Annotated in this window: 39 protein-coding genes and 1 pseudogene (1 of these 40 cut by a window edge); 27 read left to right on the top strand and 13 right to left on the bottom strand. The window is 61.7% G+C overall.

Annotated features, from left to right (window positions below):
* Window positions 1-399: 399 nt before the first annotated feature.
* The 3 genes from RC54_RS24945 to RC54_RS24935 all read right to left on the bottom strand — a co-directional run bounded on the left by RC54_RS24945 (window position 400) and on the right by RC54_RS24935 (window position 2,575).
* Complete coding sequence (locus RC54_RS24945; RefSeq protein ID WP_058897439.1) at window positions 400-1,167, bottom strand: class II glutamine amidotransferase; 768 nt, start codon at window positions 1,165-1,167, stop codon at window positions 400-402.
* Window positions 1,168-1,386: 219 nt separating this feature from the next.
* Window positions 1,387-1,704, bottom strand: coding sequence for a hypothetical protein (locus RC54_RS24940; RefSeq protein WP_044530168.1), 318 nt, complete (start codon window positions 1,702-1,704; stop codon window positions 1,387-1,389).
* A gap of 637 nt (window positions 1,705-2,341) precedes the next feature.
* On the bottom strand, window positions 2,342-2,575 hold the full coding sequence (locus RC54_RS24935; RefSeq protein ID WP_058897438.1) for a hypothetical protein: 234 nt from the start codon (window positions 2,573-2,575) through the stop codon (window positions 2,342-2,344).
* A gap of 177 nt (window positions 2,576-2,752) precedes the next feature.
* Between RC54_RS24935 and RC54_RS24930 the strand changes: the two genes are divergently transcribed.
* Window positions 2,753-3,712: a LysR family transcriptional regulator gene (locus RC54_RS24930; RefSeq protein ID WP_017452730.1), complete on the top strand. Its 960-nt coding sequence runs from the start codon at window positions 2,753-2,755 to the stop codon at window positions 3,710-3,712.
* Between the two features lie 23 nt (window positions 3,713-3,735).
* Window positions 3,736-5,811: an AsmA family protein gene (locus RC54_RS24925; protein WP_061790010.1), complete on the top strand. Its 2,076-nt coding sequence runs from the start codon at window positions 3,736-3,738 to the stop codon at window positions 5,809-5,811.
* Between the two features lie 805 nt (window positions 5,812-6,616).
* Here RC54_RS24925 and RC54_RS24920 read toward each other — a convergent pair.
* Together RC54_RS24920 and RC54_RS24915 are read right to left on the bottom strand one after the other, a co-directional pair.
* Window positions 6,617-6,908: pseudogene (locus RC54_RS24920) on the bottom strand (2Fe-2S iron-sulfur cluster-binding protein).
* 448 nt (window positions 6,909-7,356) lie between these two features.
* Window positions 7,357-8,241, bottom strand: a complete 885-nt coding sequence (locus RC54_RS24915) for a LysR family transcriptional regulator (RefSeq protein WP_017452733.1) — start codon at window positions 8,239-8,241, stop codon at window positions 7,357-7,359.
* A 292-nt stretch (window positions 8,242-8,533) separates the two neighbouring features.
* Here RC54_RS24915 and RC54_RS24910 point away from each other — a divergent pair, with 292 nt between their 5' ends.
* The 14 genes from RC54_RS24910 to RC54_RS24845 all read left to right on the top strand — a co-directional run bounded on the left by RC54_RS24910 (window position 8,534) and on the right by RC54_RS24845 (window position 23,880).
* On the top strand, window positions 8,534-10,045 hold the full coding sequence (locus tag RC54_RS24910) for a CoA-acylating methylmalonate-semialdehyde dehydrogenase (protein ID WP_061790011.1): 1,512 nt from the start codon (window positions 8,534-8,536) through the stop codon (window positions 10,043-10,045).
* 73 nt (window positions 10,046-10,118) lie between these two features.
* A complete protein-coding gene (locus RC54_RS24905) occupies window positions 10,119-11,738 on the top strand; it encodes a GMC family oxidoreductase (protein ID WP_058897434.1) in 1,620 nt (539 codons plus the stop codon).
* 212 nt (window positions 11,739-11,950) lie between these two features.
* Window positions 11,951-12,721 (top strand): ABC transporter ATP-binding protein, encoded by a 771-nt coding sequence (locus RC54_RS24900; protein WP_058897433.1) that lies wholly within the window; start codon window positions 11,951-11,953, stop codon window positions 12,719-12,721.
* Window positions 12,721-13,479, top strand: a complete 759-nt coding sequence (locus RC54_RS24895; RefSeq protein ID WP_373281451.1) for an ABC transporter ATP-binding protein — start codon at window positions 12,721-12,723, stop codon at window positions 13,477-13,479. Before RC54_RS24900 ends, RC54_RS24895 begins: the two co-directional genes overlap by 1 nt.
* 153 nt (window positions 13,480-13,632) lie before the next feature.
* Window positions 13,633-14,841 carry an ABC transporter substrate-binding protein gene (locus tag RC54_RS24890; protein WP_058897432.1) on the top strand — a complete coding sequence of 403 codons (1,209 nt, stop codon included), beginning with the start codon at window positions 13,633-13,635 and terminating at the stop codon, window positions 14,839-14,841.
* A gap of 130 nt (window positions 14,842-14,971) precedes the next feature.
* Window positions 14,972-15,856 (top strand): branched-chain amino acid ABC transporter permease, encoded by an 885-nt coding sequence (locus RC54_RS24885; protein ID WP_058897431.1) that lies wholly within the window; start codon window positions 14,972-14,974, stop codon window positions 15,854-15,856.
* Between the two features lie 12 nt (window positions 15,857-15,868).
* Window positions 15,869-16,849, top strand: coding sequence for a branched-chain amino acid ABC transporter permease (locus RC54_RS24880; RefSeq protein ID WP_058897430.1), 981 nt, complete (start codon window positions 15,869-15,871; stop codon window positions 16,847-16,849).
* A gap of 276 nt (window positions 16,850-17,125) precedes the next feature.
* Window positions 17,126-17,887, top strand: coding sequence for a sulfite exporter TauE/SafE family protein (locus RC54_RS24875; protein ID WP_058897429.1), 762 nt, complete (start codon window positions 17,126-17,128; stop codon window positions 17,885-17,887).
* A gap of 304 nt (window positions 17,888-18,191) precedes the next feature.
* Window positions 18,192-20,120, top strand: coding sequence for a tRNA uridine-5-carboxymethylaminomethyl(34) synthesis enzyme MnmG (gene mnmG / locus RC54_RS24870; protein WP_061790012.1), 1,929 nt, complete (start codon window positions 18,192-18,194; stop codon window positions 20,118-20,120).
* A 52-nt stretch (window positions 20,121-20,172) separates the two neighbouring features.
* Entirely contained in the window at window positions 20,173-20,835 is a 663-nt protein-coding gene (gene rsmG, locus RC54_RS24865) for a 16S rRNA (guanine(527)-N(7))-methyltransferase RsmG (protein WP_061790013.1), read from the top strand.
* Entirely contained in the window at window positions 20,835-21,380 is a 546-nt protein-coding gene (locus RC54_RS24860; protein ID WP_058897426.1) for a lipocalin family protein, read from the top strand. The genes rsmG and RC54_RS24860 overlap by 1 nt, the downstream gene beginning before the upstream one ends.
* Before the next feature lie 102 nt (window positions 21,381-21,482).
* Window positions 21,483-22,115: a leucine efflux protein LeuE gene (gene leuE / locus RC54_RS24855; RefSeq protein ID WP_058897425.1), complete on the top strand. Its 633-nt coding sequence runs from the start codon at window positions 21,483-21,485 to the stop codon at window positions 22,113-22,115.
* Window positions 22,116-22,133: 18 nt separating this feature from the next.
* A complete protein-coding gene (locus RC54_RS24850) occupies window positions 22,134-22,904 on the top strand; it encodes a ParA family protein (protein ID WP_061790014.1) in 771 nt (256 codons plus the stop codon).
* A gap of 64 nt (window positions 22,905-22,968) precedes the next feature.
* Window positions 22,969-23,880 carry a ParB/RepB/Spo0J family partition protein gene (locus tag RC54_RS24845; protein WP_017452747.1) on the top strand — a complete coding sequence of 304 codons (912 nt, stop codon included), beginning with the start codon at window positions 22,969-22,971 and terminating at the stop codon, window positions 23,878-23,880.
* A 118-nt stretch (window positions 23,881-23,998) separates the two neighbouring features.
* Here RC54_RS24845 and RC54_RS24840 read toward each other — a convergent pair whose 3' ends face one another.
* Window positions 23,999-25,540: a glucan biosynthesis protein G gene (locus tag RC54_RS24840; protein WP_174526119.1), complete on the bottom strand. Its 1,542-nt coding sequence runs from the start codon at window positions 25,538-25,540 to the stop codon at window positions 23,999-24,001.
* A gap of 276 nt (window positions 25,541-25,816) precedes the next feature.
* Between RC54_RS24840 and bglX the strand changes: the two genes are divergently transcribed.
* Window positions 25,817-28,174 carry a beta-glucosidase BglX gene (gene bglX / locus RC54_RS24835; protein WP_082803159.1) on the top strand — a complete coding sequence of 786 codons (2,358 nt, stop codon included), beginning with the start codon at window positions 25,817-25,819 and terminating at the stop codon, window positions 28,172-28,174.
* 96 nt (window positions 28,175-28,270) lie between these two features.
* Here bglX and RC54_RS24830 read toward each other — a convergent pair whose 3' ends face one another.
* On the bottom strand, window positions 28,271-30,127 hold the full coding sequence (locus tag RC54_RS24830; RefSeq protein ID WP_061790015.1) for an ABC transporter ATP-binding protein: 1,857 nt from the start codon (window positions 30,125-30,127) through the stop codon (window positions 28,271-28,273).
* 22 nt (window positions 30,128-30,149) lie between these two features.
* Between RC54_RS24830 and RC54_RS25565 the strand changes: the two genes are divergently transcribed.
* Window positions 30,150-30,440: a hypothetical protein gene (locus RC54_RS25565; protein ID WP_156425899.1), complete on the top strand. Its 291-nt coding sequence runs from the start codon at window positions 30,150-30,152 to the stop codon at window positions 30,438-30,440.
* 216 nt (window positions 30,441-30,656) lie between these two features.
* Here the strand turns inward: RC54_RS25565 and RC54_RS24825 are convergent, their stop codons facing one another.
* Complete coding sequence (locus RC54_RS24825) at window positions 30,657-32,351, bottom strand: methyl-accepting chemotaxis protein (protein ID WP_061790016.1); 1,695 nt, start codon at window positions 32,349-32,351, stop codon at window positions 30,657-30,659.
* A 297-nt stretch (window positions 32,352-32,648) separates the two neighbouring features.
* Here RC54_RS24825 and RC54_RS24820 point away from each other — a divergent pair, with 297 nt between their 5' ends.
* Together RC54_RS24820 and RC54_RS24815 are read left to right on the top strand one after the other, a co-directional pair.
* On the top strand, window positions 32,649-34,463 hold the full coding sequence (locus RC54_RS24820; RefSeq protein WP_058897420.1) for an ABC transporter ATP-binding protein/permease: 1,815 nt from the start codon (window positions 32,649-32,651) through the stop codon (window positions 34,461-34,463).
* A gap of 140 nt (window positions 34,464-34,603) precedes the next feature.
* Window positions 34,604-35,452: a D-amino acid aminotransferase gene (locus RC54_RS24815; protein ID WP_061790017.1), complete on the top strand. Its 849-nt coding sequence runs from the start codon at window positions 34,604-34,606 to the stop codon at window positions 35,450-35,452.
* Between the two features lie 18 nt (window positions 35,453-35,470).
* On the opposite strand, the gene RC54_RS24810 is transcribed toward RC54_RS24815, so the two are convergent.
* Complete coding sequence (locus RC54_RS24810) at window positions 35,471-36,055, bottom strand: hypothetical protein (protein ID WP_061790018.1); 585 nt, start codon at window positions 36,053-36,055, stop codon at window positions 35,471-35,473.
* Between the two features lie 4 nt (window positions 36,056-36,059).
* Window positions 36,060-36,638: a ComF family protein gene (locus tag RC54_RS24805; protein WP_061790019.1), complete on the bottom strand. Its 579-nt coding sequence runs from the start codon at window positions 36,636-36,638 to the stop codon at window positions 36,060-36,062.
* A gap of 303 nt (window positions 36,639-36,941) precedes the next feature.
* Here RC54_RS24805 and RC54_RS24800 point away from each other — a divergent pair, with 303 nt between their 5' ends.
* Entirely contained in the window at window positions 36,942-37,223 is a 282-nt protein-coding gene (locus tag RC54_RS24800) for an HP0495 family protein (protein WP_017452757.1), read from the top strand.
* Window positions 37,224-37,289: 66 nt separating this feature from the next.
* Here the strand turns inward: RC54_RS24800 and gcvA are convergent, their stop codons facing one another.
* The gene (gcvA, locus tag RC54_RS24795; protein ID WP_058897418.1) at window positions 37,290-38,240 is read right to left on the bottom strand and encodes a transcriptional regulator GcvA; all 951 of its coding nucleotides are present in this window, start codon (window positions 38,238-38,240) and stop codon (window positions 37,290-37,292) included.
* A gap of 187 nt (window positions 38,241-38,427) precedes the next feature.
* Here gcvA and RC54_RS24790 point away from each other — a divergent pair, with 187 nt between their 5' ends.
* Genes RC54_RS24790 through RC54_RS24775 form a run of 4 tightly spaced genes read left to right on the top strand, consistent with a single transcriptional unit; the run spans window position 38,428 to window position 40,921 of the window.
* Window positions 38,428-38,751 (top strand): DUF2917 domain-containing protein, encoded by a 324-nt coding sequence (locus tag RC54_RS24790; RefSeq protein ID WP_244216418.1) that lies wholly within the window; start codon window positions 38,428-38,430, stop codon window positions 38,749-38,751.
* Window positions 38,752-38,786: 35 nt separating this feature from the next.
* Entirely contained in the window at window positions 38,787-39,479 is a 693-nt protein-coding gene (lipB, locus tag RC54_RS24785; RefSeq protein ID WP_058897417.1) for a lipoyl(octanoyl) transferase LipB, read from the top strand.
* A gap of 39 nt (window positions 39,480-39,518) precedes the next feature.
* A complete protein-coding gene (lipA, locus tag RC54_RS24780) occupies window positions 39,519-40,511 on the top strand; it encodes a lipoyl synthase (protein WP_058897416.1) in 993 nt (330 codons plus the stop codon).
* Window positions 40,512-40,531: 20 nt separating this feature from the next.
* Window positions 40,532-40,921, top strand: a complete 390-nt coding sequence (locus RC54_RS24775) for a Fic family protein (RefSeq protein WP_061790021.1) — start codon at window positions 40,532-40,534, stop codon at window positions 40,919-40,921.
* A 6-nt stretch (window positions 40,922-40,927) separates the two neighbouring features.
* On the opposite strand, the gene RC54_RS24770 is transcribed toward RC54_RS24775, so the two are convergent.
* Window positions 40,928-42,346 carry a coniferyl aldehyde dehydrogenase gene (locus RC54_RS24770; RefSeq protein WP_061790022.1) on the bottom strand — a complete coding sequence of 473 codons (1,419 nt, stop codon included), beginning with the start codon at window positions 42,344-42,346 and terminating at the stop codon, window positions 40,928-40,930.
* 45 nt (window positions 42,347-42,391) lie between these two features.
* Window positions 42,392-44,035 carry a GMC family oxidoreductase gene (locus RC54_RS24765; RefSeq protein WP_061790023.1) on the bottom strand — a complete coding sequence of 548 codons (1,644 nt, stop codon included), beginning with the start codon at window positions 44,033-44,035 and terminating at the stop codon, window positions 42,392-42,394.
* A gap of 234 nt (window positions 44,036-44,269) precedes the next feature.
* Here RC54_RS24765 and ribA point away from each other — a divergent pair, with 234 nt between their 5' ends.
* Both ribA and RC54_RS24755 read left to right on the top strand, forming a co-directional pair.
* Complete coding sequence (gene ribA, locus RC54_RS24760; RefSeq protein WP_058897411.1) at window positions 44,270-44,956, top strand: GTP cyclohydrolase II; 687 nt, start codon at window positions 44,270-44,272, stop codon at window positions 44,954-44,956.
* 180 nt (window positions 44,957-45,136) lie between these two features.
* Window positions 45,137-45,920, top strand: the 5' portion of a protein-coding gene (locus RC54_RS24755; protein ID WP_061790024.1) for a CobW family GTP-binding protein. 389 nt of this gene lie beyond the right edge of the window; 784 of the gene's 1,173 nt are visible here — the first part of the coding sequence; it begins with the start codon at window positions 45,137-45,139; its stop codon lies beyond the right edge, outside the window.

The raw sequence follows: 45,920 nt of genomic DNA, 5'->3' as shown, positions 1-45,920 counted from the left end.
GAAGCTTTCTTGTCGGATGATTGCGGCGCCCCTTGCCGCGTCCAGCGGACGGGCCTTGGACGAAGTCGTCCGGGCGCGAAACGAGGGACGCATTTTACTCTGGTAAACCTAAGTTATCCACAGGCGAATCGGCATATTTGCCCCAATAAGCTCATCTATCCACAGGCTGCGCAGCAGCGACTTCAAACTCGCAGCCCTGAAGGCGCTTCGCGGGCGGGTGATAGGGGGACAGAGTAGGAGGCTTGTGGAAAAGACAAGCTGGCCGGGAGGGCCAGGTTTTTTTGTAACAGCCTGTGCAAAACCCGAAAGCCGGCGCTGACCTGTCCCTTTTTTCCCCTGTGGACAGGTTCAACTTGGCGAAAAATTCGCCTGTGGATAAGACAACCCGGCAGGCCGGTGTCAGTCGACTACGGTGCCGTCGACAAAGAGCTTCATTTCACCTGGCTGGTATTGCGTCCAGACTTCATTGTCGGTCAGCGGCTGGGTGACGATGACGGCCACCCGGTCATTGCTGGTAGTGACTTCGGAGAAATCCACCGAGAGGTCTTCATCGGACAGCTTGGCCGTGGTGAAGGGATGCTGGCGGACGATGTAATAGAGATTGGTGGAGCAATGGGTAAAGAGCGCCGAGCCATCCGAGAGCAGCATGTTGAAAGTGCCATGGCTGGCGATGCCGTCGACGATCTCGCGCAGCGCGGCGCGCAACTCGGCCAGCAGGGGTAGGGTATCGCCAAAGCGCCGGCGCAGCTCCTGCAGGATATAGCAGAAGGAAAGTTCACTATCGGTAGTACCGACCGGCCGGAAAGGCCCGTCCAGCGTGGGGGTGAAGTTTTTCAGGTCACCATTGTGGGCAAATACCCAATACCGGCCCCACAACTCGCGCACAAAAGGATGGCAGTTGGCCAGCGTCACGCGGCCCTGGGTGGCCTTGCGGATGTGAGCGATGACGTGCTGCGACTTGATCGGATAGCGCTTGATGAGCGCGGCCACCGGCGAATCGACCGCAGCCTGGTGATCGACGAAGGTGCGCACCCCGGAGCCCTCGAAGAAGGCAATGCCCCAGCCATCGCGATGATGATCGGTCAGCCCGCCGCGGGTGGCGAAGCCGGTGAAGCTGAAGACGATGTCGGTGGGGGTGTTGCAGTTCATCCCGAGGAGCTGGCACATGATGTCTTGCGGTAAGGCTGTGGTGATTGGCGGGTGGACAAGTTATCACGATTGCCGCCTGACATGCCGCGTACGGTGGATAAAAAAAGCCCCGCGAGCTTGCGCTGGCGGGGCTAATCCTTCCTAAAGAGGGAGGAGGAGACACAGTACGTACTACAAAACTTCAACTACACGACCAGAAGCCGTTGGGCCTCGAACGACGATCAGGCGGGGACTTGTTCAGTCGCGCGCGGCCATGTTGCGCAGTTCGGCGGCAAAATTCGGTTGGGTCATGCTGTATTCGTTGGCCATGCGGTTCAACATCATCTTGCCGCTGAACTTGTGCGCCAGGATGCGTTGCTCCAGCGACTTGCGGGGCTTGACCAACAGCAGCGCAGCTTGCGCCACACCCAGGATCAGCGGCTTGAACACCATCACCAGGGTCACCAGTGCTCCCAGACCCAGGGCCGGGCGCACATAGGCTGCCATCATACCGATGAAGGACTGCGCGAAGGGCAGGGCGGCTTCTGCGGGAAAGGCCAGGTTCAGGAAGGACATGATATTTCTACCTCTGATAATCAGGCCGCGACACAGTTGCACGGCGTTCAATTTCACTGTTGTTGCGTCGCAGTATGATGGTTCGCTCGCTGTATGACTACTTTAGAGTGCTCATATCAGTTATAGACTCTGTGAATAAGAGGTTTGGTGAGCTGTTCGGGCCGGCGCCGCATGGCCTATCCGGCAGCAAACCCTTGTACACAGGGCTTCTCTACCTCATCGGGTGAGATTGCGGGATACCGGTCAGCGCGCTTTCCCAGCCCATGGGTGATGTGTAATTGCAACGCCATGGCGCGCGTGTTCGCATCTTTTTCACCGCCTGTGAATATCTGGTCAGATTGATGCAGATTGATGAGAAACTTGCTTCGCCGCAGGCACAAAAAAAACCCCACAGGCAGAGCCTGCGGGGTTAATCCTTCCTAAAGAGGGAGGAGGAGACAACGGATCGGTGTCCTGACGCGTTGATCGAATCAGCGTCAACATAAGCGCCGTACGCGCCGGGAACAACCGAAATCCTTCACTACCGCGCCAGCCGCTCCGGGCCTGGCGCCAAGCTCACGCAGAAGTCATGCGCAAGCGGTAAAACTTGAATACGGGTGAAGCAAAAAGCTTCGCAAGAAGCTTATAAAAACTCCGATTAACCGCGCGAAGCGATGAAGCGCAGTTCAGCAGCCAGGTTAGGCTGGGTGGCTTCGAACTTGTCGGCCATGCGGTTCAGTTGGCGGCTACCGACGGCGCGATCCTGTTCGGCGGCGACCAGTGCTACGGCTTGCAGCTCATGGGCCTTGACGAAGTGGACGAAGATCGTGCGCAGCACGGCTGCGATCTTGCTCTTGAAGCTGCTGTTGGTGCTTTGTGCGATGGTTGCCATGATTCGATCCTTGACGTTGTGTGTTATGTTGCATTGCAGTGTAGTGAAGCGCCTGTTGTTTGACCACTTTCCGTTTCGGATATCAGTTATATTGTCCGTGAATAATATTTCGGCCCGAGATCACGGGCGCCATCCATCCCCTACCGAGACTTTCATCACGCCGCAAAGGCCCGCCCTATGAGCTTTCTGACCCTGGACCTGAATTTGTTGCGCGTTTTCGACGCCGTCATGACCGAGCAGAACCTGACCCGGGCGGCCAACCTGCTGGCCATGACCCAGCCGGCTGTCTCCAATGCGCTACGTCGCCTGCGCGACACGCTCAATGATGACCTGGTGATCCGCACCGCCCACGGCGTCAAGCCCACTCCGCGTGCCGAGGAACTGTGGCCCACGGTGCGGCGGGCCCTGTCGGAGCTGGAAGCGGTGATCGCACCGGACAGCTTCGATATTTCGCGTGCCCAGAACACCTTCCGCATGGCCATGGTCGATGCCACCGCCGCACTGTGGCTGCCTTCGCTGGTGCGCACCATCATGCGCGACGCGCCGCGCATCAAGATCCGCATGATGCCGCTGACCACCCGCGACCCGCGCGCCATGCTGCTGCGCGGTGACATCGATCTGGCGGTCGGCTTCTTCCCCGGCGTGACGGCGCAGCTGGCCGATGGTCAGGGCATGGCCAAGACCCAGATCAGTCATGCCCGGCTCTACACCGGCCAGTACGTCTGCGTGATGCACAAGAACCACCCGCTGGCCGGCCAGCCGCTGACGCTGGACAGCTATTGCAACGCCGACCACCTGCTGGTGAGCCTGTCGGGCAAACCCCATGCGGTCATCGACGATGTGCTGGCGGGCATGAACCGCGAGCGCAAGATCCTGCTGACGGTCAACCAGTTCTTCACTGCCGGGCGCATCGTGGCCAGTTCCGAACTCATCACCGTGCTGCCGCGCCATCTGGTGGCCGCTACCGGCATGGCCGAATCGCTGGTGGTCAAGGAACTGCCCTTCCAGACACCGGAAGAACACGTAGACATGCTCTGGCATGAACGCGACGCCCGCAACCCGGCCCACAAATGGCTGCGCGCGCACTTGTCTGCAACAACCCATGACGAATTCGGTCGTATCAACATGAAGCGCTGAGCGCCGTGCGGCGGCCTCGGCGCATGTTGATCACCCTCACCGGGGAAGCCGAACCGATGTCGCGTCTGACCAAAATCTTCCTCTGGCTGCTGGCCAGCCTGATCCTCCTGATCGCCGCGGCGATCATCTTCCTCATCAGCTTCGACTGGAACCGGGCCAAGCCCTGGATCAACCAGCGCGTCTCGGCCGCCATCGGCCGCGAATTCGCCATCGACGGCGATCTCTCGCTGCATTGGCAGCGGCCCGATCCGACTTCACGCGGAGCTGAATCGGGCTTCTGGGCAAGCTGGATTCCCTGGCCCCGGCTGCAAGCGGAGAACCTGCGCCTGGGCAATCCGCCGGCCTTCGCGCAGTCCGGGCAAATGGCCACGGTGCAGCAAATTACCTTCACGCTCAATCCGCTGCCTTTGCTTGTGCATCAGATTTCCCTGCCTTCGCTGGAGGTGCAGGATCCTTCGGTCTCGCTCTTGCGCAACCGCGAGGCTGTGAACAACTGGACTTTCAAAAGCGACAGCACCGGTCCCTCGACCTGGCAACTGCAACTGGGCCGCATCAGCCTGCGCCAGGGCAAGCTGGCCTTGGATGACGCTGTGGACAAGATCAAGCTGCAGGGCGAGATCGACACCCTCGACCCGGAACGCGAAAAAGTCTATGGCCTGGGCTGGACGTTGCGCGGCAGCTTCAACGGTGCGCCGGTCAGCGGCCAAGGCAAGGCGGGCGGGGTGCTGTCGCTGCAGAACCAGCAACAACCCTATCCCCTGCAAGCCCAGGTGCAGGTCGGCAAGACCCGCATCGGCGTGCGCGGCACGCTGACCAAGCCGGCCGAGCTGGCGGCGCTGGATGTGCGGCTCTCGCTCTCGGGTGCCAGCATGGGCAACCTCTATCCGCTGACCGGCGTGCTGCTGCCGGAAACGCCGCCCTTTGCGACCGAGGGTCGGCTGATCGGCAAGATCGCTGCCGGTGGCAGTCAATGGCGTTACCAGGACTTCAGTGGCAAGGTCGGCGACAGCGACCTCAATGGCAGCCTGGATTACCAGACCGGGGGCACGCGCGCGCAATTGACCGGTGCGCTCACCTCCAACGTGTTGCGCTTTGACGACCTGGCGCCGCTGATCGGCGCCGACTCCAACGCCGAGAAGGCGCAACGCGGTGCCGAGGAGCGCCAGCCTGTGGACAAGATATTGCCGGTCAAGACCTTCAGCACCGAGGCCTGGGGCGCGCTGGATGCCGATGTGCGCTTCACCGGCAAACGCATCATCCGGCAGCAGGGCCTGCCCATCACCGACTTGCAGGCACATCTGATCTTGAAGGACAAGGTCCTGACGCTGGACCCACTCAAGTTCGGCGTGGCTGGCGGCAATCTGACTTCCACCATCCGCCTGGATGGTCAGGCGGCCCGGATGAAGGCCGATATGAAGCTTTCTGCGCGCAAGCTGAAGATCCAGCAGCTCTATCCCAAGCTCGATGCCTCCCGCACCAGCTTCGGCGATATCAATGGCGATGCGCGCCTGAGCTCGAGCGGCAATTCGGTCGCCGCGATGCTGGGCTCGTCCAATGGAGAAGTGAAGGTTTTGGTCAACCAGGGCGCCATCAGCAAGTTCCTGTTGGAAGCCGCCGGCCTGAATGTGGGCAACGTGGTCATCAGCAAGCTGTTCGGCGACAAGGAAGTCAAGCTCAATTGCCTGGCCGGCGACCTGCCGGTAAATGACGGCGTAATGCAGGTGAAGACCTTGCTGCTCGATACCGAGGATGCCTTGATCGTGGTCGATGGTAGCATCGACATGAAGCGTGAACTGCTGAACCTGAATGTGCATCCGCGCAGCAAGGGCTTGCGCATCATCTCGCTGCGTTCACCGCTCTACGTCAAGGGCAGCTTCAAGGACCCGGATGTGGGTGTGGACAAGGCCGTGCTGGCGCTACGGGCCGGCGGTGCGGTGGCGCTGGGCTTGCTGGCGCCGGTGACGGCGATCCTGCCGCTGATCAATATCGACGGTGACCAGAAGGCCGACTGTGGGCAATTACTGGAAGAAGTGAAGAAAGCTCCACTGCTCCCAGCGACCGGTAAAAGCAAATCCGTCAAGGGTGCGCCTAAAAAATAGGCAGTGATAATCCGGGGCAATTGTTGACGTGACGGCAGGGGATAACTTTCCCCGACCAGCCGCAAAATGGCTGCTTTTTCGTCAACAGTGTCACTGAGAGTGGCCGCCCTTTCTTCTGAAATCTCCAGAAAACGGCTGCTGGCACCCCATTGCGGGGCTGCGCAGGCCCAAAATCACCGACGAATTGGCCTAAATCGGTGACTTCTCAAAAATTCCCTCTTTTCGCTCCCGATTCCATCGAATTTCCCGTGCCTGTGGATAAAGTTCTGAATAACTTTTTCATCGATTGGGGAAAAGTCAATAAGTTATCCAAAGGCTGATTTTTATCCCCGATTCGTGATCGCGTCATACAGAGCTTGCCCAAGGGCTTGTCCTTTCTCCAAACGCTTGATTTTCTGGGGGTTAACCAAGTTATCCACACAGCAATAGGGACGTTAACCACTACTACTAATTTTATAAACAGCTTAGATTTAAAGCTGAAGCGCGCGAGCTTTCGCTCGGCGCGCAGCTTGGTTCACCAACCCCGACGGCCTTGCCGCTCGAGAAAATGCACGGTCACGGTGAAAGAGAAAGAAAAACGAACGAGGGCTGCGCTGGAAACCCGGTTTGATGGGCGAATCGACTTCAGAGGGATTCAGAGCTACGCCACGGGAGTGGAAGCAACGGACCGTAGGGTGCTGAGGTCTGTGAAAAAGAAATGCCGCCAGGCGTCGCTGGGGATGCCTGGCAGACTTTTTTTATCCACAGCAACCGGCAGAAGAGGGGTTTGTCTCGCCCAACCCGGAAAAGCCCGGTGGATAAAACATCATGGCTTCAAGTTGATCGCGTCCGGCACTTCCAGTACCAGGTCGCTGCGCGCCTCGGCCACGCAGGGCAGCAGCCTTTTCTTCGCGGGTCAAGCCGGGCCATTCGATCTGGTGGGCGATCTCGCCTGTGGACAATTTACACATGCAGGTCCGGCAGGTGCCGTTGCGGCAGGAATTGGGCATACGGATGCCGGCCAGCAAGCCGGACTGCAACAGAGAACGCCCTGGGACTTGTTCAAATTGCAAACTCGAGGGTTGGAGGTCGACGATGTAGGTTTTTCCAGTGCTCATCTCGCTGTTTCCTGGGTTTGAAAGGCGCTTGTGGATAAGTCTTTGCATATCCGCTGGGTGCTTTGGGTATATCTGGCCGATTTATCCAAGGCCCAAAATTTGTCCAGAATCTATGCCTCGGCAATGCAGAAGCTTACCAAGCGTTTATCAGAAAGCTAAATACTTGATTTTTTACGTGTAAACCAAGTTATCCACAGTTTTTGGCGACGTTAACAATCACTACTACTTATATATATCCACATCTAAATTAAAGAACCGAAAGAGCGTGCGCGGTGGACATCTTTTCAAAAAGTTAGCTTTCAAACACTAAAAACCTTCAAAAAGCCCTTGGCAACGGCATATACGCATCCCAAGGTCCTTTAGGTTCGGCAGGAAGACGGTGAAATCGGATGCTTATTTCTCTAAAGAAACCCAAGAAGATGTCTTTTATGCAATAACTTTGCCCGATTCAGGGTTGCCAGACTTGTTGCAGCAACTGGAAAACCGCCTTGATGACATCCTCATGTTGTCTTTTTTCTAATGAAATAAAGCTCAACTCGGTCGACAGTTCCACCGCATCGGCAATCACCAGACCATGGGCGTGCGCCTGATTCAAGGCAATCGATTCCCGCGCCAGCGACAAGCCGACCCCTGATTTGACCAGGTCCAGCATCGAGGACTCCTGGTCAACCAAGGCTACCGTCTGTGGTTTTACCTGATGTTGCGCGAAGATCCTGCTCAATAGGCGATGATGAGCTGATTCGGCCGGGGTCCAGATCCAGGGCAGGCGGGCCAGCGCCTTCCATCCTTTGCCCGAGACGCGGTTCTTCCAACCCGCCGGGGCGATGACGTTGTAGGTGAAGGAAGTCAGCGTCAGGGCATGGAAACCCTGGCCAGGGTCGCCCAGGAAGAAGCCGACATCCAGCTTGCCGGCGCGCACTTCGTTGAGCACCGAACCGGACATGTGGTGGGAAAGCTGGGTCGATAGTTGCGGATGGCGCTCGACCAGCAACTTCAGGAATGCCCCGAGCCGGATGAATTCTGGATCCAGGATGGTGCCGATGGCCAGCGAACCGGACAGGGCGTTCTCGCTGGAGCGTAAACCGGTGGCGTGACGGCGCAATTCCTGCACATCGGCCAGGATGCGCTCGGCCAGCGGCAGCAGTGTGTTGCCTTCGGCGGTGAGGACCATGCCGGCTGCACTGCGATTGAACAAGGCCAAGCCCAGACTTTCCTGCAGAGCCTTGATCTGCAGACTCACGGCGGGCTGGGTCAGGTGCAGCTTTTCAGCAGCCCGGGTCAGGTTGCCTTCGTGGGCGACCGAGATAAATGCACGTAATTGCGTCAGATCCATCGTCATCTCCCGTGATCATTGCCTCTTTCCCCTTTTGTTGCCTGTGGATAAGCCGGTGGATATCCAGATGAATAGGCTGTGCAGATCGTGTGGGTAGCGTGTGAACAATAAAGTCGGATTATAAGCATTCTTTATATTGCTCTTGATAATTCCTCATTGGATGTGTCGCCCGTAGCGGACTATTCTTGCTCATCCATGCCGTTGGCTCATTGTCAGGGTCGAGCGGTTTGTCGGCAGGAGGGTGCCGGAGACAGCACCTCCCGCCTTCCTCCACCACACCAAAGGAAACCTTATGAGCCTCCCGCACATCGACCACTACATCCAGGGCCAGCGCTCCCGTTCCGAGAGCGGTCGCAGCCAGGATGTCTTCAACCCGGCCACGGGGGAGGTCACTGCCAAGGTGGCGCTGGCCTCGGTGGCGGAAGTCCATGCGGCAGTGGCTGCCGCCAGCGCTGCCGCGCCGGCCTGGGCCGAGACCGCGCCTTTGAAGCGCGCGCGGGTGCTGTTCAAGTTCAAGGAATTGATCGAGCAACACCACGATGCCCTGGCCAAGGCCATCACGCTGGAACATGGCAAGGTGTTCTCGGATGCGAAAGGGGAGGTCACGCGCGGCCTGGAGATCGTCGAATTCGCCACCGGCATTCCGCAACTGCTCAAGACCCAGTTCACCGACAACATCGGCGGCGGCATCGACAACTGGAACCTGCGCCAGCCGCTGGGCGTGACCGCTGGCATCACGCCCTTCAACTTCCCGGTGATGGTGCCCTTGTGGATGGCGCCCATCGCCATTGCCACCGGCAACAGCTTCGTGTTGAAGCCCTCCGAACGCGATCCTTCGCCTTCGCTGATGCTGGCTGAACTGTTCAAGCGTGCCGGCCTGCCCGATGGCGTCTTCAACGTGGTGCAGGGCGACAAGGTGGCCGTGGATGCGCTGCTGGAGCATCCCGAGGTGCAGGCCGTGTCCTTCGTCGGTTCCACCCCGATTGCCGAATACATCTACCGCAAGGCCACCGAGCGCGCCGGTACCTTCCCGCTGCGCGCCCAGGCCCTGGGCGGCGCCAAGAACCATCTGGTGGTGATGCCGGACGCCAACCTGGACCAGGCCGTCGATGCCTTGATCGGTGCGGCCTACGGTTCGGCCGGCGAGCGCTGCATGGCCATCTCGGTGGCTGTGGCGGTGGGTAGCGTGGCCGACAGGCTGGTGGAAGCGCTGATCCCGCGCGTGAAGGCACTGAAGGTCAAGAACGGCATGGAAGATGACGCCGAGATGGGCCCGCTGGTCACCGCCGCCCACAAGGCCAAGGTGGAGGGTTACATCCAGAGTGGCGTGGAGGCCGGCGCTCAGCTGCTGGTTGATGGCCGCGGCCTGAAGGTGCCGGGCCATGAGGAAGGATTCTTCATCGGCGGTACGCTCTTCGACCACGTCACGCCCGACATGAAGATCTACCAGGAAGAAATCTTCGGTCCAGTGCTGTGCGTGGTGCGCGTGCCGGACTTCGCCTCGGCGGTGCAACTGATCAATGCGCATGAATACGGCAATGGCGTCTCGCTCTTTACCGCCGATGGCAATACCGCCCATGAATTCTCGCGCCGCATCCAGGTCGGCATGGTGGGCATCAACGTGCCCATCCCGGTGCCGATGGCCTGGCATTCCTTCGGTGGCTGGAAGCGTTCGCTCTTCGGCGATACCCATGCCTATGGCGAAGAGGGCATCCGTTTCTATACGCGCTACAAGTCCATCATGCAGCGCTGGTCGGCCAGCATCGGCAAGGGGGCCGAGTTCACCATGCCGGTGGCCAAGTAATCAGGTGGCCGTGCGCAGCGCGTCAAGCGCTGCGCACGGTGTTGGACCACAAGAACAAACCAGCGGAGACACCATGCAATCGGCAGGGCAATACGACTACATCATCATCGGCGCCGGCACGGCTGGCTGCGTCATGGCCAACCGGCTCTCCCGCAAGACCGGCAAGAGCGTGCTGCTGATCGAAGCGGGCGGGCGCGACGACTACCTCTGGATCCACATTCCGGTGGGCTATCTCTACTGCATCAACAATCCCCGGACCGACTGGATGTTCCGTACCGAGGCTGATGCCGGACTGAACGGGCGCAGCCTGATCTATCCGCGCGGCAAGGTGCTGGGTGGCTGTTCCTCGATCAATGGCATGATCTACATGCGCGGCCAGGCGCGTGATTACGATCACTGGGCCGAGGTCTGCGGCGACGATAGCTGGCGCTGGCAGAACGTCTTGCCTTGGTTCCGCAAGAGCGAGGACTACCACCTGGGCAGCAGCGAGTTCCACGGTGCCGGCGGCGAATGGCGGGTCGAGAAACAGCGCCTGCGCTGGGATATTCTGGATGCCTTCCGTGACGCTGCCGCCGAGAATGGCATTGCCAAGGTCGAGGACTTCAACCAGGGCGATAACGAGGGGTGCAGCTACTTCGACGTCAACCAGAAGCGCGGCGTGCGCTGGAACGCTTCCAAGGCCTTCCTGCGGCCTGCCATGAAGGATGGCAACCTCACCATCATGACTGGTTCGCACGTGAGCCGCTTGCGCATGGAGCAGGGCGAGGGCGGGCCGGTGTGTACTGGTGTCGAATTCACCGGCGGTGGCTCGCAGTGGTTTGCCCAGGCCAAGGAAACCATCCTGTGTGCCGGTGCCATCGGTTCGCCGCATATTCTGCAGATGTCGGGTATCGCCGATCCGGCGCTGTTGCAGCAGCACCAGATCCCGGTCGTCCACGCGCTGCCGGGGGTGGGCGAGAACCTGCAGGACCACTTGCAGATGCGCATGGTATTCAAGGTCGATGGTGCCCGCACGCTCAATGCCATGGCCTCCACCCTATTGGGCAAGATGAAGATCGGGTTGGAATATCTGTTCATGCAAAGCGGCCCGATGTCGATGGCGCCCTCGCAACTGGGGGCGTTCGCCAAGTCCGATGCGCAGCAGGCCAGCGCCAATCTGCAGTACCACGTACAACCGCTGTCGCTGGAAAAATTCGGCGATCCGCTGCACGCCTTCCCGGCCTTTACCGCCAGCGTGTGCAATCTGCGTCCGACCTCGCGCGGGCACGTGCGCCTGGCCGCGGCCGATCCTGCGCTCGCGCCCAGGATCACCACCAACTATCTCTCCACCGAAGCCGACCTGACGGTGGCTGCCGATGCGCTGCGGCTGACCCGCCGCATCGTCGCTTCACCCGCCCTGGCACGCTATCGTCCCGAGGAATACAAGCCCGGCCTGCAGTATCAAAGTCAAGCCCAATTGCAGCGCGCCGCCGGCGACGTGGGCACCACCATCTTCCATCCGGTGGGCACTTGCCGCATGGGGCGCAGCGACGATGTGATGGCCGTGGTGGATGCTCAATGCCGGGTGCGCGGAGTGGCGGGATTGAGCGTGGCCGATGCCTCGGTAATGCCCTCCATCACCTCCGGCAACACCAATTCGCCGACTGTCATGATTGCCGAGAAAGTCGCTTCCAGCCTGCTGTCGCGGGCATGACAGCGTGATTTCTCAAGCGCTGGACCATACGGTACTTATACGTATTGTATGAATGGTACGAACCGGCTACTATGCGCCAAATATTAAAACTAGCTTCTCGATTCGCCAGTATGAAACGGTGGTGCCTGCTTCCAAAAGAAGCAGGTTAGCCGGAGCAGGCAGGCCTTGACGACCGGATCCACCGGCGCGGGCATCAAAGGGAAAAAGAGACCATGACAGACGTCATTCTGGAGACACGAAACCTGACGAAGGAATTCAAGGGTTTCACGGCAGTAAGCGCGGTCAACCTGCAAATTGAGCGCGGTCACATTCATGCCTTGATCGGCCCCAATGGCGCCGGCAAGACCACTTGCTTCAATCTCTTGACCAAGTTTCTGGTACCGACTTCGGGCCAGATCCTGTTCAACGGTCGCGACATCACCATGGATGCGCCCGCGCAGATCGCGCGCCAGGGCATCATCCGTTCCTTCCAGATTTCCGCTGTCTTCCCGCACATGAGCGTGCTGGAAAATGTGCGCATCGGCCTGCAACGCAAGCTCGGCACTTCCTTCCATTTCTGGAAGAACGGCGAGAGCTTGAAGCAGCTCGATGAGCGCGCCATGCAGCTGCTGGAAGAAGTGGACCTGACCAGTTTTGCCCGCACCACCACGGTGGATCTGCCCTATGGCCGCAAGCGCGCGCTGGAGATCGCTACCACCTTGGCCATGGAGCCCGAACTGATGCTGCTCGATGAACCCACGCAAGGCATGGGCCACGAAGACGTGGACCGGGTCACGGCGCTGATCAAGAAGGTCTCGGCGGGCCGCACCATCCTCATGGTGGAGCACAACATGAGCGTGATCTCCGGTATCTGCGACCGCATCAGCGTGCTGCAACGCGGTGCGCTGCTGGCCGAAGGCAGCTATGAAGAAGTCTCGCGCAATCCGCAGGTGATGGAAGCCTACATGGGCAGCACCTCGGGCGAACTGCAAGGGGCCCACTGATGAGCACCGCCACCATGAATGCTGCTGCCATGACCACGTCCACTTCCTCCGCACCGCTGGTATTGCAGATCAGCGATCTGCAATCCTGGTACGGCGAATCGCACATCCTGCACAACGTCAATCTCAACGTCCACCAGGGCGAGGTGGTCACGCTGCTGGGCCGCAACGGCGCAGGCCGAACTACCACACTGCGTTCCATCATGGGACTGGTCGGCACCCGCAAAGGCTCGATCAAGATCAACGGCCAGGAAACCATCCACCTGGCCACCCACAAGATCGCCCACTACGGCGTCGGTTATTGCCCGGAAGAGCGGGGCATCTTCTCTTCGCTCTCGGCGGAAGAAAACCTGATGCTGCCGCCCTTCGTCTCCAAGACCGATCGCGGCATGTCCATCGATGAGATCTACGAGATGTTCCCCAACCTGAAGGAGCGTCGCAACAGCCAGGGTACGCGCCTGTCCGGTGGCGAACAGCAGATGCTGGCGGTGGCCCGCATCCTGCGCACCGGCGCGCGGCTGCTGCTGCTGGACGAGATTTCCGAAGGTCTGGCCCCGGTCATCGTGCAGGCCTTGGCGCGCATGATCACGACCTTGAAGGCCAAGGGCTACACCATCGTCATGGTCGAGCAGAACTTCCGCTTCGCCGCGCCGCTGGCCGATCGTTTCTATGTGATGGAACATGGGCAGATCGTCGAATCCTTCGCATCGTCGCAGCTGGAAGCGAAGATGCAGACCTTGAACGAACTGCTGGGCGTCTGAGCCGCTATCCCGATTTTTCCGGTATCACCAGCTTCACCGCTAGAAGAAGTACTGCCAACAAGTACGTCCGCGGGGTGAGTGATCCTCTCCCCGTTCCACCAGTTGTCTCGCATCGAAACCATTGAGCGGGCTTCCAAAATAGAGGAGATGAAAATGAAACTCAAGGCAATGGCACTGGCCGTCACCGCCGCCGCTGCGGCATTCGCGACGGCACCGGCTTCGGCCCAGATCTCGGGTGATGTAATCAAGATCGGCTTCATCACCGATATCTCTGGCGTGTATTCCGACATCGACGGCCAGGGTGGCGCCGAAGCCATCAAGATGGCCATTGCCGACATGGGCGGCGCCATCAACGGCAAGAAGATCGAACTGGTCGTGGCCGACCACCAGAACAAGGCCGATGTGGCCGCCAGCAAGGCCCGTGAATGGTTCGACCAGCAGGGCGTGGATGTGCTCATCGGCGGCACCAATTCCGGCACTGCCCTGGCCAGCGCCAAGGTCGCCGCCGAAAAGAAGAAGGTCTATATTGCAGTCGGCGCCGGCACGGCCCGCCTGACCAATGAAGAGTGCTCGCCTTACACCATGCACTACGCCTACGATACCGTGGCCCTGGCCAAGGGTACCGGTTCGGCGGTGGTCAAGCAGGGCGGCAAGAGCTGGTTCTTCCTGACCGCCGACTATGCCTTCGGCCACTCGCTGGAAGCCGATACCGCCAACGTGGTGAAGGCTTCGGGGGGCACCGTGGTGGGTTCGGTCAAGCACCCACTGGGCGCTTCCGACTTCTCTTCCTTCCTGCTGCAGGCACAAAGCTCCAAGGCCCAGATCATCGGCCTGGCCAATGCCGGTGGTGACTTCATCAATTCGGTGAAGGCGGCCAATGAATTCGGCATTACCAAGACCGCCAAGTTGGCCGGCTTGCTGGTGTTCATCAATGACGTGCACTCGCTGACCCTGAAGAACACCGAAGGCCTGTACCTGACCGATAGCTGGTATTGGGATACCAACGACGACACCCGTGCCTTCGCCAAGCGCTACTTCGCCGTGCGCAAGAAAATGCCGTCTTCCTTGCAAGCGGCCGACTACTCGGCTGCGCTGCAGTACCTGAAGATCGTCAAGGAAATCGGCACCGATGATTCCGACAAGGTGATGGCGGCCCTGCGCAAGGCCAAGTTCAATGACATGTACCAGAAGAACGGTTACCTGCGCGCCGATGGCCGTGTGGTGCACGACATGTACCTGTACCAGGTCAAGGCCCAGTCGGAATCCAAGTATCCGTGGGACTACTACAAGCTGGTGCAGACCATTCCTGGCGAGCAGGCCTGGACCACCAAGGCCGAATCCAAGTGCGCGGCCTGGAAGTAAGCACGACGTCGCAACGTAGCAGTAAGGCCATCGCATAGCCCCGCAAAATCTGTCATTTCTGCTCACCCGGGGATGACAGATTTTTGCTGTGGGCGATGGCGTTCTTTACCCCCTGGATGAACGGGTTTTTATGGAACTATTCGGCATACCCCTGCAAGCCTTGTTGAGCCAGCTGCTGCTGGGCCTGGTCAACGGCTCCTTCTACGCCATGCTCTCGCTGGGCCTGGCGGTGATCTTTGGCTTGCTCAACGTGATCAACTTCGCGCACGGCACGCTGTACATGCTGGGCGCGTTCCTGGCCTGGATGGGCTTGACCTATCTGGGACTGAACTACTGGGTCATGCTCATCGTGGCGCCGATCCTGGTGGGGCTGTTCGGCATCCTGATCGAAAAGACCATGCTGCGCTGGCTCTACAAGCTGGATCACCTGTATGGCCTCTTGCTGACCTTCGGTATCACACTGATGATCGAGGGCATCTTCCGCTCCATCTATGGCGTCTCCGGCCAGCCGTATTCGGTACCTGACCTGCTGCAGGGGGCGACCAACCTCGGCTTCATGGTGCTGCCCAACTATCGCGCCTGGGTCGTCGTGGCCTCGTTGGTGGTGTGCTTCGCAACCTGGTTCGTCATCGAGAAGACGCGTCTTGGCGCGTATCTGCGCGCCGGTACCGAGAACCCCAAGATGGTGGAGGCCTTCGGCATCAATGTGCCGCTGATGGTGACCCTGACCTATGGCTTCGGCGTCGCCCTGGCCGCCTTTGCCGGCGTGCTGGCCGCGCCCGTGATCCAGGTCTCGCCGCTGATGGGGTCCAACTTGATCATCACCGTCTTCGCGGTGGTGGTCATCGGCGGCATGGGCTCCATCCTCGGCTCCATCATCACCGGTCTGCTGCTGGGCTTGGTGGAAGGACTGACCCGGGTGTTCTACCCGGAACTGTCGGCCACCGTGGTCTTCATCATCATGGCCATCGTCCTGATGGTCCGTCCGGCCGGCCTGTTCGGCAAAGAGAAATAATCGGAGACCGGCATGAACAAGAAACTCGGAATTGCTGTTTTACTAATATTGCTGTTGGCGGCACCGTTCGGCATCTACCCGGTGTTCCTGATGAAGATGCTGTGCTTTGCGCTGTTTGCCTGCGCCTTCAACCTGCTGATCGGCTATACCGGCCTGCTGTCCTTCGGCCATGCCGCCTTCCTGGGCTGGGCCGGCTACATGTGCGGTCAGGCGCTGAAGGTGTGGGGTTTGCCCACCGAATTGGGCCTGGTGATCGGCACCCTGACCGGCGCCCTGATCGGCCTGGTGATGGGGCTGCTGGCAATCCGTCGCCAGGGTATCTACTTCACCATGATCACGCTGGCGCTGGCGCAGATGCTGTTCTTCGTGGCCTTGCAGGTGCCGTTCACCGGTGGCGAGGATGGCTTGCAGGGGGTGCCGCGCGGCAAGTTGCTGGGCGTGCTCAATCTGGAAAACGACATGACCCTGTACTACGTGGTGCTGGCCATTGCCGTAGCAGGTTTCGCCTTGATCGTGCGCACCATCCATTCGCCGTTCGGACAGGTCTTGAAGGCCATCAAGGAGAACGAACCGCGCGCCATCTCGCTGGGTTATGACGTGGCGCGCTACAAGCTGCTGGCTTTCGTGCTCTCGGCAGCGCTGTCAGGTCTGGCTGGCGCCACCAAGACCCTGGTGCTGGGCTTCGAGACCCTGACCGACGTGCACTGGAGCATGTCCGGCCTGGTGGTGTTGATGACTCTGGTGGGCGGCCTGGGCACCATCGTCGGTCCCATCGTCGGCGCGGTCATCATCATCATGCTGGAGAACAAGCTGGGCGACATCGGTACCTGGCTGGCCAGCACCACCAACATCGACTGGTTCAATACCCTGGGCGATTCGGTGACCGTGGTCACGGGCTTCATCTTCATCGTCTGTGTGCTGGCCTTCCGCAAGGGTATCGTCGGGGAGATCCTGGCGCTGACCCGGAAAGGGCAGGCCAAGAGTTCGCACTAGGCTCTTTGCCGATCCGCAAACCGCCGGCAAGTCACCGAAAGGTGATTTCCCGGCGGTAATTTTTTGTCCACAGACTTTGGTGGGCAGAACAGGGCCGGGATGTTTCGCAACAGACGCTAAGGGGTGGCTGCTGTTGCTGATGCTGTACAAAGCAGGGCGGTAGAATGTGGGCCGGCCTTTATCCCACCTTGACTGCGTCTTATCTTATGCACACCCCGGCTTCAGCAGTATCGCCTCGCGTTCCCGATTTGTTCTTATCCACAGGGGAGGGCGATCATGCTTGATGACCTGGTCCTGTGTGGCGCAGCCTTCGTGGCTGGCTTGATCGATGCCGTGGTCGGCGGCGGTGGCCTGGTCCTGGTGCCGACGCTGTTCTCGGTCTTTCCTAACACGGCGCCGGCGACCCTGCTTGGGACCAACAAGGTCGCCGGGGTGATGGGCACCAGCGCGGCGGCCATCAATTTTGCCCGCAAGGTAGCGGTGCGCTGGAGTACGGTCACCCCGGCAGCGATGGCGGCGTTTGCCTGTTCCTTCTTCGGCGCCTATGTGGTCACCCATATTCCCACTGATCTGATCCGCAAGGCCTTGCCCTTCGTCCTGATCGCGGTGGCGCTCTATACCCTGAAGAAGAAGGACTTCGGCACGACCCATGCGCCGACGCTGACCGGTAGCCGCGAGATGATCTATGCTGCCCTGATCGGTGCGGTCATCGGTTTCTACGATGGCGTATTCGGCCCAGGGACCGGCAGCTTCCTGGTCTTCCTGTTCGTGCGCGTATTCAGCTATGACTTCCTGTCGGCCTCGGCGGTCTCCAAGTTCGTCAACATTTCCACCAACCTGGCCGCCTTGTGCTGGTTCGGCTATAGCGGCCACGTGATCTGGCAACTGGGTTTGCTGATGGCCGTCTTCAATATTGGCGGCTCGTTGGTGGGCACTCGATTGGCCATGAAGCATGGCAGCGTGTTCGTGCGCAAGTTGTTCCTGGTCGTGGTGGGAGCATTGATCTTGAAGTCGAGTTATGACGCCTTCCTCAAATAAGAAAACTTCACCAGCGATGTTTCACGTGAAACACCCAAAGCCCTGGTAAAAGGCGGAGCCGAGAGGCTCCGTTTTTTTCTTCATTTGATGCCTTCCAGCGGCAAAGCCAGCCCTCTGTTTCACGTGAAACAGTCCCCGTGAATGTTTCATTGATCAGCCGAAGCTATCGCAATGGCTCGCCGATAGTGTCCGGCAGGGCAGGGAAGTGCGGTAAACCAACAGCCCAAGACCGGGCTCCCGACCCCCTCGGATAAAAGGTCTTATAATCTCGCCTCTGTTCTCACCTCTGCGCGAGGCCCGCATCATGCTATTCCCCACACAATTTGACGTCATTGTCGTTGGCGGCGGTCACGCCGGCACCGAAGCTGCACTGGCCGCAGCACGCATGGGCCAGAAAACCCTGCTCCTGACGCACAACATCGAGACCTTGGGCCAGATGTCCTGCAATCCCTCCATCGGCGGGATCGGCAAGGGCCACCTGGTCAAGGAAGTCGATGCCATGGGTGGGGCGATGGCGATTGCCACCGATGAAGCCGGTATCCAGTTCCGCATCCTCAATTCCTCCAAGGGGCCGGCCGTGCGCGCCACCCGCGCCCAGGCCGACCGCATCCTGTACAAGGCGGCGATCCGTTCGCGCCTGGAAAACCAGCCCAACCTGTGGCTGTTCCAGCAGGCGGTGGATGACCTGATGCTGGAAGGCGATCGCGTCGTCGGCGCCATCACCCAGGCCGGTATCCGTTTCGCCGGCAGGGCCGTGGTGCTGACCGCGGGGACTTTCCTGGATGGGAAGATCCACGTCGGCCTGAACAATTATTCCGGTGGCCGTGCCGGTGATCCGCCGGCCGTTTCGCTGTCGGCGCGCCTGAAGGAATTGAAGCTGCCGCAAGGGCGCCTGAAGACCGGTACCCCGCCGCGCATCGATGGCCGCACCATCAACCTGGCCATCCTGGAAGAGCAGCCGGGCGACCTGGACCCGGTGCCGGTGTTCTCCGTCATGGGCAATGCCGCCATGCACCCGCGTCAGATGCCGTGCTGGATCACCCATACCAATAGCCGCACCCACGACATCATCCGTGGTGGCCTGGATCGCAGCCCCATGTACACCGGCGTGATCGAAGGCGTGGGCCCGCGTTACTGCCCCTCCATCGAAGACAAGATCCACCGCTTCGCCAGCAAGGATTCGCACCAGATCTACCTGGAACCCGAGGGCTTGACCACCCACGAGTTCTACCCCAATGGCATCTCCACCAGCCTGCCCTTCGACGTGCAGCTGGAACTGGTACGCTCGATGAAGGGCATGGAAAACGCCCATATCCTGCGTCCCGGCTATGCCATCGAATATGACTATTACGACCCGCGCGGCCTGAAATCCTCGCTGGAAACCCGCCAGGTGCAAGGCCTGTTCTTCGCCGGCCAGATCAATGGCACCACCGGATATGAAGAAGCCGCCGCCCAGGGCATGTTGGCCGGCATCAATGCCGCCTTGCAGACCCAGGGCCGTGAAGCCTGGACCCCGCGCCGCGATGAGGCTTACCTGGGCGTGCTGGTCGATGATCTGGTCACGCAAGGCGTGCAGGAGCCGTACCGCATGTTCACCAGCCGCGCCGAATATCGCCTTTCGCTGCGCGAAGACAATGCCGACCTGCGCCTGACCGAAATCGGTCGCGAACTCGGCTGCGTCGGTGATGCGCAATGGGAAGCTTTCGACCGCAAGCGTGAAGCTGTTTCACGTGAAATGGAACGCCTCAAGTTCACCTGGGTCAATCCCCGCATCCTGGCCGCCCCCGAAGCCGAGCGCGTGCTAGGCAAGGCCATCGAGCGTGAATACAATCTGCTGGACCTGCTGCGCCGTCCCAACGTCAGCTACGATAGCCTGATGGGCCTAACCGGCACCGAAGGTCAGAGCCTGGCCGGCCCCGGCATCGAAGATGGCCCGGTGCGCGAGCAGGTCGAGATCCAGGTCAAGTACGCCGGCTACATCGCCCGCCAGGCCAACGAGATCAGCCGCCAGGATCACAATGAAAACCTGAAGCTGCCGGCCGACCTCGATTACATGGAGGTCAAGGCGCTGTCCATCGAAGTGCGCCAGAAACTGAACAAGCATCGCCCGGAAACCCTGGGCCAGGCTTCCCGCATTTCCGGTGTCACCCCGGCGGCGCTGTCGCTGCTGCTGGTACACCTGAAGAAGGGCGGCCTGAAACAGCCGGTTAGTGCCGGTAACCAGGCTGCATGAAGAAAAATTCCGGGCATCGCCCTCGAACCAGATCAATACCAAGGCATCACGGATGAGCAACACTGCAGACCTGAACGATTTGACCCGCACCCTGAAAGAAGGCGCCACGGCTATGGGCCTGACGCTGTCCGCAGCCCAGCTCGACCAGCTGATGGCCTATCAGGCACTGCTGGCCAAGTGGAACAAGGTCTACAACCTGACCGCCTTGCGTGACCCGGCGCAGATGGTGACGCACCATCTGCTCGATTCGCTCGCGGCGGTGTCGGCCTTTGCCGGCGCCCAGCGTGTGCTGGATGTGGGGGCCGGTGGTGGTCTGCCCGGCATCGTCCTGGCCATCTGGGCCGCCCAGGCGCAGCCGCAGATGAAGATTACCCTGGTCGATACGGTGCAGAAGAAGACCGCCTTCCTCAACCAGGTCAAGGCGCAATTGCAGTTGGGCAATGTGACGGTACTCCATGCCCGTGTCGAGCAGTTGCCTGTCGAGCAACAATATGATGTCATCACTTCGCGCGCCTTTGCGGAACTGAAGGACTTCATCACATGGTCGAACCACCTCCTGCAACCAGGCGGCAAGTACATCGCCCTCAAGGGGGTGCTGCCGCAAGAGGAAATCGACCGGTTGCCGGCAGGCTGGCAGGTGCAGCATGTGCAGCCTTTGCAGGTACCGGGCCTGGATGCCGAACGGCATCTCATCTTCATGGAAAGAGCGACCTGATGAACAAATGCAAACCGGCCCTGGTGGCCGCCATGGTCTTGCTGGCCGCCTATGCCAGCCTGCCTGCAGGCCACGCCCAGGAGGTCAAGACCGTGCCCTCGGTGGACTTGAAGCGCTACGCCGGCAAGTGGTACGAGATCGCCAAGCTGCCCAACAGCTTCCAAAAGAAATGCATTTCCGGCACCAGCGCCGAATACATCGCGCGCGATGATGGCATGATCGATGTCACCAACCGCTGCAAGACCGCCGAGGGCATCGATGAAGCCAAGGGGGTGGCACGGGTGGTCCCGGGTAGCAACAACAGCAAGCTGGAAGTGCGTTTCGCACCGGCCTGGCTGTCCTGGATTCCGATGGTGTGGGGCGACTACTGGATCATGGACCTGGATGCGCAATACACCCTGGCCACCGTAGGCAGCCCCTCGCGCGAATACCTGTGGATTCTCTCGCGCACGCCCACCATCAGTGATGAGCAATACGAAACTGCCCTCAACAACGCCACCAAGCAAGGCTTCGATACCTCGCGGGTGGTCAAGAGCCAGCCCTGAAGGGGCGCTCTGATATCAGACCTCTGAGGACCGCTGCGGACCTCAGTGCAGCATAGCCGCGCGGGACCATCACCCAGGCCCACACAATCAAGGAGACCCACCATGCAGGAGATCTTTCATGCCCTCGGCATCACAGACATCTGGAAACTGATTGCTGGGACGATGTTGTTCCTGCTGCTGCCCGGCCCCGGCACCTTCTGCGTGCTGACCTGCTCGGCCAAGGGCGGCTTGCGTGGTGGCTTCATGGCACAGGCCGGCCTGATGCTGGGTGACGTGGTGCTGATGTTCCTGGCGGCCGCCGGCGTGGCCGCCTTGCTGCACGCCAATCCGCTGCTGTTCCACGGGATGCAGTATATGGGCGCGGCCTATCTGGCCTACCTCGGAGGCCGTCTCTTGTTTGCAAGAGGCGAGGGCGGTGGTACAGTCGTACCCTTTTCCAATGCCGCAGAATTCCGCCGCGGTTTTTTGGTCACCTTGTTCAACCCGAAAGCCATCGTGTTTTACATGGCGTTCTTCCCGCTGTTCCTGGATCGTGATACGCAACAGGGCGCGCTGACCTTCGTGACGATGGGCGCCGTCATCAGTTGCTGCACCTTCCTGTATGGCAGCTTCCTGATTTTCGTGGGCAATGCCGCCGCCCGGCGCATGGCCCGCAATCGCACCATCGCCAAGTTGGCTTCGCGCGCGGCAGGGATTTTCCTGATCGGCTTCGGCATCAAGTTGACCACGCAATAACGCTCACATAACAACGATATGGCAAAAATATTTTGTGTCGCCAACCAGAAAGGTGGCGTAGGCAAGACCACTACCGCAGTCAATCTCGCGGCTGGGCTGGCACAACTGAACCAGCGCGTGCTGCTGGCCGACCTCGACCCGCAGGGCAATGCCACCATGGGTTCGGGCGTGAACAAGGCGACCCTGGAAGGCTCGATCTATGAAGTGCTGCTGGGCATGTCCGACATTCGCAGCGTGCGCAAGCATTCTGAGGCCGGCGGCTTCGATGTGCTGCCGGCCAACCGCGAACTGGCCGGCGCCGAAGTGGAAATGGTGGAACTGGAACAGCGCGAAGCGCGCTTGAAGAATGCCTTCGCCCAGGTCGCCGACGACTACGATTTCATCCTCATCGACTGCCCGCCGGCGCTGTCCATGCTGACCTTGAACGGCCTGTGCTCGGCGCATGGCGTCATCATTCCGATGCAGTGCGAGTACTACGCGCTGGAAGGGCTGTCGGACCTGGTCAACACCATCAAGAAGGTGCACGCCAAGCTGAACCCGGAACTGAAGGTCATTGGCCTGTTGCGTGTGATGTTCGACCCGCGCATGACGCTGTCGCAACAGGTCTCGGACCAGTTGGAACAGCACTTCGGCGACAAGGTCTTCAAGACCGTCATCCCGCGCAATGTGCGACTGGCCGAAGCGCCCTCGTATGGTCTGCCGGGCGTGACCTTCGATCCGCTCTCCAAGGGCGCGCAGGCCTATATCGCGTTCGGCGCGGAAATGGTCGAGCGCATCAAGACGCTGTAATTCGCGCCGTAATTCGCGCTGTAACCGGCGTAGTCATCACGCATCGTTTTCATCAGGCAATCGCATGGCAACTCTACCGAAAAAATCCAAGGGCTTGGGACGCGGACTGGACGCGCTCCTGGGCGGTTCTTCCGACATCACCGAAGAAGTCCAGGCACAAGCCGCCCAGGGCTTGCCCACCGTGATGGCGGTCACCGAGCTGCAGGCCGGCAAGTACCAGCCGCGCACCCGCATGGATGAAGGCGCGCTCAATGAGCTGGCGGCCTCGATCAAGGAACAGGGTTTGCTGCAGCCTATCCTGATTCGCGCCATCGGCCAGAAGAACGGTCGCGACATCTACGAGATCATCGCCGGCGAACGGCGCTTCCGTGCCGCCAAGATCGCCGGCCTGACCGAGGTGCCGGTGCTGGTCAAGAACGTGGACGACCAGACCACGGCCGCCATGGCCCTGATCGAAAACATGCAGCGCGAGGATTTGAATCCGCTGGAAGAAGCCCAGGGCATCCATCGTCTCATCACCGATTTCGCCTTCACCCACGAGCAGGCGGCACTGGCCGTGGGGCGTTCGCGCAGTGCGGTCTCCAACCTGCTGCGCCTGTTGAACCTGGCCAAGCCGGTGCAGACCATGCTCATGGCCGGCGACATCGACATGGGCCACGCCCGTGCCTTGCTGGCGGTGGATTCGGCGACCCAGATCCAGCTGGCCAACCAGATCGTGGCCAAGCGCATGTCGGTGCGCGATGCCGAAAAGCTGGTCACCCGCGCCGCTGCCGAACAGGCCGCCAAGCCGCGTGAAGCCAAGGACAAGTCGCGCGACATCGCCCGCCTGGAAGAAGAACTCTCGGACCTGCTGGCGACCCAGGTCAGCATCAAGACCGGGGCGCGCAACAAGGGGCAGTTGATCATCAACTTCAACGATCTCGATGCGCTCGATGGCGTCATCGCCCGTCTGCGCGGGGAGTCGGTGCAGAGCTGATCGCGCCTCTTTCGCATCTCTTGCATCTGACACACGTGCCAAAGCAAAAGGGCTGCCCCCTACGGAGCAGCCCTTTTGCTTTGATATAAATAATTTACGGCAGGGTGAGGGGACGATCTCAGAAGGTCCGCTGTACATCCGAGCGCGGCGGCAACTGGTAGCTCCAGGTCTCGGTGAGCGGCTTGCCATTGGCGGTCAGCGCGGCACGCAATTCCACCGCCTGCGCCACGTTACGAATCTTCACCCGCAGGGTCAGACGCCAGCCATTGATGGCCGGATTGGGCTGCAATTGGGCATCGATCAGTTCGCCATTGTTGGAAACGTTCACCTGCGGCTGAACCGCCGTCCCTGCGGGCAGATTGCCCAGCGGCCCACCGGTGAAGTCCACCAGCAGCGCCGTGGTGCCATCGAAGGCGCGGATCAGGTTGGCCTGCGTGAGTTCGCCATCGGTATGGAAGGTCTGCTTGACCCAGCCCACCTCGTTGTTGAGGATGGCCGGCTCATCCATGGTCCAGTGGATGCGATAGTCGTAAGCCACCGGCGTACCCCGCGCCGGCAATTGCGCCGGCAGCCAGTAGGCCACGATGTTGTCGTTGGTTTCGTCGGCGGTGGGGATTTCCACCAGTTGCACCGCCCCTTTGCCCCAGTCGCCGCGCGGCTCGATCCAGGCCGAAGGACGCAGGTCATAGCGATCCTTCAGGTCTTCGTAGTCGGAGAAGTCACGCCCCCGTTGCAACAGGCCAAAGCCGCGCGGGTTGGTGACTTCGAAGGAACTGACCTCGACGTTCTGCGGATCGTTGAGCGGACGCCACAGCCATTCGCCGCTGCCGGTATGGATCGCCAGTCCGTTCGAATCATGGATGGCCGGACGGAAGTTGCGTCGCGAGGATTGCTGGTTGGGGCCGAACAGGAACATGCTGGTCAGCGGCGCAATGCCCAGTCGCGCCACCTCGCCGCGCAGGAACACACGGGCCTGTACGTCGAGCAGGGCATCCTTGCCTGGCGTGAGCGTAAACTTGTAGGCGCCGGTGGCGCGCGGCGAATCCAGCAGCGCATAGAACGTTAGTTGCTTCTCGCCCGGTGCCGGGCGCTGGATCCAGAATTCGGTGAAGTGCGGGAATTCCTCGCCACTCATCATGGCCGTGTCGATCGCCAGCCCGCGTGCCGACAGGCCATACACCTGGCCCTTGCCGATGACGCGGAAATAGCTCGCGCCCAGCACGCTCATGATTTCATCTTCCTTGTCATCGCGATTGATGGGATAGACCACGCGGAAGCCCGCATACCCCAGGTGCGCCGTGCTTTCGCGGGCCAGCTTGAGGTCGCCGAAGTCGAAGCGATCGGTGCTGTAGCCCACGTCCTGCACGCGGCCATCGACGATCTCGTGGATCACCACCGGCGCATTGAACTGCATCCCCTGGTGATAGAAGGCCAGCTTGAAGGGCGTGGGCTGGTTGCGCCATTCGAACTTATCGCTCTTGGGCTGGATCTTCATGTAATCGGCGAACTGCATTGCCGCAAAGGTCGGCGAGAGATTGCTCACCGGTTTCTGGTAGGGCTTGGCCGCCAGCGTCTGGGCGCGCGCCACGGCCTGGTTGAGGTCGAAGCCTTGGTTGCTCTGCGCCTGCACCGAGGCCGCCAGCAGCGTGGCCGACAGCATCAGGCCTTGCAGCACAGGCCATTTCAATCCATGTCTGATCAATGTATTTCTCCACAAAGAAACAGCACACCCAGGGCACACCCGGTGCACTGCCATCGGCCTGTCCGTCCGGCAGGCATCAAAACAGAATAATATAGCGAACCGTCACGCCGGCTAAGCATCATAGAAGACAAGTCAATCATGCTACTGCCAGCATCACCCCCATGCGATGGGCCGCCGCTCACTTCCTTGTAGAGGCCGGCGCGCCGCCAAAGTTTAGAAAAAGAGAGGAAACACGTGCCCCACCAGCTTACCGCGCGGCAAGCCGCCCCTGTGCGCCGCCCCCGCACCCTGGCCCTGACCTTGTGCGCCTTGGCCTGTAGTGCCGCCTTGCTGGCCGCAGCCCCGGCCGCGCAGGCGCAAGCCAATCCGGCCTTGCTGGGCAACAAGAGCGCCTTCATCGACGACCTGCTGCGCCAGATGACGCTGGAAGAAAAGATCGGTCAGTTGCGGCTCATCAGTATCGGCCCCGAGATGCCGGCCAAGAAGCTGGCCGAGGAACTGGCTGCCGGGCGTGTGGGCGGCACCTTCAATTCCATCACCCGTGCCGAGAATCGCCCGCTGCAGGACGGCGCCATGCGTTCGCGCCTGAAGATCCCGATGTTCTTCGCCTATGACGTCATCCACGGCCATCGCACCACCTTCCCCATCGGTCTGGGCCTGGCCTCGAGCTGGGACATGGACCTGGTGGCCAAGGCCATGCGCATCGCCGCCGAGGAAGCCGCTGCCGACAGCATCGACATGACCTTCGCGCCGATGGTCGATATCAGCCGCGATCCGCGCTGGGGCCGCACCTCGGAAGGCTTTGGTGAAGATCCTTACCTGGTCTCGCGCATTGCCGAGGTCTCGGTGCGCGCGCTGCAGGGCGATACCAAGCCTATCGCTGCCAATCGCCTCATGGCCAGTGTGAAGCATTTCGCCCTGTATGGCGCAGTCGAAGGCGGGCGCGACTACAACGTCGTCAACATGGACCCGCAGCGCATGTACAACGATTACCTGCCGCCTTACCGCGCCGCCATCGATGCCGGCGCGGGCGCGGTGATGGTGGCGCTCAATTCCATCAACGGCACGCCGGCCACCTCCAACACCTGGCTGCTGCAGGATCTGCTGCGGCGTGACTGGGGCTTCAAGGGCCTGACCGTCTCTGACCATGGCGCCATCACCGAACTGGTCAACCATGGCGTAGCGCAGAACGATGCCCAGGCGGCACGTCTGGCGATGCAGGCCGGCACCGACATGAGCATGGCCGACCAGGTCTACATCAAGCAATTGCCGGAGCTGGTGCGCTCGGGCAAGGTCCCGCAGCAGGAGTTGGACAATGCCGTGCGCGATATCCTGGGCGCCAAGTACGACCTGGGCCTGTTCAAGGATCCCTATGTGCGCATCGGCCGCGCTGCCGACGATCCGGCCGATGTCTATGCCGACAGTCGCTTGCATCGCCGTGAAGCACGCGAGGTGGCGCAGCAATCCATGGTGCTGCTGGAAAACCGTAATGCCACGCTGCCGCTGAAGAAAACTGCGCGCATCGCCCTGGTAGGTCCGCTGGCCGATTCGCATATCGACATGCTGGGTAGCTGGTCTGCTGCGGGTCGCGACAAACAGACCATCACCCTGCGCCAGGGCCTGCAAGCGGCTGTGGGCGGGCAGGGCAGGCTGGTCTATGCACGCGGGGCCAACATCACCGATGACAAGCACATCGTCGATTACCTGAACTTCCTGAATTGGGACAACCCGGAAGTGGTGCAGGACAAGCGCAGCCCGCAGGCCATGATCGATGAGGCCGTGCGCGCTGCGCGCGATGCCGACGTCATCGTGGCCGCCGTGGGTGAATCGCGCGGCATGTCGCATGAATCCTCCAGCCGCACCTCGCTGTCGCTGCCACAGAGCCAGCTCGACCTGCTCAAGGCGTTGAAGGCCACCGGCAAGCCATTGGTGCTGGTGCTGATGAATGGCCGACCGCTGGACCTGAACTGGGCGCACGAGAATGCCTCGGCCATCCTGGAGACCTGGTACACCGGCACCGAGGGCGGCAATGCGATTGCCGATGTTCTCTACGGCGAGGTCAATCCCTCCGGCAAGCTGCCCATCACCTTCCCGCGCTCGGTGGGCCAGATTCCCAGCTACTACAACCATCCGCGCGTGGGCCGTCCCTATACCGAAGGCAAGCCCGGCAACTACACCTCGCAGTACTTCGATGAACCCAATGGCCCGCTGTATCCGTTCGGATACGGCTTGAGCTATACCGAGTTCAAGCTCTCGGAGGTGCACCTGTCGCAGGCCAGCATGACGGCCGACGGCAAGCTGCAGGCCAGCGTGACGGTGAAGAACGTGGGTCGCCGCGCGGGAGCCACCGTGGTGCAGTTGTACATCCGCGATGTGGCTGCTTCGGTGGTGCGCCCGGTCAAGGAACTGAAGGACTTCCGCAAGCTGATGTTGCAGCCGGGTGAAGAGCAAGAGGTGCAGTTCAGCATCGACCGCAAGGCGCTCTCCTTCTACAACGCCAAGCTGGAGTATGTGGCCGAGCCGGGGGAATTCCAGGTGCAGATCGGGCTGGATTCCAAGGATGTGAAAACCGCTTCGTTCAACCTGCAGTAAAACCAGGCCGGAAAGAAAAATGGGCGCACCGTTGAGTGCGCCCATTTTTTTTGGATTAATCCGTAAATGATATAAATCATTTACGCATGACTGACATCACACCGTCGCCACTTCATCCTCTTCCTCTTCACCCAGGAACCCACCACTCTGGTGCGACCACAAGCGCGCATACAGTCCATTGGCCGCCAGCAGCTCGGCGTGCGTGCCTTGTTCCACGATGCGGCCCTGGTCCAGCACGATCAATCGATCCATCGCCGCAATGGTCGACAGGCGGTGCGCAATGGCCACCACCGTCTTGCCTTCCATGAGCTTGTAGAGGCTGGTCTGGATGGCCGCTTCCACTTCCGAATCCAGCGCACTGGTGGCTTCGTCCAGCAGCAGGATGGGCGCATCCTTCAACATCACGCGGGCAATGGCGATGCGCTGGCGCTGGCCGCCGGAGAGCTTCACGCCGCGCTCGCCCACATGCGCGTCGTAACCGGTGCGGCCCTTGGCGTCGGCCAGGGTGCCGATGAAGTCATGGGCCTCGGCGCGTTGGGCGGCGTGGATCATCTCGGCATCGCTGGCCTCGGGACGGCCATAGATCACGTTCTCGCGCACCGAACGGTGCAGCAGGGAGGTGTCCTGGGTGACCATGCCGATCTGCGCGCGCAGGCTGTCTTGCGTCACGTGCGCGATATCCTGGCCATCGATGGTGATGCGGCCACCCTCGATATCGTAGAAGCGCAGCAGCAGGTTGACGATGGTCGACTTGCCGGCGCCGGAGCGGCCCACCAGGCCGATCTTTTCACCGGGGCGGATCACCAGGTCCAGCTGGTCCACCACCGGGCGCGGCGCGGCGCCGCCATAGCTGAAGCTCACCCCCTCGAAACGCAGCTCGCCCTGGCGCACCTGCAGCGGCTTGGCATCCGGCGCATCCTTCACATCATGGGCACGCGCCAGGGTATTGATGCCATCCTGCACCGTGCCCACGTGTTCGAACAGCGACGACATTTCCCACATCACCCAGTGCGCAATGCCGTTCAAGCGCAGTGCCATGGCCGTGCTGGCCGCCACCGCACCGACCCCCACCTTGCCCTGCGTCCACAGATACAGCGAGCCTCCAGTGGCACCGATGATGAGCACCATGTTGAGCATGTGGTTGACCACCTCGAAGCCCGACACCAGGCGCATCTGGCGATTGACCGTGGTGAGAAATTCGCGCATGGCGCTGCGGGCGTAATCGGCTTCGCGACCGGCGTGCGAGAACAGCTTGACGGTGGCGATGTTGGTGTAGGCATCGGTGATGCGTCCGGTCATCAGCGACCGTGCATCGGCCTGATTGCGCGCCACCGCCGACAGGCGCGGCACGAAGTAACGCATGGCCACCGCAAAGGCGGCCAGCCAGATGAAGAAGGGCGCCAGCATCCACATGTCGAAGCTGCCGACCACGCCGACCAAGGTGGCGAAATAGATGGTGATGAATACCAGGATATCGCCCACGATCATGCAGAAGTCGCGTACCGCCAGCGCACTTTGCATGACCTTGGTGGCGACCCGTCCGGCGAATTCGTTCTGGTAGAAGCTCATGCTCTGGCTCAACATGAGGCGGTGGAAATTCCAGCGCAGCAACATGGGGAAGTTGCCGGCCAGGGTTTGGTGCTTGTACAGGGTCTGCAAGGCGATGAGCAGCGGACTGGCCGCCAGGATCACCACCAGCCACACCAGCGTATGGCCTTCCTGTGCCCACAATTGAGATGGCTGCACCTTGGCCAGCCAGTCGACGATGCGGCCCAGTGCGGCAAACAGCAGCGCTTCGAATACGCCGATGATGGCCGTCATCAGGGTCATGGCGGCGATGTAGGGACGCACACCCTTGGTACAGAACCAGATGAAGCGCATGAAGCCACGCGGCGGCGGCAGCGGGTGCGTCTCGGGGTAGGGATGGACCAGTTTTTCAAACCAGCTGAACATGCAAGGAACTCCAAAAAATCGAATGGCAGACGACAGCGGTGCGGCAGGCGCAAGGGCGGCCAGAAAGCAAAGAAGCCAGCGGCGCGGTCGGACGTTTTACTGTGGTGTGCCGGAAGAAAACGGCGCGGGGCGGCACACCTTTCATGTGCGGCTGGCGGATCGCTGCGGCAACCGGGCCGCTATCCTGATCCTGACCTTGATGGCAGGCCGCGAAAAGATGGAAGCCGAATCATCTCACATGCGACCGCCTTGCGTGTATCGGGCCAGGGAAAAACACTTGTCGGAAAATCGGAATGGTGTGACGCAGCAGTGACGGGATTGTGGCTGAGAACGATGGATGAATGATGGATGTCTGGGGGCCGATTCAGGTTCATCGGCCATAGCGATGAATTACCCCGATTTATTCTTCTCGTGACGTTTCCCGGACCGCCGCTGACGCAGCCATGGCGCGTCAGCGGCAGCAATGGATGCGCGGCTTCTGAACGATTTCCTGGGCGAGTTGTGAGCGGCGATGCGCGCTGATCAAGGTTCACGCCGCCCGGCGCGCCATCTCCAGTGCCGGTGCCACCTGTGTCGGCACCTGCACCGTCTGCAGCACCGGGGCCGTGCTGGTCACCACGACTGCGCCTTCCTGCGGTGCCTCCAGCTGGAACACGCCCACCGCCTGGTTCAGGCTGACCGCTTGTTCCTGCAAGGTGGCCACGGCGGCACTGGCCTGCTCGACCAGGGCCGCATTGTGCTGGGTGACCTGGTCCATCAAGGCGATGGCCTTGTTGACTTCCTCGATGCCCAGGCTTTGCTCATGGCTGGCTGCCGAGATCTCGCCCATCACATCGGTGACCTGCTGCACGCTGGCCACGATCTGTTCCATGGTCTGGCCGGCCTGTTCCACCAGGCGCGTGCCACTGTCCACATTGCCCACCGAGGCATCGATCAATTGCTTGATCTCCTTGGCTGCGGCAGCACTGCGCTGGGCCAGGTTGCGCACTTCGGTAGCCACCACCGCAAAGCCGCGACCCTGCTCGCCGGCGCGGGCGGCTTCCACCGCCGCATTCAAGGCCAGGATATTGGTCTGGAAGGCGATGCCATCGATCACGCCGATGATGTCCACGATCTTGCGCGAAGAGGTGTTGATGGCGCTCATGGTATCGACCACCTGGTCCACGATGGCACCGCCCTGGCGCGCAATCTCGGAGGCATTGTGGGCCAGCTGGTTGGCTTGCCGGGCATGACCGTCGTTCTGCTTGACGGTGGCCGTCAACTGTTCCATGGCCGAGGCGGTTTCTTGCAGCGAGGAGGCCTGGTCTTCGGTGCGTGCCGACAGGTCGCTGTTGCCGGCGGCGATCTGGGCGCTGATGGTGGCCACACCCGCCGCCGCATCGCGCACGCGGGTGACGGTGCCGCGCAGGTTGCCGCTCATCTCGGAGAGCACGGCCATGATGCTCTGGCGCTGGCCCGCGCCACCTGCGGGCAGGGCTACGGCGTGATACAGCTCGCCGCGATCGACCGCCAGCGCCACCTCCTTGACCTCATCCGGTTCCGCTCCCAAGGCGCCTCGGATGGCGCGGGTAATCAGGGTGGCCAGCACCACCCCGGCCACCAGCGCCACGCCCAGCAGCACCAGCATGAAGGCCTGGAAACCGTGCGCGTTGCTGCGTGCCTTGGCCGACTCGGCCTGGCTCATGTGTTCTTCCAGGTCGATCAGGTGATTGATGGCCGCCAGCCACTCGACGAAGGCCGGCTTGACCTGGGTCAGCAACAGTTGCCGTGCACCGTCCAGGTCACCGGCCTGGCGTGCGGCGATGGTCTTGGCTGCCAGCGGCATGGTGCGGGCTTCGATGGCCTTGATGCGTTCCAGGCTGGCACGTTCCTCGGCATTGACCTGCATGGTCGCAAAGATGTGGTCCAGCGGCTTGGCCGATTGCTGATAGTCGGCATCGAGCTTGTCGATCAAGGCGACCACGTCCTTGACCTCGGGGTCGCCCACCAGGGTCAGGTCACGCAGGGCGATGGCCCGGTCATGGACGCTGCCGCGGAAGTTGATGGCATAGCGCTGCTTGACGCTATTGTCTTCGCTGACCCTTTTCAGGCTGCCCTCGATGGCGTTGACCTTGGAAATGCTGACCACGGTGAGCACCAGCAGCATCGCCAGTACCAGCGCGAAACTCAATGCCAGTCGGGCCGCGACGCTGAGCGAACGGCGCTTGGGGGTGAGGGGGTTCATGTCATGGCTCCAGAAGGGAAAGGGACCGGCATCAGCCGGTCGTTCGATACTTGGGCTTCGGGTGCGGCATCAGATCATATTGATGCCTGGCAATATTCCGAAAGCCGCAGTGTAGCGGGAATTGCCGGCTTGGGTTATTGATTGTTCCGATGCATTCAATAGCGGTGAATGGTCCGGCAATTTGCATTAACCTTCTCTTAATCTTCTTTTAATCTTTGCTTGATCTTCCCTTTAAGCCTGGTTTAAGTCTTTTGCGGCAAGCTGGGCAGCAAGTGACGACAACACCAGGACTTCGCCATGCCCGAACGCCAGCCCGATCCATCATCTCCTGCCACTCCTACGAACCCAACCCCAACGGGCGACCCCCATGGCCTCAATCGCGCCAGCCGCGCCGACATATGGCGCCTGGTCAAGCCGTTCTGGGTCTCGGAAGAGAAGTGGAAGGCCTGGGCGCTGCTGGTGTCCATCATTGCCTTGAACCTGGGCATGGTCTACATCAACGTGCGGCTCAATTCCTGGAACCGCGACATGTACAACGTGCTGCAGTCGCGCGACTATCCGCAGTTCAAGTCGCTGCTGTGGCAATTCTCGGGCCTGGCCTTCGTCTTCGTGGCCATTGCCATCTACAGCGTCTATCTCAAGCAGGCGCTGCAGATCCGCTGGCGCTACTGGATGAGCACGCGCTACCTCGACCGCTGGCTGGCCCATCGCGCCTACTACCGCATTGAACAGGGCCAGCAGGGCCGGCTCTCGGACAACCCCGACCAGCGCATTGCCGAAGACCTGCACGCGCTCACCTCCGATACGCTCGCGTTGGTGCTGGGTTTCATCTCCAGCAGCGTGACCCTGTTTTCCTTCATTCACATCCTGTGGTCGGTGAGCGGGCCGTTGACGTTTTCTGCACTAGGGCAATCCTGGGTCATCCCTGGCTACATGGTCTGGTTCGTGATCGCCTATGCCACCATCGGCTCCAGTGTGGTGTGGTGGATCGGTCGTCCGCTGGTGGGCCTGAGCTTCGACCAGGAGCGCTTCGAGGCCAACTTCCGTTTCGGCCTGATCCGCGTGCGCGAACATGCCGAGGCGGTGGCCCTGTATCGCGGCGAGCCGCAGGAGCGTGCGCAATTGACGGCGCGCCTGGATGACATCCGCGAGAACTGGTGGAACATCATGCGGCTGACCAAGAAGCTCAACGTGGCCGTCAATTTCTATGGCCAGTTTGCAGTGATCTTCCCCATGCTGGTCTCGGCCCCGCGCTATTTCTCGGGCGCCATTTCGCTGGGTGTGCTCATGCAGATCAGCGATGCCTTCGGCCAGGTGCAGGATGCCTTGTCCTGGTTCATCAATGCCTTCAGCACACTGGCTAGCTGGAAGGCCAGCATCAACCGCCTGGCCGGGTTTCATGCCGATGTCGAGCGCGCCTCCGGCATGACCCGCAGCATCGAAGTCGCTCCCTACAGCGGCAGCGCCGTGACGGTGGCGGGTCTGCAGTTGTCCTTCCCGGATGGCCGCCCGATGATGAGCCGCCTCGACGCCCGCGTGGAGTCGGGCGAGCATGTCTTGATCAGCGGTCCTTCCGGCTGCGGCAAGTCTACGTTGATCCGAGCCATGGCCGATATCTGGCCCTATGGCGAGGGCCGCATTGCCTTGCCGCAGGATGCCCCGGCCATGTTCCTGCCCCAGCGCAGCTACCTGCCCATCGGCACGCTGCGGGCGGCGCTCTCGTATCCGGCCGCCGAAGGCAGTTTCGACGATGCCCTGATCACACGCTACCTCGGCCTGTGTCGCCTGTCGCACCTGGCCGCACAGCTCGATGTGGCCGCCAACTGGAGCCAGGCACTGTCGCCGGGCGAGCAGCAGCGACTGGCCTTTGTGCGGGTGTTCCTCAATCGTCCGCGCATCGTCTTTCTCGATGAAGCCAGCAGCGCCATGGATGGCGAGACCGAAGAAACACTCTACGCCGCCTTGCCGCGCGAATTGCCGGGCCTGACCGTGATCAGCATCGCGCACCGCGAAACGCTGGCGCGCTTCCATGACGTGCGCTGGAAATTCGTTCCCAGCGCCACAGAAGAAGGGGCTGGGCACCGGGTGGACATGCTGCCCATTGCCGCTTGAGTCGGGAGGATGGGGCAGCCGCGGGTGATGCTGGCCTATACCGTTTTTGCATAAGTGGGTTGGAGGCCGCGTGACAGAATGGATTCATCGCGGCGCCTCTGTTGCACCGACACTCATCAACGATTACCGGAAAGCCCATCATGAATGATCCCATCGTCTACCTCAACGGCGAATTCACGCCCCTCTCCGAAGCCCGTGTACCGGTGCTGGATCGCGGCTTCATCTTTGGCGATGGCATCTACGAAGTGATCCCCATGTACCGCCGTAAGGCCTTCCGTGGCCAGCAGCACCTGGCGCGCCTGTTCCGCAGCCTGGCCAGCATCGGTATTCCGAATCCGCATGACCAGGCCGGCTGGAACGCCTTGATCGACCAGGTGGTCCAGGCCAATGGCCTGGAGGACCAGATGATCTACCTGCAGGTCACCCGTGGCGTGGCCAAGCGCGCCCATGCCTTCCCCAAGGAAGTGGTGCCGACCGTGCTCATCATGACCAACCCCATGGCACTGCCCCCGGCCTCGGCCATCGAACAGGGCGTGGCCTGCGTGACCATGGAAGACCGCCGCTGGCTGAACTGCCAGATCAAGTCCACCTCGCTGCTGGGCAATGTGCTGGCGGCCCAGTTCGCCGCAGAAAACCAGGTGACCGAGGCGATCCAGTTCCGCGATGGTTTCCTGTCGGAGGCATCCTCCTCCAACGTGTGGGTGGTCAAGGATGGCAAGATCTCGGCGCCGCCCAAGGACAACCTGATTTTGGAAGGCATCCGCTATGGCCTGATGGAAGAACTGTGCGCCGAGCAAGGCATCGTGCTCGAATCCCGCCGCATCCCGCGTGAAGAGGTGCTGGCCGCCGATGAGCTCATCATTTCCTCGGCCAGCAAGGAAGTGCTGCCGGTGGTCAAGCTCGACGGCCAACCGGTCGGCAGCGGTCAGCCGGGGCCGGTGTTTGGGAAGTTGTATGCGGCTTATCAGGCGGCCAAGGCGCGGCTGTAAATGATTTGCCGGTGCCGCCTAGTGGGCGGCGAGAGTGTCATGGGGCAGTAGCGCCATCTGCTGCTCCCCCGCACGTAGTGCCGTGAGCTTTTCGGTCAACCCGATTTTCTCATCGGCTTGCAAGCGTGCCGGTGCTGCCATGTAGGCAAGCAAGCTCTCCAGCGAATCAACGCTCTTGATGGCGTGGAAAGTCTTGAGCTTGTCGAGGAAAGCCCAGCAATATTTCTTGCGCTTGAGAAGTTCGATGACATTGCTCAGTGTGCCGGTACTTTTTGCATCCCAGATCATCAGGCCGGAATCCGCGAGCTTTGCCATGGCCAGGTCCTTGGCCGTAAAGTAAGCGCGCGAGCCAGGCCGATGAGCGGTCTTGACGTGCTGTACGGACCACTGCCCGAGGTTGTTGCGGGGCGTCTTACCGGTGCAGAAGACGGTCACATGCGGGTACTTCAAATGCAGCAAGAATTGCTGGATGGACGTGTCGGCGCCGTCGGCATCGCCGACCACGACATCGAAATTCTGATGCACGATATTCATGATCCGTTCTTGCACCTTCGCATCAAGCTGCTTGATGGTGATGGAGCCAGCAATGAAAACGGTGGTCATGGGCTTACCTCCACGTCAGCGTCGCCACAAAGATTTCTCCGATTTTCTCATAACTGCGCAGCACGTCGCACGCGGCGTCCAGCGAGGCGCCGGTGTCGTAGAGGTCATCGAGCAGCAGTGCGTTCCAGCGTCCTTTGTTGATGATGAGCCGATGCAAGGTAATCGAGCCTGCCAGTGCATCCTCCTTTTCTGATCGCAATGACAGGTCTTTCAAGGTGGGACGGCCTGCAATCTTGCTCAGTAACTCAAATACCGGTTTGCCGCTCAGCCGCCCGAGCGCCCGGGCGACTTCCATCACCGGCTGCTCCTTGCGCGGGTTGGAGGCGGCCATCGGGATGATCAATCCAAAGTTGGGCAACAAAGGGAGGATATGCGTTTGCACGGCCAGTGCGAGCGGCAAGACATGCTTGCGCTGCTGCCTGTACTTCAGCTGGTAAAGCGCCTCACCAGCCTGAGTACGCAGGGTGTTCCACTGCATGTGACCGGATTCGTTATAGCCACAAGGCGTGCTGGAGATCGAATGTTTGTCGAGGGCATAGCCTCGGTTGAATCGGCCGTGAAGCGCCTTGATGTTGACTTGCATAAGACCACCGCTGGTTGTTGGGATGCAAAAGTCTTATGCGGTGGCGTATCGTCATCAATCGCGGAAGTTGGATTTATTGCCTAGAATTTGCTCGTGGTCGGCCCGCCGATTCCTTTCAAGCTTGTTCGATCTGGCGGGAATGATGCAGCACTGCTGTGGCTTTTCTGCACGCCAGGCCGCCCGCATGGCGTAGAATGCACCCATTCCCCACCCGTACCCTCCGCTTGAAGCCTGCCGGTTCATCCCCATCTGGGAGCATTGAAACCAGGAGCGCCACGGCGGACAACGCCAAGGCGGTTTGCCATGACTATGCCCACTATCTCCCCTGAAGAATCCCTGATCGAGTATCCCAGCGACTTCCCCATCAAGGTGGTCGGGATCACCCACGACGCCTTCGCCGAGACCATCGTCGCCATGGTCATCGAGCATGACCCCGAGTTTCATGCCGGCAAGGTCGAGATGCGTCCCTCCACCCAGGGCAAATACCTGTCGCTGACCCTGACCGTGCGCGCCACCAGCCGCACCCAGCTCGACAATATCTATCGCGCCTTGTCCACCCACGAGATGGTCAAGTTCGTGCTCTGAGAGGCGCTCTGCGCTCTCGATGAAACCGGCGCGGCCTGCATGGCGCGCCGGTTTTTCATTGGCGCGTCACTTCTTGCGGGCTGGGCGTTTCTGCACCATGCCCGGCCAGTCAGAATCGGTGTGGAATTGCTGCATCTCTTGCGTGATCCACGCCTTGAAGGCCGCCACGCCCGGCTTTTCCAGTCCCTCCGGCAGGTGCACCAGATAGTGCGCTTCCTCGCATAGCTGGGCGACGTCGAACAGCCGTACCAGCGTGCCGCTGGCGATTTCCTGCCAGGCGATGGTATGCCGCGACAGGGCCACGCCCTTGCCTTCCACCGCATGACGCAGCGTCACTGACGAATCCTCCACCACCAGCGTGCCGCGTGGCTCGGGCAGGTCCAGCCCGGCCAACTGCAGCCAGGGGCGCCAGGATTCGCGCGTATCCATGCGCAGTAGGGTGCAGTGGGCCAGATCGGCGGGGCGCGTGAGCTTTCTGCTGCGGCTGCCGCGATAGCCGGGCGCGGCCACCGGATAGTAGTAGTCCTCGCTCAGCTTTTCGGTAACCACCCCACTGTACTGGCCGCGACCGAAGCGGATGCCTATATCCACCCCGTCCAACCGCAGATCGACCAGGTGGCTACCGGATTGCAGCACCACTTCGATCTCGGGATGGGCATCGATGAACTTCCACAGGCGCGGCGCCAGCCAGCGCGAGGCAAAGGAGGGCGTGGCCGAGATCACCAGGCGCTGCTGGCGGTTCAGGCTGCGCAGGTGGTCGGCGGCCTGGGCGATCTCGCCCAGCGCCTTGCGGATGGTGGTGGCAAAGCGTTCGCCGGTCTCGGTGATGGTGATGCGCTTGCCATGGCGCTTGAACAACTGCAGACCCAGATCTTCTTCCAGTGCGCGCACCTGGTGGCTGATGGCACCGGGGGTGACGTGCACTTCTTCGGCGGCGCGCGAGAAACAACCGTGGCGGGCCGCCGCGTCGAAGGCACGCAGGCTCGCCAGATTGGGCAGTTTTCGGAGGTCGGCCATGGGACTTCCCTTGTGAATTTCATTAGCAAGAAGAAGCAATATATATCGTTTTGTTGCGCCTGCGGGCTTTCCTACAATGGTGACACATTCAACACCATTCCAGGCATCTTCCCTTTGAACACCGCGTCCCACCGGGACCAGCGGCAGGGACCCGGCTTGCCTGGAGCTACGCAAAGGAGAGCGGGCCATGGCAATTTCATTCACAGATCAGACGACTCCCTGCCAGTTGCAGGAAGGACAGGTGCAGGCGCGCCAACTGCGCGGCGGCGTGCGCATTCGTGTCACCCGCGGACTGGTGTGGTTGACCATCAGCGGTTGCCGCGATGACATCTGGATCACGCCTGCACGCAGCTTCGAGTATCACGGACAGGGATTGGCTACGTTCGAGGCGGTGTACGGTGCGGCCGAGTTCTGCGTGTCGCCGCTGGTGCAGCGTGGCTGCCATGCCAAGGCTGGCGAGACGATGCGTATCAGCAAGCTCCTGCCGCATGGCCTGATCCGCTGGTTCTGAGACGGGAGCGCCTGAATTTCGTTACACTGGCGGCCATGCAAACCGCACTACCACCCGCCAGCGCCGCGCCGGCTGGCGCCGCCCGGCCGCAGATCGTCCGGCGCGGCGTCGAGCCCTACGAGGCCAGCTTCGCCGCCATGCGCGCCTACACCGATGCGCGCTCCGCCGACACCCCCGACCAGCTCTGGATCGTCGAGCATCCCCCGGTCTATACGCTGGGCCTGGGTGCGGATCGCGCCCATGTGTTGAATCCGCACGACATTCCCATCGTCCAGACCGACCGTGGCGGCGAAGTCACCTACCACGGCCCCGGCCAGGTGGTGATCTACCTGTTGATGGACCTGCGCCGCAATCGCAGTGGAGCCCGCCTGTTCGCCCGTGAATTCGTGCACAACATCGAAGAGGCGGTCATCGCCACGCTGGCGGCGTATAATCTGGCCGGTGTACGCAAGGAGGGCGCGCCCGGCATCTACGCTGCCGACGGCCCCTGGCAGGGCGCCAAGGTGGCTGCGCTGGGCTTGAAGATCCGCGGCAACGGCTGCACCTACCACGGCGTATCGCTCAATGTGGCGATGGACCTGGCACCGTTTTCCTGGATCAACCCCTGCGGCTACGAAGGCCTGGCCACCGTGGACATGCAGACCCTAGGGGCTACCAACGCCCGCCTGGCCGATGTCCAGGACTTGCTTGCCGACCAACTGATCGCCCGCTTCGCGGGCATGGCTTGAGCCTCAGGCGCCTTGTGCGCCGGGGCCGGAACGACCGACATGACGACCGAACTCACTCCCGCAGCAGATTCTTCCTCCAACGCCACCGGCTCGGCGCGCGCCAACCCGCTGGACAAGCAGAAGGGCGCCGGCAAGACCGCCTGGATCCCGATCAAGGTGGTGGCCGCCGAAAAGCTGAAGAAGCCGGACTGGATTCGCGTCAAGGCCGGTTCGCCCACCACCCGTTTCTACGAGATCAAGGACATCCTGCGCTCCAACAACCTGGTGACGGTCTGTGAGGAAGCCTCCTGCCCCAACATCGGCGAATGCTTCGGCAAGGGCACCGCGACTTTCATGATCATGGGCGACAAGTGCACCCGCCGTTGCCCCTTCTGCGACGTCGGCCACGGCCGCCCCGATCCGCTGGACCCCAACGAGCCGGAAAACCTGGCCAAGACCATCGCCCAACTGCGTCTGTCCTACGTGGTCATCACCAGCGTGGACCGTGATGACCTGCGCGACGGCGGCGCCGCCCACTTCGCCGCCTGCATCCAGCGCGTGCGCGAACTGTCGCCCGAGACCCGCATCGAGATCCTGACCCCGGACTTCCGCGGCCGCATGGACCGCGCCCTGGAAATCCTCAAGATGGCCCCGCCGGACGTGATGAACCACAACCTGGAAACCGCACCGCGCCTGTACAAGGAAGCCCGTCCGGGTTCGGATTACGAATACTCGCTGAGCCTGTTGAAGCGCTTCAAGGACCTGCACCCGGAAGTGCCCACCAAGTCCGGCATCATGGTGGGGCTGGGCGAGACCGATGAAGAAGTGCTGCAGGTCATGCGCGACATGCGCGCCCACAACGTCGATATGCTGACCATCGGCCAATACCTCATGCCCAGCGGCGACCACCTGCCGGTGCGTCGCTACGTGCACCCGGACACCTTCAAGATGTACGAGGAAGAAGCCTACAAGATGGGCTTCGTGCACGCTGCTGTGGGTGCCATGGTGCGTTCCAGCTACCATGCGGACCAGCAGGCGCACGGGCTGGTCTGACGCCTGACCCGCAGCGGGCCATGCCACCCGACACCAGGCTCGCCGCCGTCGATGCCGAGAAGGCCCGGCTTGACGCTGCCCGCCCGCTGTCGCCGCACACGGTCGCCTCCCTGCGCGAGAAGCTGATGCTGGAATGGACCTACCATTCCAACGCCATCGAGGGCAATACGCTGACCCTGCGCCCCTTCGTTGACGGCAATGGCCGCACCGGCCGCCTGCTGCTGAACCTGGAACTGATGAAGTCTGGTTACCCGCCGGCGGTGATCCGCAAGGAAGATCGGCTGGCGTATTACGATGCGCTCGATGAGGCTTGCCTGAACGCAAACCATGACGCCATCACCGCCTTGGTCGCCGACAGCGTGCTGCGCTCGCTGCGCTTGTATCTGGATCTGCTGCCGGCGTCAGGATGACGCGCATCAGCTCAACCGCCTGATCAGCCCCAACACCCACTCAAACGTCTTTCCATAAGGCGGATGCAACAGCGTCCCGCCATTCCAGCGCGCCTGCCGGAACACCGGCTTGCGCTTGCTGAAGGTATCGAATCCCCAGCGGCCATGATAGGCCCCCATCCCGCTTTCCCCGACGCCGCCGAAGGGCTGCTCTTCCTGCACCAGGTGCCACAGGCAATCATTGATGGTGACCCCGCCCGCATGGGTTTGCCTTAGCACCCGATCGCGTCGCGCCGCATCCTGGCCGAACCAGTACAGCGCCAGCGGGCGCGGTCCCTGGCGCACATGGGCGATGGCGTCCTCCAGTGCATCGTATTCGAGGATGGGCAGCAGCGGACCGAAGATTTCTTCCTGCATCACCTGCATCGCCGTGGTCGCGCCCAGGATCAGCATCGGCGCCAGCTTGCGGCTGTGGCCCAGGTCTTCCTGCGCCGGGTTGACCTCGATCACCTGCGCGCCCGCCGCGCGCGCTTGCTGCACCAAGGCCAGCAGGCGCTCACGATGGCGCGCACTGATGATGGCGGTGTAGTCGGGGTTGTCGTGCAGGCGCGGATAGAGCGCGCTCATGGCCTGCGCCAGTCGTTGCGCCACCACCGGCGCCTGGCCGCGCGGCACCAGCAGGTAATCCGGGGCCACGCAGGTCTGGCCGGCATTGAGCAATTTGCCGAAGGCGATGCGCCGGATGCTGCTTTCCAGGTGGCAGGAGGCATCCAGGATGGCCGGCGATTTGCCGCCCAGTTCCAGCGTCACCGGCGTGAGATTGGCGGCGGCCAGTTGCGCCACCTGCCGACCGACCTGGGTGGAACCGGTGAAGAACAGGTGATCCAGAGGCAGGGCGGCAAAGGCCTGGCCGATACGGGCGTCACCGGTGACCACGGCCATTTCTTCGGGAGCGTAATAGCGCGCCACCAGTTCGGCCAGCAGGGCAGAGAGCTGCGGCGTCAGTTCCGAGGGTTTGAGCAATACCCGGTTGCCCGCCGCCAGTGCCGCCAGCGCCGGCCCCAGCGCCAGTTGCAGCGGGTAGTTCCAGGGCGAGATGATGCCTACCACCCCCAGCGGCTGCGCCAGCAGGCGGTTGCTGCCGGGCAGGAAGTGCAGGGCGGTAGGCACGCGCCGGGCTCGCATCCAGCGTGCCAGGTGCGACTGGGCATGAGCGATGCCGGCACGCACCACGAACAGTTCGGCCATGCGCGTTTCATGCGGCGAGCGTCCGCCGAAGTCGCCATCGATGGCGCTGATGATGGCTTGCTCATGGCCATCCACCAGGGCCAGCAGGCGCGCCAGCCGGTCCATGCGCAGCGCGTGCGAGGGATCGCTGTCGGCGGCGAAGGACTGGCGTTGCCGGTTCAGGAGCTGCTGCAGTTGTGCAACGGTAGTGTCAGTCATTGATGCATCCTTGCATTGTGGTCCAAGCGTATCCGGGGCCGCGTGTCAGGCCGCCTGTGAGGCCGCCTGTGCCTGCTGCTGGCTGGCGCGGATCATCTCGGCGGCCTTCTCGGCGATCATGATGGTGGGGGCATTGGTGTTGCCGCTGACCAGCGTGGGCATGACCGAGGCATCCACCACCCGCAAGCCGTGCAGCCCATGCACCCGCAGTTGCGCATCGACCACCGCCATCTGATCCTCGCCCATGCGGCAGGTACCGACCGGATGATAGATGGTATCGGCGCGGCGGCGGATCATGGCTTCCCATTGTGCATCGTCCATATCGTCGTGGCCGCCGAAGAGTTCGCGCCGGCAGTAGCGGCGCAGTGGTTCGGTCATCACGATCTGGCGCGCGATACGGGCGCCGGCGATCATGGTGGGCAGGTCGCGCGGGTCCGAGAGATAACCCGCGTCGATCAACGGATCGGCCAGGGGATCGGCTGATTGCAGCCCGACTCGGCCGCGTGAATGCGGCCGCAGCATACACATGTGCAGGGAGAAACCATAACCGGCGTGCAGCTTTCTTGCATGGTCATCGACGATGGCGATGCAGAAATGCAGCTGGATATCGGGCCGCTCCAGTTCCGCGCGGGTCTTCAGGAAGCCGGCGCCCTCGGCAAAGGGTGTGGCGATCAAGCCCTCGCCATGGCGCTTCCAGGGCAGCAACTGGCCCAACAGGCGCAAGCCACCGACCATGCCCAGACCGAAATTGTCGGTGTCGCGGGTGGTCCAGCCCTGGGTGAAATCGAGGTGATCCTGCAGGTTCTGGCCCACGCCGGGCAGCGCGTGTTGCAGGGCGATGCCGTGCGGCAGGATGTCTTCTGGCCGACCGATGCCCGAGAGTTGCAGCAATTGCGGCGAGCCGAAGGCGCCTGCGGCAAGGATGACTTCACGCGCTGCCCGCACCTGGGCATCTTGCTGCTGCTGGCGATAGGCCACGCCCACGGCGCGCTTGCCCTCGAACAACAGCCGTTGCGCCCGCACCTGGCGCAGCACCGTCAAGTTGGGGCGCTGGCCCAGCATCGGATGCAGGTAGGCGGCCGCCGCCGAGCAGCGCTCGCCGCGATGGGCCGGCGTGTGGAATTGCGTGACCTGATACAGGCCCACGCCTTCGTTGTCGCCCCGGTTGAAGTCCGTGCACAGCGGATAGCCGCGCGCCTGGGCGGCTTCGATGAAGGCACGGGTGATCGGGCGCGGGCGGTTTTGTTCGGACACATGCAACGGGCCGCTGGCGCCATGCCAGGCATCGGCGCCGCGCACGTTGTTTTCGGCGCGCTTGAAGTAGGGCAACACCGAGTCCCAGTCCCAGCCGGGGCAGCCGGCCGCGGCCCAGCCGTCGTAGTCCTGGCGCTGGCCGCGGATGTAGAGCATGGCATTGATGGCCGAGGAGCCGCCCAGGGCGCGCCCGCGCGGCTGGTAGCCACGGCGCCCGTGTAGTCCCGGCTGGGGCGTGGTCTGCAAGGCCCAATTATTGAGCTTGCCATAACCGGGCAGCATGGCCACCACCGCAGCCGGCGTGCGCACCAGCAGGCTGTCGCCCTGGCCGCCCGCTTCCAGCAGGCAGACCGAGATATGCGGATCTTCCGACAGGCGCGATGCCAGCGTGGCGCCTGCCGAGCCGCCACCGACGATGACGTAATCGAACAGCACGGTTGTCTCCTTGTTATGGTTGACCGGCCTGGGCGCCGCACTGACGTCGCCTTTCGAGGCGCGTTGCCGGTGTGTCCCGATCTGGCTGGCATTATGAACCGCTGGGCCGGAGCTGTTCAATTTCCCTGCACGAATTGGACAATTGCCTTCACCGGCCAGCCCGCTGCGCTGAAATAAACCCGTGCCCAAGGTAAGATACGCGGTTCTGAGCATTCGATTCGAAAGCAGGTTGTCATGTCCTCACCGATCGCACCGGACGCTGCCGCGCCGGAAGAAAAACTGGTCTTCGTCAGTTCTTGCAAGTTGCCCATGCCCTGGGCCACCTTCGAGCTGCACGCCTTCTATGATGAAGTTTCCGGCAAGGAACACCTGGCCCTGACCCTGGGCGAGGTCGGCAACGGCGAGCCGGTGCTGGGCCGCGTGCATTCCGAATGCCTGACCGGCGATGCGCTGTTTTCCCAGCGCTGCGATTGCGGCGCCCAACTGGAAGCGGCCTTGAAGAAGATCGCCAAGGAAGGCCGCGGCGTGCTGTTCTACCTGCGCCAGGAAGGCCGTGGCATCGGCCTGTTGAACAAGATCCGCGCCTATCACCTGCAAGACCAGGGCGCCGATACGGTGGAAGCCAACGAACGCCTGGGTTTCCCGGCCGACATGCGACGCTACACCATCGTGTTGCCCATGCTGGCGCACCTGAAGATCACCAGCCTGCGCCTGATGACCAACAACCCGCGCAAGGTCAAGGCGCTGGAAGACAGCGGCATCACGGTGGCCGAGCGCATCGCCCTGATTGCCAACCACAATCCCTTCAACATCGGCTACCTGGGCACCAAGGCCCGCAAGCTGGGCCACCTCTTGCCCGGCCTGGCCAAGACCGATGACTTGCCCGAGAAGGTGTCGCTGGACGCGCATGACAATGAGTGAGCCCACCGCGAGCCCCCAGTGCGCGACAGCGGAAATGCGATAAATGATTTCCGGCCAGTTGGCCGGCACAGCAGACGGGCCCGCGCGGTCCGTCTTTTTTTGGCTACCTGGGCGCAGCCCGCTTGACGCATCGGGTAGCATGGCAACTGCACTCCTTCATTCTCACCCCGTCCTGATACCATGAACCCATCCGTCCCCGCCGGCGCTGCGCCGATTCCCGTTTCGCTGTTGACCGGTTTTCTCGGCAGTGGCAAGACCACGCTGTTGAACCACCTGATCACCCAGCCGGAAATGAAGAACACGCTGGTCATCATCAACGAGTTCGGCGAGATCGGCCTGGACCATCTGCTGGTGGCGCACCGCCAGGAAGACACCGTGGTCGAGATGAGCAGCGGCTGCCTGTGCTGCACCATCCGCGGCGACCTCAAGAAGACCTTGAAGGACATCACCTGGCGCTTTGCCGAAGGCGGCCAGCGCAAGTTCGACCGCGTGGTCATCGAGACCACCGGCCTGGCTTCGCCCACGCCCATCCTGCATACCCTGATGACCGACCCCTTCATCGCGGCCCGTTATCGCCTTGATGGCGTGATCGTCACCGTCGATGCGGTCAATGGCATGTCCACCCTGGACCATCATCCCGAAGCGATCCAGCAGGCCGCCGTGGCCGACCGCCTGCTGCTGACCAAGACTGACCTGGCCGACGCCGCCACCCTGGCCGCCTTGCAGGCGCGTCTGCGCACCCTCAACCCGGGCGCGCGCCAATTGCAGCCGCAACTGGGCCAGATCGCCGCGGCAGAGCTGCTCGATGCCGGCCTCTTCAAGCCGGGCGAAAAGATGCCGGACGTGGCGCGCTGGCTCAACGAGGAAGCCTTTGCCGAGCAGCAGGCCCATGCCCATGAGCATCATCATGGCCACGATCATCATGATCATCATGAGCATCACGATCACCATGATCACCATGATC

The sequence above is a fragment of the Herbaspirillum rubrisubalbicans genome (assembly GCF_003719195.1).
Classification (GTDB): Bacteria; Pseudomonadota; Gammaproteobacteria; order Burkholderiales; family Burkholderiaceae_D; genus Herbaspirillum; species Herbaspirillum rubrisubalbicans.
This window is presented reverse-complemented; position numbering and strand designations above follow the sequence as displayed.

Coding starts and splice junctions, on each gene's coding strand:
- RC54_RS24775 (WP_061790021.1), top strand. CDS start 40,532: ATGCCACCCGACACCAGGCTCGCCGCCGTCGATGCCGAGAAGGCCCGG.
- gcvA (WP_058897418.1), bottom strand. CDS start 38,240: ATGGCCGACCTCCGAAAACTGCCCAATCTGGCGAGCCTGCGTGCCTTC.
- RC54_RS24805 (WP_061790019.1), bottom strand. CDS start 36,638: ATGCAAGTCAACATCAAGGCGCTTCACGGCCGATTCAACCGAGGCTAT.
- RC54_RS24930 (WP_017452730.1), top strand. CDS start 2,753: ATGAGCTTTCTGACCCTGGACCTGAATTTGTTGCGCGTTTTCGACGCC.
- RC54_RS24910 (WP_061790011.1), top strand. CDS start 8,534: ATGAGCCTCCCGCACATCGACCACTACATCCAGGGCCAGCGCTCCCGT.
- RC54_RS24810 (WP_061790018.1), bottom strand. CDS start 36,055: ATGACCACCGTTTTCATTGCTGGCTCCATCACCATCAAGCAGCTTGAT.
- RC54_RS24890 (WP_058897432.1), top strand. CDS start 13,633: ATGAAACTCAAGGCAATGGCACTGGCCGTCACCGCCGCCGCTGCGGCA.
- RC54_RS24820 (WP_058897420.1), top strand. CDS start 32,649: ATGCCCGAACGCCAGCCCGATCCATCATCTCCTGCCACTCCTACGAAC.
- RC54_RS24915 (WP_017452733.1), bottom strand. CDS start 8,241: ATGGATCTGACGCAATTACGTGCATTTATCTCGGTCGCCCACGAAGGC.
- RC54_RS24770 (WP_061790022.1), bottom strand. CDS start 42,346: ATGACTGACACTACCGTTGCACAACTGCAGCAGCTCCTGAACCGGCAA.
- RC54_RS24905 (WP_058897434.1), top strand. CDS start 10,119: ATGCAATCGGCAGGGCAATACGACTACATCATCATCGGCGCCGGCACG.
- lipA (WP_058897416.1), top strand. CDS start 39,519: ATGACGACCGAACTCACTCCCGCAGCAGATTCTTCCTCCAACGCCACC.
- RC54_RS24940 (WP_044530168.1), bottom strand. CDS start 1,704: ATGTCCTTCCTGAACCTGGCCTTTCCCGCAGAAGCCGCCCTGCCCTTC.
- RC54_RS24830 (WP_061790015.1), bottom strand. CDS start 30,127: ATGTTCAGCTGGTTTGAAAAACTGGTCCATCCCTACCCCGAGACGCAC.
- RC54_RS24825 (WP_061790016.1), bottom strand. CDS start 32,351: ATGAACCCCCTCACCCCCAAGCGCCGTTCGCTCAGCGTCGCGGCCCGA.
- RC54_RS24885 (WP_058897431.1), top strand. CDS start 14,972: ATGGAACTATTCGGCATACCCCTGCAAGCCTTGTTGAGCCAGCTGCTG.
- RC54_RS24815 (WP_061790017.1), top strand. CDS start 34,604: ATGAATGATCCCATCGTCTACCTCAACGGCGAATTCACGCCCCTCTCC.
- RC54_RS24850 (WP_061790014.1), top strand. CDS start 22,134: ATGGCAAAAATATTTTGTGTCGCCAACCAGAAAGGTGGCGTAGGCAAG.
- RC54_RS24845 (WP_017452747.1), top strand. CDS start 22,969: ATGGCAACTCTACCGAAAAAATCCAAGGGCTTGGGACGCGGACTGGAC.
- RC54_RS24900 (WP_058897433.1), top strand. CDS start 11,951: ATGACAGACGTCATTCTGGAGACACGAAACCTGACGAAGGAATTCAAG.
- RC54_RS25565 (WP_156425899.1), top strand. CDS start 30,150: ATGGCAGACGACAGCGGTGCGGCAGGCGCAAGGGCGGCCAGAAAGCAA.
- RC54_RS24935 (WP_058897438.1), bottom strand. CDS start 2,575: ATGGCAACCATCGCACAAAGCACCAACAGCAGCTTCAAGAGCAAGATC.
- RC54_RS24800 (WP_017452757.1), top strand. CDS start 36,942: ATGACTATGCCCACTATCTCCCCTGAAGAATCCCTGATCGAGTATCCC.
- RC54_RS24925 (WP_061790010.1), top strand. CDS start 3,736: ATGTTGATCACCCTCACCGGGGAAGCCGAACCGATGTCGCGTCTGACC.
- rsmG (WP_061790013.1), top strand. CDS start 20,173: ATGAGCAACACTGCAGACCTGAACGATTTGACCCGCACCCTGAAAGAA.
- RC54_RS24895 (WP_373281451.1), top strand. CDS start 12,721: ATGAGCACCGCCACCATGAATGCTGCTGCCATGACCACGTCCACTTCC.
- RC54_RS24945 (WP_058897439.1), bottom strand. CDS start 1,167: ATGTGCCAGCTCCTCGGGATGAACTGCAACACCCCCACCGACATCGTC.
- leuE (WP_058897425.1), top strand. CDS start 21,483: ATGCAGGAGATCTTTCATGCCCTCGGCATCACAGACATCTGGAAACTG.
- RC54_RS24840 (WP_174526119.1), bottom strand. CDS start 25,540: ATGCTGTCGGCCACGCTGCTGGCGGCCTCGGTGCAGGCGCAGAGCAAC.
- RC54_RS24790 (WP_244216418.1), top strand. CDS start 38,428: ATGGCAATTTCATTCACAGATCAGACGACTCCCTGCCAGTTGCAGGAA.
- ribA (WP_058897411.1), top strand. CDS start 44,270: ATGTCCTCACCGATCGCACCGGACGCTGCCGCGCCGGAAGAAAAACTG.
- lipB (WP_058897417.1), top strand. CDS start 38,787: ATGCAAACCGCACTACCACCCGCCAGCGCCGCGCCGGCTGGCGCCGCC.
- RC54_RS24880 (WP_058897430.1), top strand. CDS start 15,869: ATGAACAAGAAACTCGGAATTGCTGTTTTACTAATATTGCTGTTGGCG.
- mnmG (WP_061790012.1), top strand. CDS start 18,192: ATGCTATTCCCCACACAATTTGACGTCATTGTCGTTGGCGGCGGTCAC.
- RC54_RS24875 (WP_058897429.1), top strand. CDS start 17,126: ATGCTTGATGACCTGGTCCTGTGTGGCGCAGCCTTCGTGGCTGGCTTG.
- RC54_RS24860 (WP_058897426.1), top strand. CDS start 20,835: ATGAACAAATGCAAACCGGCCCTGGTGGCCGCCATGGTCTTGCTGGCC.